Origin of the sequence: Thalassobacter stenotrophicus (assembly GCF_001458315.1) — a bacterium.
GTDB classification, from domain to species: Bacteria; Pseudomonadota; Alphaproteobacteria; order Rhodobacterales; family Rhodobacteraceae; genus Thalassobacter; species Thalassobacter stenotrophicus.
The window spans coordinates 110,568-167,195 of record NZ_CYRX01000008.1; the positions used below are offsets into that span (position 1 = coordinate 110,568).

The following is a 56,628-nucleotide window of genomic DNA, read 5'->3' on the forward strand; positions in this document are numbered from 1 at the left end:
CCCGAGCGGTACAGGGTCCGTACTCCTGCGCCCGTAGACGAAGCCAGATTGGTGGTTCAGGTCGAGCATTCTCAATTCCTCAAAACGGTATTTCGCCGGCATCAGACTGGCGCTGCATCGCCCCCTGAAACCCGTCCACGCAGGCCTCGATCAGCCGATCGATGTCCTCGGCCGACCGGTCGAAAAAGGCATTCATCAGCCCCATCTCCGTCAGCGCCTCGGCCAGATCGCGCCGCGCCTCGCGGATCGCGCGGATTTCCATGTCGGTCTTGTCAATCATTCCAAAATTCCTCCGGGCGATGGCGCTGCCCACGGTGAGGCAGGCCATCGAACAAAATCGGTGATACGGGTGGCGCTTCCATCGCAGCTGGTGGCAGTAGCCGAAGCCGCGGGCTTCCCGACCGCACAGCGCGCAAGGCACGCAGCGGGCAAATTCAGCGCGGCTCACCCCATGAGCAGCAGGTCGAGTGCTGCGCGTTCCTCTGGATCGGGTCCTCGTGTCCTGCGCTCCGAGGCCAGCACGATGAAGCGGCTGATCGCGTTTGACGCCATGCATTCGAGATCCTTTCGCGTGAGGGTGGCGATGGGGCGGTCAAGCCGCCCCCGCGCTTCCAGCCAGCGCCCCATGGCAAGGGCAGCCTCTGTCGTGACATGCGCCTGCCAGTCATCCGGGCTCATGGGTTCAACCAGGCGGGGCCACCAGCAGGTTTTGCTGCTTCTGCAGATGCCGCAGGCTGACCGCTGGATTGACCTGACCCGGCCGACCAAGCAGGTGTCGAAGCGCTGCCGGCGGGCTGCGATTGCCCCCAAGCCGGCGCTGCGGATACTGGCGCCGCAGCTGCGGGGCGCGGACGGTTCGACGGCTGCGCCGGGACCTGTTCCCCTGCCATGACCTTTTGCCATTCCGGCGCAGTGGGCAGGACCACATGATCGAGCTTGTTGGCATCCTTGTAGGCCGGATTGCGGTTTGGCTCGACCTGGATCTTGGCGACGAAGGTGATGCCGTCGAGATCGGCGAGACCGCGCAGCACACGTTTGGCCTTGGCAGCCTCGCTCATGTCTTCCGGGTTCAGCCCAAGCGCACTGTCGATCATCGCCCGGAACTGGCTTTTTGAGATTTTCCAGCCTACAGACTGGCCTTGCTCGTCGAGCTTTCCGCCCTGGACAGTGAAATTCTGCCAAAACTTGCGCCGGGCAAATGGCCCCTCGGCCACCGTGAATTCGGCATCCACCATCCGCACATCGCTGCCAGGCTGGTTCGAGGATTTGAGAAGGCCGCGATCGACCTCGCTCATGCCGTCCACACCGCCTTTGCGGATGGACATGGTCACTTTGGCGAAGGTGCCATCAGGGATCAGGTCGCCGGCTTGCTGCGGCGCCACGTCGTTCATGTCAAAGGTCATCGAATTATCCTTTCAGGGGTTGATTGATTTTGGAGAGCAACGCGCCCAAATCGGGCGCCTCGGTCATGTCGAGGCGGCCAGACCGATCCTTGGCGGGCAGGCCCCAGGGATTGCCGGAGCGGCAGACAAGGCGGCGCTCCTGGCCTTTGTCCGGATCATGGCGCCATGTGACGCCGCCGTCGGGCGCCTCGTCCCGGCTGAATAGGCTCAGTGTCATCACCTGATCGACGATGCCGGGCAATTCGCGGGCAGCCTTGCCGCCTTCCATCTGCGGCTGCCAGATGGTCCGGTTCATTTCATCGGTCAGCCGTTCGAGGATGCCGACGAAGATCACCGTCTTTCCCGGCGCATGCTGCAGGTGCTTCAAGAGCCCGATCACTTCGCGGGCCAGCAGGCCGTAGGCACCACGGGTATCTGGTTTTCCTGTGCGATCAGAAAGCGCCTCCGGCCGGGTTTTGGCCCAGGCCATCGCCTGACGGGTCAGATCTGTGATGCTGTCGACAAAGACGATGCTTTTGGCATCCAATCGTGCCGCCAACTCCGGGTGTTGCCCGCGCAGATGCGCATAATGGGCCTCGGAAAAGTGCTCATCGGGCTGCGCGGCGGGGTTGGCCCCGCCAATCAGGCAGGCAATGTCGACGGCATCGGCAAAGCGACGGATTGGCAAGCTGTCACCGCGCCAATCCTGAACAGATTTCAGTCCAGCTTCGAGATCAACGCAAACAGTCTGAGCAGCCGGAAGGGTCTTGAGCAGCGTCGTCTTGCCGTAGCCGCTTGGGCCGAACAGCGCCACGGTGGTCTTGCCCTGCGCCTCGGCTAGGCGCTCATCGGCGGAGAGGATGCGAAGGCTCATTCCAGCACCTCGCCGCGCAGATCGGACAACCCGTTCCGGGTCAAGATCGCCTCAAGACAGTCGCCAAAGCGCCATGTCGGGTTTTCAGCCCAGAACTGATCGGCCTGACGCATTGCTTCACGCCATTCCCGCAATGCTGCGCTATCGTTGGCGATCTGCTGATTGCGGATCTCGATGGCCCGGGCAAATTCTGCGCGCGTCAATTGGCGTGTCGAGACAAGGGTCGTGCCTTCAAGATCCATGGCAACGGCCGCTGGCAGTGAAAACGGCAATTCCGTCTGTTCTGGTGCCACCGCTTGTTCGGCCCGGAGTTTCAGACGGCGGGCCCGTGTGTCGATCCGGGTGACAACGCCATCGATGCCAGCAAGGTACTGGCCATCTGCATCGATATCGTCCCAACGGTTGACGGCTGCCTGCCGCTTGTTGATCGCGCGTCCCGCGATCACTTCGCCGACAATCTCGGCGACAACATCATTCAGTCGCATATGTCCCATTCTGGACCTCCTGTTCGTAAAGGGTGCTGAAGTCGGTGAGCCAGGCCGCCGCGCGCCGGATCGGCGCGGTATCGACGGCATGGCGAGACGCGGGCGGGACGCGGCGTACCGACTCCGCGGGGCTTGGCTGTTCATCGATGCGCTCGATGATCTCTTCGATCCGGCCGCAGATCGCGCGATCCTCTTGGGTCCCAAAGACCGCGATCTGGCGCGCCCGCATTTCCGGCGTCAGTGGCGGCGGGCGATCTCGCTCGAGGCGCTGAACGCTTTCCTGGATGCGCTGCAACCTATCGAGAGAACGTTGCAGCCGATCCTCTGCGGCGCGACGGACCGCCGATCGGGTTGGTTCCTCCCCGCGCTCAAGCTTTTGATCCAAGGTGCGGCGCACAATGCCTGGGTCGGCGGCTTCGGCGTCGCGGATAAGGCGCGCATCGTGAACCTGGTCGCGGCGCAGACCGAGATCGGCCATGGTGACGATCGCGATGTCGCCACCAACAGGATTTGGGCCATCGGAATGCGTTTCAACGTTGGGGTCACCAACCTTGAAATTCCGACCACCGCCGTGTCTAGCGACGTCACCACGCTCCTGCGCAGCATCATACTCGTCGGCGAGGCGCCGCTTGGCAGCCGCTTCAATTTCGAGGGCGTCAGCCTGCGCGCGGTGAGCCGCAGCCACGAGATCATCATGGGCGGCTTTTGCGTTTTTGAGCCGCGCGGCCCGTTTGGCGACATCATAGGCCAAACCGGCAGCTTCACGGGCCTCGAGCACTTCTGCCGCCGTTTTGGCGCTGGCCAACATTGTGGCGGCACGATCGATGAGACCTGGGAGGTTCTCGCCGGCCAAGGGAATGGGGGCAAGCGCAGTCATTTCCGCGCCTCCGCCGGCTCCAGCGTGACCTTCAGTGCGCCAACCTTCACGGTGCGCGCAGGCTCGAAGCCGTCACGCCAGGCACCCGGCAGCGCATTGTACTTGCGCTCCGAGACGGTCAGCTTGGTGTCGATGAATTCGGCCGGGTCCTCGCCGCTGTCAGCAATGTTCCGGGCAATCTGCGCAAGTTTCTCCTGGTTCCAGTCGACGCGTTTCGGCAGATCGGCCACCACGGTGTAGTCGCCATCAGCAAGGCGCACCGTGCCGGTATCCTTGCCGCAAGCCCGACGGGCCTCGGCAGCACGTGTGGCGTAGCGCACCTCGAGGGCGGCGCTGAACCGCGCAGTCGCGGCCTTCAACTGCTTGTTTGCGTGATCCAGTTCGCCTTGAAGGGCGGCCAGCAATTCGACCGGCATCTGCGCCAGATCGCCGGTGGGCATATTGAGCATGTCGTCCACGCTCGGGGTGTTTTCTGGATAGGTCATGGGGGTTCCTTTTCGGGGGATGGGTCAGGCGGCGACGGCAGCGAGCTGCGTCACGGCATCAGCGGTTCCGCGCGTCTTGGGCCGCGCAATGGCGAGATAGGAAAACAGGTCCGGTCCAAGGCGCTCTTGGACGAGATGGACGAGGCCTTGGCTTTCGGTCCAAAAGGCCCGCTTGCCCAAGAGGGCCAGTTCCGTGCGCTCATTGTCCCCAAGCTTGGAAAGCCCTGGGAAGGTATCGAGCACCAAGAAGCCGCGGTGGTATTCCAGTCGGTCGCCGGGCAAGGCCTGGGCGACCCAGGCGCAGAACTGGATTTCCGTCAGTGACGCCTTCGCCCGGAATGTGGTGATGGTTGCTGTGGTCATGATCTTGCTCTCCTCGACCTGCTTCTACTCACGCGCTCTGAAAACCGTCCCAGCAGGGGCCGAGACCGTAGGCGGTGAGGACGGGACGAAGAGCGGAGATCCGGCGATAAAGCGTTGAGCGTTTGACAGCGCCTTGGGCGACCAGGTCAGAAACGGTGAGCCGGGACAGAACGCGGCAGAGTTGGCGATCACCATTGCTCAGACGGGCCAGCGCGCATTCGGTCGCAAGCCGTGCATGCTGCATATCGGCGTCAAAAGGGCGCTGGCCGTACCAGCTGGTCAGGCCATCCTCCTCGAGCAGCAGGTTTTTCAGGGGCTCACGGCTACCAGCCATCGGCGCATCAAGTGAAAACATCCACCCGTCCTGCGCCCGCCGCTGACGCTGGATTCGCATCGCGATACGCGATGACTGGTTGCGCAGGGCGATATTGGCGAAGGCGCCAATGCTGCCGCGGCGCGCGTCAAATCCAGGCAAGCGGCAGATGAGATCGAGCAGCAGATCCTGCGAGAGATCCTCGAGGTCAGCTGGCGGCAGGCGCAATTTGCGGTGCAGGCGACGTGCGGCGCGATTGGCCTCGTCGATCAGCGTGACAACGTCGGCGGTCGATAATTTGGGGGGCATGGTCGGGGTCCTCGAAGCTTGATTTCTCTTGCTTCGAATTTCGCCGACCCCGGCCTTCCGTTTGTGTGTTTGTTATGTGTAGATTGTGTGCCGTTTGTGTGTGGCGCCCTCATCGGCAAAGGAAATCGCTTCTGGTGCAAGGCCCAACCGGTAACCGACGCCATGCACCGTTGCGATCAGCTCCTTGGCCGTCGAGGCCGGCGCACCGGGTGCCACAAGGGCTTTGCGCAAATCCCGAATAACCTCGTTTGGCGGGCGGCCGGTTTCAGCCTCAATGATTTGCTTCTTGATGATTGGGTCCCTGCGGCATGCCTGCTCAGCGAGCAAAACAAGAACGGCAACCATCTGAACCGACATGTCCAGAACCCTTCCATCGAGCATGACGGAGGGGATGGATCGATCTATGATCAAGCGGACGCGGTCACTTGGCGGCAGCAAGCCATCAAACGACACCACTTCAACGCCGTTCCCATCCGTGCGAAGGATTTCAACAACTTCGTGGGCGTCGATTTCCATGTCGCGCAGTCGGATGCCACTGGCCTGGTCAATCTCATCGAAGACCACGATAGGCGGCGTGCCTCCAGCGAGTGATTTCAAGAGCATCGAGATGCCCGGCGCAAACACATCACGGGGCGAGCGACACAAAAAGATGGTACGCCCCGTCGCCGCCACGCCCATCGACCAAAGCCCAGCGGAAATCACCGCCGGCGTTCCCGTCAACTTGCCCGCCGCCGCAATGGCTGCGATCAACTTCTCTCCTTCGATCCGGTAGCGTATCAGGTCGGCCGGCTCGAGGAATACATCCTGGCTGGGGTCGAGCGGGCAGCAGGCGACGAGCTTGCCGTTGATTTCCTGGATCATCCGCGCATCATGGCCGCAATCGCAATGCGCGCAGGTGCCCCAGCTGTCGATCTTGCGGTCCTCGATAAGGATGCGCGTTCTGAGCAGCATGTTGATTTCTGCCTCGGGAAAGCGCCGCAGCAGTCGGCCAGAGACCTCGGGGCGCGCGCCCGTCTTATTCAGCCGCTTCCACAACCAGATCAAAATCATGGTCTTTCTCCAACCCGTTGCGTGCAATCAGCGTATGGATCGATTTCTCAAACCGCGTGCGACGGAAGGCCAAGGTCCCGGGTGGTTTCAGGCGCACTGTGGACTGGGCTGGCTTCTTCTTGCCCACATGGAAAAAAACACGGAACGTGATCTCGCCGAGCCGCCAGCCTTGCCGAAAATCCACCTCGCTGGTCGTAAAGTTGCGCAATGCGCCGTTGGTGTCTTTGGTTACCCAGCTGCGTAGATGCCGCGAAGCCTGCGCATCCTCATCCCATTCGAAGAGGTCAGCCGCGGCCGCGACAATCGTTACGCTGTGGATCGTGTCATCATGTCGATGTTCGAAGGCAAAGTCCGGGCCTGCCTCGGAGATGGGATCCAGCGTGTAGAGATCACGCGCATGATCACCGGCGAAAAAGCCCGGGCGCCCCAGGATATGTGTGGCGAAGAGCTCGGCCAGTTCCACCTGCTGGGATTTCAGCACGCCACCAATCAGCAAACGCCCTTCTGTCGCGTTATAGCGCAGGGCAGCGTATTTGACCGCGCGGACCGTGATGATCTCTTCCCGATCGCCCGACACCACGGGCGTGGTCTTGACCGGGGCGCCATGGCTCAGGACCAGGTTGAATTCGTCGTCCTCGTCATAAGGCGCCAAACGGCAATAACCGCCCTGCAGGTCCTTGGCGAAGAGCGCCGCTGCCGCGGCTTCAAGCGCTGCGCCGACATCGTCGGTGAAATCCGCCGGCACATCCCGTTCCGGCCCCCGAAACTCCGCCATCGCGGTCGGCGCCCTCAGCGCCAATTGGTCCGCAGCAACCTCGAACAGGTCATGGTGATGGAGATAGACGTGCAATGCCACGTGTTTCGGGTCCTGTTCGGCAGGGGCGTCAGCCGTCTGCTCAGGGTCGGCGGGCTCGAACAATGTGATTTGCTGGCGCCGCGCTGCCGACAAGATCGTCTCCATCCCATGCGACGTGCCCAGTTCCGCAATTCGGTGCAGGTCAGCCACGAGCCCCTCGGACCAGTCATTGACCGGTTGGTCGAAATACTCTGCCAGCAGACCACGATGGTTTGCCTCTGCATCATCAAAGGCGATGGGCGCCGCCCCACCGACGAAATGGCGGTCGAAGAGCTGGCGCATCAGCATGGGATCAATGGTCTTCAGGAAACGTGGATTCACGAACTTCTTGAGATTGCCGGCCATGGCGAATCCTTTCTGTCGGGGAAAATAATGTTCATCTTATGTTCTCATCGCAACAGGTCAATCATCGCGTTGGGCGTGGGACAGATTCCAAAAGGCGTGAGTAGAAGCTGGGCGAGAGAACGACCCGGGAAACCCCATGAAACGCCCCAACGCCCTACAACCCGACCGCATGAACGCCCAGGAGCGCCGCGCCGAACTTTGCAGTTTGCTAGCGCTTGGCCTTGTCCGCATTCACCAAAGAGAACGTCTGCAAAATACTGATATTTATGGAGAAAGTTCGCTACACAACTCAGCTCGCCAGAGCGTTCATGCAGATCCAAGCAGAAAGGAAGCAAAATGAACGCTTTGAACCCGGCGTTGCACAGGGATGCCTTACGCCACCCCTTGAAACGGCCAAACGCACTACACCCCAACCACATGACTGCCCAGGAGCGTCTGGCTGAGATTTGCAGTTTGCTGGCGCTCGCCCTCGCTCGGCCCAATGTGCCCACCGGCAAAAACCCATCCGAAAAGATGGAGATGAACGCCGGCGCAGTGAGACAGCGCAATTCCGCCTTGCCACTCAAAATCGAAAGCAACTCTCATGAATAAGCATGATCCAATTCCTGCGCGCATCGCCGCGTTGAAAACCACGCCAACGCCGGCCTTGCGCAAACAATGGCGCGAGTTGTTCGGGACCATGCCACCGCCCTTCAACCGGCGTTACCTGGAAAGCCGGCTGGCTTATCGCATTCAGGAACTGACCTATGGTGGCCTGAAACCCCAGACCCTCAAACGACTGGCTAAGCTGGGCGACGAGCTCGATGGCGGAGATCGCCTGAAAAGCCGCATCCGCGCCGATATCAAGCCGATCGTGGGCACAAGGCTGCTCCGCGAATGGCAGGGGGTCGAGCATGTCGTCACGGTGACGGTCGATGGGTATGAATGGCAGGGGCGCCCGTACAAATCGCTGTCCGCCATCGCCCGCGCCATCACCGGCACGCGCTGGAATGGCTGGGTCTTCTTTGGCCTGAAGAACTATCGGGGGCGGACATGACCCAACCAATCCTGCGCAAACTGCGCTGCGCCATCTACACCCGCAAATCCAGCGAGGAAGGGCTCGAGCAGGAATTCAACTCGCTCCATGCCCAGCGCGAAGCCTGTGAGGCCTACATCGCCAGTCAGCGGTCTGAAGGCTGGGTGGTGCTCCGTGACCAATATGACGACGGCGGTGTGTCCGGCGGCACTCTGGAGCGGCCGGGCCTTAAAGCGCTGATGCAAGACATCGAGGACGGATTGATTGACGTGGTCGTGGTCTACAAGATCGACCGGCTCAGCCGCTCGCTGGCTGACTTCGCAAAGCTGGTTGAGGTGTTCGACCGGACCAGCGTCACCTTTGTATCCGTTACCCAGCAGTTCAACACGACGACGTCCATGGGGCGGTTGACCCTCAACATCTTGTTGTCTTTTGCGCAATTCGAACGCGAAGTGACCGCGGAACGCATCCGTGACAAGTTTGCCGCCAGCCGCAAGAAGGGCATCTGGATGGGCGGCGTGCCGCCCTACGGTTACCGCGTCGAAAATCGCAAGCTCATAGTCGATGAGGAGAAGGCTGAGCATATCCGTTGGATTTTCAGCCGTTTCGTGGAAATCGGCTCCGCGACGGAACTGGCGCGCCAGATCGATCAGCGTGGGCTCTTAACGCCAAATGGAAATCGGATCGACAAGAAGTACCTCTATCGGCTGCTGAACAACCGCGCCTATATCGGCGAAGCGGTTCACAAGGGCGAAAGCTATCCAGGGGAACATGAGGCCATCCTTGACCGCGTTATCTGGGACAAGGTCCATACCATCCTGCAGGAGAGCCCACATAAGCGGGCAGCGAATACACGCGCCGAGACGCCAGCACTGCTCAAGGGATTGATCTACGGCCCCGATGGGGCGGCATTCTCACCAACCCACACGAGAAAGCGGGGCAAGCTTTATCGCTACTATGTCAGCCAGTCGATCCTGAAGCACGGGGCTGGATCCTGCCCGATTGGCCGGGTTACTGCCGGTGAAATCGAGACCGCCGTGATCGACCAGGTCCGTGCTGTGTTTCGCCAACCAGAAATCATCGCCGGCGCGTGGGACGCCGCGAAAAGTCATTGTCGCGACATAACTCTCGACGAGGCGCGCACGGCCCTACAGCAATTCGATCCGCTGTGGGATGAACTCTTCCCAGCCGAGCAGACACGTATCATCGCCTTGGCCGTTAAGCGAGTCGACATTGGCCCCGACGCCATAAGCGTCCGGATGCGTATCGATGGGCTCGCAGAGTTGGCCCAAGAACTGCTGCAAAGCCCTGAAGACAAGGATGCTGCCGCATGAACAAGAAACCCACTATCCCCGAAACCGTGACTGTCACCATTCCATTCCGCGTGGCCAAGCGCGGCGGGCGGAAAGAGGTGCAGCTTCCGCCCGGTACGCACAACCGCAGCCCAGACTACACGCTGATCAAGGCTGTGGCGCGCGCCTATCGGTGGCGCCAAATCCTTGAGGACGGCGACATGGGAACGATCGCCGAATTGGCGGAGTTCGAGAAGATCTCGCCATCATATCTGACGCGCGTCATGCGGCTCACTTTACTGGCACCGGATATCATCGAAGCGATACTCGACGGAAACCCACCATCTGTGGGTATGACGGAACTGCTTGATCCGATGACGCACGTTTGGGCCGAGCAGCGGTCGGCGCTTGGTTATGAAGGCAGATAACACTCGGCACACCTACGCCACAAAGCCGTTCCAAGTCGATGATTTGGAACGGCTTTTTTATTTCCACAAGAGCAAAATGGGCGCTGTGGTATCAAAGATTTAGATGCGAGTCGCCGGGACCGTTCGCGTGACTCGTCTCTGAACCCCTAAAAGCGGGACATTTTTTTGATTCAGTTCCAGCAAGTTATTGAAACCGTATTGAAAAATGCGTGGTCAACAGGTCCGGAGAATATAGGGGCGAGAGAGCGGGATTGTGGGGGAAGATGGGGCCCGACAGCGTTTTACCCAGAACCGTGCTGGCGCTATAACCTTCAAACATAACGGGATTTTTTAGGCCACAGCCCGTTTGGAGAAGGGTTCCAAAAGGCTGGGTGGCGGTGAGACAGGGATTCGAACCCTGGAGACGGTCTCCCGCCTACACACTTTCCAGGCGTGCGCCTTCGACCACTCGGCCACCTCACCGTGCGGGCGGTGTAGCGCCAAGGCTGGGGCAAGCGCAAGGGCCTTTTACAACAAACATTGCGAAGAATGTGATGCCTTGGGTCTTGTGTCACACAGAGACGCTTGTCATGCCTTGTCTTGCGGGAAAATTTTGCCGCCATACGCCCTGACAAAGCAGCAAAGAGAGACTCCATGACCCAACCCCTTCGCGCAGCCGATATCTTGGCGCAACGTCTGTATGCAGCGGGGTGTCGCCGTGCCTTTGGGATGCCGGGTGGTGAGGTTTTAACGTTGATCGACGCGCTTGAGCGGGCAGGGATCACCTTTATTCTGTGCAAGCACGAAAATGCCGGCGGGTTCATGGCTGAGGGTGGCCACCATGTGGACGGGGCGCCTGCAATTTTGGTGGCGACTGTGGGGCCCGGTGCAGTCAACGGGGTGAATGTCGTGGCAAATGCGGAACAGGACCGCGTGCCTATGATTGTTTTGACTGGCTGTGTTGATGCCCATGATGCCGAAATCTACACCCACCAAGTGTTGGATCACCGCGCGGTGTTTGCGCCCATCACCAAGGCGACCTTTACGCTCAGCGCGCAGGCGGCGGATGTGATCGCGGACAAGGCGCTTGGCATCGCACTCGAAGGTCGAGCGGGTCCTGTGCACATCGATGTGCCCATCTCTGTGGCAGATGCCCCTGGCGAGGATCGTGGCGGCTATAGGCCTGCGGCCTCAGCGGTTGCTCTGGCGGATGTAAATCCTATTGTACAGGCGCTTTCATCCGCCTCGAAACCTATCCTGATGGTTGGATTGGATGCCGTCCGCGAAGACATCAGCGCCGACGTCTTGGCGTTCGTGGAACGGTTCAATGTCCCCGTGGTCACGACTTACAAAGCCAAAGGCATCGTACCCGAGGATCATCCGCTATGCCTTGGCGGAGCAGGGTTGTCGCCCTTAGCGGATCAGACCTTGCTGCCGCTCTTTGAGCAAGCGGACTTCGTGCTGTGCCTCGGCTATGACCCGATAGAGATGCGGACAGGTTGGCAAAACCCATGGAACCCGATCCGGCAAATGGTTGTTGATATCGGGCACGCGCCTAATCACCACTACATGCACCAAGCCAGTGTAAATATCGTTGGGGATCTAGGGCCCACGCTGCGTGCGCTGATGGCGGCCACGCCCGCACAGACGTGGTCAAAGGGGCAGATTATCGACGCGCGCGCCCAGCTTGCGCAGGATTTTGATCGCTCAGACGACTGGGGCGCTGTCGCGGTTATTGATGCTGTGCGCACCGCCGCGCCCAAAGGCACGATCGCGACAGTCGATAGCGGCGCGCACCGCATTCTGCTTAGCCAGACGTGGGCCTGCGATGGTCCCCGGCAGCTTTTGCAATCGACGGGGCTTTGCACGATGGGCTGCGCCATGCCGCTCGCCTTCGGGGTCAAGATCGCGGCACCGGATGCCAATGTCATCGCTTTCATGGGGGACGCGGGCTTTTTGATGGTCACCGGTGAACTTGCGACTGCGGCTGAAATGGGATTGCCCGTTGTCATGGTGGTCTTCGTTGACCGGTCCCTTGCCCTGATTGAGAAAAAACAACGTGCGCGGCAAATGCCAAACCTTGGGGTGGATTTTGGGCATCACGATTATGCCGCCATCGCGCGGGCGTTTGGCGGCAATGGCGTGACCGTCTCAAACCGAGAAGACTTGATGGCTGCTGTCACCGATGGGCTTGCTCAGACGCAGACCTTCACCCTGATCGCCGCGGAAATCGAAAGGCAAAGCTATGACGGCCGGTTCTAAATCTGCGGCGCATGGGCCGCTCCACGGCATGCGGGTTCTGGACCTAAGCCGTATTCTGGCCGGGCCTACATGTACCCAAGCGCTTGGGGATCTTGGTGCCACTGTTTTGAAAATCGAAAATCCCGGCACGGGGGGGGATGACACCCGTCAATGGGGCCCGCATTACGTGGCGGATGTTGCGGGTGCCCAAACCGACCTTAGCGCCTATTTCATGTCCACCAACCGCAACAAGCACTCTATCGCGGTGGATATCACCACGGCGGAGGGGCAGGCGCATATTCGCAGGCTCGCGGCAGATGCGCATATCTTGATTGAGAACTTCAAGCCCGGTGGCCTCGACAAATATGGCCTCGGGTACGCCGAGATGTCGGCTGAAAACCCAAGTTTAGTCTACGGATCCATTTCGGGATTTGGGCAGACCGGACCCAACCGCGACAAGCCAGGGTATGATCTTATGGCCCAAGGGTATGGCGGGTTGATGTCAATCACGGGTGAGCCTGAGGGGGAGCCGATGAAGGTCGGTGTGGGCATCGCGGATGTGATGTGCGGGATGTACGCCACCATTGGCCTGCTGGCCGCGTTGCGCCACGCGGAGGCCACGGGGCAGGGCCAACATGTTGAGGTCGCCCTCGTGGATGCGCAGATCGCGTGGATGATCAACGAGGGGGTGAATTACCTGACCTCTGGCGCATTGCCCCAGCGGCGCGGGAACCGACACCCCAACATTGTGCCCTACGGCGTCTATGCGACCGCGGATGGTCACGTGATCATCGCGGTGGGCAATGATGGGCAATTCAAACGCTTTACTGACGCTATAGGTCTGCCTGCGCTGGCCAATGACCCGCGCTTTGCGACCAATCCCGGGCGGCTCGAACACCGCGATGCCTTGGCCGATCTCCTAGAGCCGACTGTTGCGCAAATCCCGACGCAAACGCTGATTTCCGCACTTGAGACGTGCAAGGTCCCTGTCGGCCCCGTACAAACGCTGGATCAAGTATTTGCCAGCGATCAGGTTGCCGCCCGTGAGATGCAGATCGACATGACAACCCCTGCCGGTGAGGTATGCCACCTGATCGGGAACCCGCTCAAACTCTCCCAAACGCCGGTAACGTACCGCCATGCGCCGCCCCGTTTTGGCGCAGACACCACGCGGCTAGAGGCCGACAACCCATGGGACACGCCCAGCGAATAGCCACCGGATTTGGCGTAAATCCGCTAATTTGATCACGAAAATAGGCAAGAAGCGTCACAGTTGCGTGTGGTCACAGGGGCGTGAATTTACGAACGCCCCCGGGCCTGCGACTGAGAAAGAGAATTAACGCGCACTTTGCGTCAAATCTCTTTTGAAAGGCCTGTTTCATGGCAACTGACCCGTTCGGATTACCCGTCTCATTGCGCCACCCTGAGGCGATTACGGCATGGGAAAGTACGATGAGGGCGTTCTTGGCCCATGGCGCCGACACGCCAGTGCATCTGGCCCGCGTTCTGGAACTTGAGCCGCAATTCACCATCGCACATGTGGCGAAAGGCATGTTTTACCTGCTGCTTGGGCGGCGTGAGTTGATGTGCGTCGCGGATGAAGCCCTTTCGGCTGCCCGTGCCTGTTCCGATCCATTGCCGCGAGAACAAACATATGTCGCAGCGCTTGAGGCCTGCGTGGCAGGTGACATTCATGCAGGCCTACGGCCGCTGGAGCAAATTCTACGCGTCGCCCCCCAAGACGCGCTCGCGATGAAGCTTTCGCATGCATGGCGGTTTGTTCTGGGTGACAGTACAGGGATGCGCGCCTCGCTTGAACGCGTCGCAGAGGCCTATACCCCGGATCACATGGCGTATGGGTATTTTCAGGGCTGCATGGCCTTTGCCTTTGAGGAAACCGGCGAATACACCCGTGCCCGGACAAGGGGCCTGCGCGGGCTAGAGGCGACACCAGATGACGCTTGGGGCCTGCACGCCGTGGCCCACGTTCACGACATGACAGGGGATGCGCGGGGCGGTTTGGATTGGCTTTCGGGTCGGGAGGCCGCGTGGGCACACTGCAATAATTTCCGCTACCACGTTTGGTGGCACAAGGCGTTGATGCATTTGGACCTTGGACAGATGGATCAGGTGCTCATGCTGTATGACACCGAAATCCGAGCGGACAAAACGGATGACTACCGTGACATCTCAAACGGCACATCGCTGTTGATGCGGCTTGAGTTGGAGGGCGTTGACGTCGGCAATCGGTGGGAGGAGTTGGCGGACCTGTCGCAATCCCGAACCGAGGATGGCTGCCTGATTTTTGCGGATTTGCATTATATCCTCGCCCTCGCGGCCGACGGGCGGGACGAGGCTACGGCCCGTATGCTGGGCCGAATGCACGCCGACGCAAAACACGCCGACACGGTCGTCCGCAAACGAATGGCTACACCCGGTCTGTCCGCCGCCCGTGGGTTAGAGGCCTTTGGGGAGGGGAATTATACCGCCGCTTTCACCAACTTGTTGGCAGCTCGGCCCGACATGCAAAAGGCCGGCGGCAGTCACGCCCAACGCGACGTGTTTGAGCGTATCACGATCGATGCGGGCTTGCGGGCCGGCCAATTCGCCCAAGTCGAAACGCTGCTCGCGGATCGGCAGGCAAAGCGCGGGGGCGAAGATGGATACGCTGCCGCCCGCCACGCGCTGCTCAGCCAAGCCCGCACCCAAGCGGCCCTATTGGCCGCACAATAGGCCGCTGGCCGCTTGTGCGATACGTCCCCGGAAAGACCCCAGTATGACAACAACAAGCCCAGATACCGCGTTCCAAAACGCACCCAAGGCCACGGCGCACCCCACCACCTCGATCCGCGATCCTCGCTTGGATTTCTTTCGCGGGATCGCAATGTTCATCATCCTTTTGGCCCATACACCCGGCAACGCGTGGACCTCTTGGATACCGGCGCGCTGGGGGTTTTCGGACGCCACAGAAATGTTTGTGTTTTGCTCAGGGATGGCCAGTGCGATTGCCTTTGGCCGCACCTTTGATCGCGCGGGGCTAGGGTTGGGGACAGCACGGGTCGGGTTTCGGATTTGGCAGGTCTATTGGGCGCACATCGGGATGTTTTTCGCCATTGCGACGATGCTGGCCGCGATTGATCAGACCGGCGCATATGACAAGGTCTATATAGGGACCCTGAATTTGTGGAAGGTCTTTGCCGATCCTGGGCCGCAGTTGGTGGGGTTGTTCACGCTGACCTATGTGCCGAATTACTTCGATATTTTGCCGATGTACATGGTGGTTCTGGCACTGATGCCGTTGGTTGTGGCGCTGTCCCGGGTCTCACTTTGGCTGAGTGCGGGGGGGGTTGTTGTTCTGTGGTTAGCCGCGCAAGAGCGGTTGTTGGCCGCCGTCGGTCTGGATGGCCTGCACCTGAACCTACCGGCTGAGCCGTGGTCAGAAAGACAGTGGTTCTTTAACCCCTTTGGCTGGCAGTTGGTGTTTTTCACGGGCTTTGCCCTTATGCGCGGGTGGATCCCTGCGCCACCGATCAACAAGGTACTTCTGATCGTCGCAGCTGTTATCGTCATCGCTAATGTTCCGCTGTCGAACATCGGTGTACGCGCCGTCAGCCGCGAATGGTTCGGCCTTGCGTTCGAAACCAACCCGGTGATCGAATGGCGCGTCGCCAACAAAGGGCTGATCGACAAATCCGACTTTGGAATTCTGCGCTTTGTGCACTTCTTGGCGCTGGCCTATTTGGGCTATGCCTTGGCGGGCCACAAAGGGGCGCGTTTGATGGCACATGGCACGTCCCTGGCTGCACGCATTTGGGACAACATCCTCCCCCTCATCATGAAGGTCGGTCAGCAAAGCCTTGCGGTGTTTATCTTTTCCATGGTGCTGGCACGGGTGAATGGCTTTGTCCTAGACAACATTGGCCGTGATGCGCTGACGTGGACGATCGTTAATCTGACGGGCTTTGGTCTTTTGATCCTCTGTGCCTACGGGGCGGGTTGGTTCAAATCCCAACCCTGGAGGGCACGGGCATGATCACGCGTCGCAGTTTTCTGGCCCATAGCACGGCAGCACTTGCGTTGTTTGCAGCACCTACTCACGCCATGATGCCACGCTTCCTGAGCGATGAGCCGTTCGACGCGACAACGGTTGAAGAGATGGCCCGCACCCTGTCAGAGGCGCCCTATAGCCCGCGCCCCTTGGTGCCAGAGGCATGGCGGAACTTGACATACGATCAGTATCGTAAAATCTGGTTCAATACCTCCAAGGCGGTGTGGGCAGACACAGGGCTACCTCTCCAAATGGACCTGTTTCACCCCGGCCTCTACTTTCCCCAAGCGGTTGAGGTGGACGTTGTGGCCAACGACAGGGCGCATCGTTTGGCCTTTGATTACGCCCTTTTCGACAAAACCGACAAGGCCCCCGAACTCCCCTTGGATGAGACTATGGGCTATTCGGGCCTGCGCCTGCGGGCCGAGTTGATAAAGGCCGGAATTTACCAAGAGTTTTGCGTGTTTCAGGGCGCCAGTTATTTTCGCGCACTCGCGACGGGGCAGAATTACGGCCTATCGGCGCGGGGGCTCGCACTCAAGACCGGCGACCGCGACGGCGAAGAATTCCCCGACTTCGTGCGGTTCTGGGTGGAAACACCCGCACACGACTCGGGCACCTTTATCCTGCATGCCCTGTTGGACAGCCCCTCCGTCACGGGAGCGTTTCGGTTTGAGATCACGCCCGGCACGCCGTGTGAAATGGTCGTGCGCGCAACACTCTTTCCGCGTGTGATGCTGGATCATGTGGGGATCGCGCCTCTGACATCGATGTTTCTGTATGACGAAACCAACCGCGAGGCTTTCCGCGACTTTCGCCCAGCGGTGCATGACAGTGACGGGCTGTTGGTTTGGAACGGCGCAGGCGAGATGCTGTGGCGACCGCTTGCCAACCCTCGTGACCTTGGGATTTCGGCCTTTGTGGACGACAACCCCAAGGGCTTTGGCTTGATGCAGCGCGCCCGTGATTTTCAGGATTTTGAAGACCTTGAGGCCCATTACCACACCCGGCCGTCTGCATGGGTTGAACCACTGGGCGATTGGGGGGCAGGCGTGGTGCGGTTGGTCGAGATCCCAGCCGACAAAGAGATTTACGACAATATAGTCGCTTACTGGCGTCCGAGAGAGGCGCTTGCGCCCGGGCGAGCACACCGGTTCGACTACCGGCTGACATGGGGAGAAGAGCCCCTGCGCCGCCGTGATTTGGCCCGGGTCGGCAATACGTTTGGCGGGCTGAATTTCGCACAAAACGCAGAACAGATGGTGATCGATTTCGATCCCCACCCAGAGCTGGACGTGCCGATTGAGGATATCAGCGTGCATGTCTCGTCAAACGACGTGGCTGTCAGCAGCGGGTTATTGCAACGCTTGCCAGACGGGCAGGGCGTGCGGTTGGCCTTTAGCTTCGACCCAGAGGGGCGCACCTCAGCCGAGCTGCGCGCGCAACTGCTCCGCGACGGTCGCCCGGTGTCTGAGGTCTGGCTTTACCGGTGGAGGGCCTCTGCATGACCATCGCTTCCCAATTGGCCCATATGCCGCCGCACCACCCCTTGGCCTTTCCTGAGCAGGCGTTTGATAGCCCTCACAAGGGCGCGCCCAGTCCGCATGCCGACCCAGTCACCGTGCCGCAAGTGATCTGGGCGCGGATCGCGGTGTTTGCCCCGGCGTTGGTCATTACGGGACTGTTGATGATGGTCTTTCTCAGATGGTTCGCACAAGGCGGCTTGTCGTGGGTGGAGGGGGTGTTGGCGGGCCTGATCGGGTTCGGGGTGTTCTGGATCGCGCTCAGCTTTGCCACGGCTCTTCTGGGGGCGTTGGCACTGGGTGCTCGCAAGCCCCTCACCAAGACCGGTGACGCCCTGAATGTCGCGCTTTTGATGCCGATTTATAATGAGGCCCCGCACCTAACTTTTGGTAACGCTGCCGCAATGATGGAGGCTCTGCACCGCACCCGCGGGCAGGGCCATTCGTTCACCCTTTATATGCTGTCTGACACCCGTGATCCTAACGTGGCCGTGCGGGAAGAAATCGCGTTTGCGCATCTGTGCGCAAGCCTGCCGCCCGATGTGCCGGTGTTTTATCGGCGACGCGCGCAGAATACGGACCGCAAGGTCGGCAACCTTGCCGACTGGGTGACCCATTGGGGCGGCGCGCATGACGCAATGCTTGTTCTTGATGCCGATAGTTTGATGAGCGCGCCTGCGATCCGCGCCCTGACTGACGCGCTGGCCAGTGATCCCGGCGCGGGGCTGATCCAGAGCTTTCCCCACCTCATTGGGGCGCGCACCCTATTTGCGCGTGCCCAAGAATTCGCCAACAGTACCTATGGGGCAGCACTTGCCAAGGGTTTGGCCCTTTGGACCGGGCAGGAGGGCAATTATTGGGGCCATAACGCGATCATCCGCACCACAGCATTTGCGGCCAGCGCAGGCTTGCCAAAGTTGCGCGGTGGGCGGTTGATCCTAAGCCATGACTTCGTTGAGGCGGGGCTGATGCGGCGCGCAGGCTGGGGCATTCGGTTCCTGCCACAGGTCGGCGGCTCGTGGGAGGAAACGCCACCCGCTCTGCTGGATCACGTCGCCCGCGACACGCGGTGGTGTCAGGGCAATTTGCAACACCTGCGGCTCCTGCGCGCGCGGGGGTTTCACGGGCTATCGCGGTTCCATCTGCTGCATGGTGCGGTGGGTTATCTACTGTCGCCGCTATGGTTTGCGCTTTTGATCATCTGGGCGCTGATCGGCACCAGCGAAGAGCAAAGCGTGCTGGCCTATTTCTCACCCGACATGCCCCTGCGGCCCACATGGCCCGAAATGGGCACCCAAGGCCACGTCGGCGCGATGTTGTTGGTCTACAGCCTGTTGATCGCACCCAAGCTGATTGGGGCCGCCGCGACACTGGCCCAACGGCGCGGCGTGTTGCGAGTGGGTGGTATCGGCGCGTTTTTCTTTGGTTTGGTGACTGAGGTGCTTTTGTCGATCCTCTATGCGCCCATATTGATGGTCCAACAGACCCGCGCCGTGGTTCAAACGTTGCTTGGTGTCTCGGTCGATTGGACACCCCAAGCGCGGGACGGAGGGGTTTATGATTTGCGCGACTTGGCACGCGCCCATTGGTTGGAAACGGTGATTGGGGCCGCGCTTTTGACGGGCATCATCGCGGGACTTGTGTCGGTGTGGCTCTTGCCGATTGCAGTCTCGCTCACAGGGGCTGTGGGGCTTTCATGGCTCAGCGGTCGACCGACACATCACCGGCTGCTGGCCACACCGCAAAGCCTCCGGGCACCAGCCATTCGGCGTGCGGCGTTACACTGGCAAGATGGGGTAAAGCAAGCGGTTCAGAAGGCCTTCATTCCGGGGGAATAGTTGCCTGATCCGCTTCCGCCAATCCCTCCATCCAGTCCAGCGCCATATCCGCCCAACCCTCGGGCACACGATGGCCCCCGGGATAGAGTGCGAGTTCTAGGGCAAATCCCGGCGCACAGTCCCATTTGCGGCGCAAAAAGGCCCCAGATTGCGACACCCCACTCGGCGCAGGCGAGGTGCAGCTGTTTGCACCGCGCCACAGTGCCATCCCATCGAAGATATCCCCTTGGAGGAAACGATCTCCGAGCGGGCGACCCTCAAGCGGAACGGTCCGATCGGTCCACCCGTGCGTATGCAACAGCCGCACAGGGCCTGCGCATTCTGTGGGGTGCGGCCGCCAGAACCCACCGGCCACAGGCGCATAGGCGAAAAAGGCGCTCGGTGTTTCACACGCGAGATACGACACCATGAACCCGCCAGCAGAAAACCCGGCCAACATTCCCTTATCCTTTGACAGCCCATGACGTACCTGCGCGTCTGACAGGATCGAGGCGAAAAACGCAGCCTCGTCGCGGGCGCGCGGCCGGGTGGTTTCCGGCAAGAACGACCAAATACCGCCTTCGCCCCCACGCCACGACAGCGCCTGTGGGGCAATCACCGCATAGCCACGTTCCAGCAACGGCTGCACCATCTGAGCCATGCCCAGAACACCTCGGCTGGTTCCGCCCGCGCCATGCAAAAACATGACATGAGGATACCCCCCATTGGGGGCAGGACCATCGGGCAGGGCGATCCGGTAGGTCCCTTGATCAACCTCGCATGGGGGATCGGACCGGCCACAATCGGCCAGCGCGGCGGTGGCTGTCGCAGCCAAAAAGGCGAGAGGGGCGATTAACCGCAGCAACATACTAAGCGCCTGATTTCACGGGCAAGCCACGCCGCAGCCAACCCGGCCCTGTGCGCGAACCGAGCATCCCCTCGGGGACATCAATCACATTGGTGAACCCGGCGGACACCAGACGCGAGGACAGCCGCGCAGACCGGACCCCGCGCGCACAAATCAACGCGATCGGCGCGGTAAAATCGCCGCCGCTTAGCTTTGCCAATTGGGTCGTGAAATCGGGTTGACGCATGTCCAAAGGGGTCCCGAATTCGGGTACTCCGGTTGCGCGCCATTCATCGGGCCTGCGGATATCGATCAGCAGGATTTCACGCGCGGCGGCCATCTCAAAGGCTTGACCCGGTGTCAGTGCCACCCGGGGCGCGGGCGGGCCGCCGACACCTATCATCGCGGCTCCAACAATCACCAGCGCAGACATGGTAAACAAGACGGCCCGGCGTGTGGGTTTAAAAGCCATTTAGGACACTCCCATCGCTACATGCTCCGGTTTAGCCCCGCGCCAGGGTTCACGCATTACACAAACCAGTGACTGTGGGGGCGTAAAACACGCGCGACTTAAATGAATATTCACATCTAGCGGCGAAACACACGACCAACTCGAAGCCGCACACCGCGCGGTTTTGTACCTCGCGCAAGCCCGGAGCCCGAATATGTCGTTGTTCAGAAACCTGAGCCTAAAGGTGAAATTACCCCTAGTTTTGATGGGCTTAACGGCATTGGCAATGGGGATAAGCGGCTATTTTCATATCGTGAGTGCCTATGCGTCGGTGCGCGACGCCAACATGATACAACTGACAGCAACACGCGATGCCCGTGTGCGACAGGTTGAAGATTTAATCGCGCGCATTGATAGCGATATCCGCAGTTTTGCCGCCTCACAGGAGGCGCAGCAGGCGCTGCGTGGCTTGAATAGGTCGTGGAATAACATGTCCCCAGAGGAGCGTGCCGCCATTCGCGCGCTCTACGGGCGCGACAATCCATTTCAAATGGCGCAACGCGCACAACTCAGCGATGCCGATGATCGGTCAGAATACTCACTGACGCACGCGATGTCTCATGCACAGATGCAAGGGTTTATGCAGAGCCTCAATTACGGTGATCTGTTGATGATTAACCCCGAGGGTGAGGTAATCTACTCAGTCCGAAAAAGGGACGATTTTGGCATCAATCTAGACGCAGCGAGCGACTCCCCCCTTGCAGAGCTGTTCAAGCAGATGAGCGCGCAGACAGGGCCAGCGTCCCCAGTGTTCGTAGACGTCACACCCTACGCGCCCAACGGCAGCCTGCCGACCGCGTTCATTGCCCAGCGCCTTGTGAATGTACGCGGCGATACGCGGGGGATTATGGTTCTCGAACTGCCGATGGATGCGATCCAAGCCGTCATCGACAGGCCCACTGGTCTTGGCCAGACTGGCGAAGCGTATCTGCTAGGGTCTGATGGTTTTTTTCGAACAGCGCCCCGAGTAAATGAAAGACAGACGCCCTATTATGAAACACGCGCCGAGGCCAGTTTCTTGGGCGCAATGCAACAGGCAGGGACTGGCGCGATAGAAGGCGCCGGCACATGGTACGATCAGGCCACCACTGCCTTTGCCACTGTAACCGTCTGGAACCGCACGTGGACTTTGGCCGTAGAAAAATCATTAGAAGAAGTGTTGGAACCCGCTGTGGCCATCCGCAATTTCACCTTGGTTGAGATGGCCATCGTTCAGATTGTCATTTTTGGCATGGGTTGGCTCTTTGCGCGGTCATTGTCTGGCCCCTTGGGCCGCGTGATCCAAGCGCTGCGCAAGACTGCCAATGGTGATCTGACAAGCGATGTACCGGATACGGACCGTAGCGACGAAATTGGCCAAATCGCATCCGTTCTTGGAGACCTGAGGGGGGATTTGGCCGCTGGCCAATCAGCCGCGCGAGACGCCCAATTCAAAGGTGCAGCCTTTGACCAATCCTCCGCCGCGATGATGATCACCGATGAAAACCGCGTCGTGACGTATATTAACCCCGCTGCGGAAGCATTGGTGACACAGCATCAAGAAGCATGGGCGCGAAAGGGCTTTGCTTTTGACATAGCCGATATGGTCGGAACGCGCCTAGATGTACTTCACCCATGTGAAGGCATCGACGTAAGCTTTGCCGATACGGCGACGGTGCCGATGCATGTCGAACTTGGTCAAACCCGGCTCCGTTTAAACATTGGCCGTATTATTGATCCCGAGAGCGATGAGCACACGGGTTACATTGCTGAATGGTCGGACGTCACACAAACGCTTCGCTCCGCCACAATTTTAGAAGCCATTGAAGCGGCTCAAGCGGTGTTTGAAATGAACAGCGACGGTCAGATCATCAGCGCGAATCCAAACATGCTGAATGCGGCTAACGTCGAATCTCTGAACGATTTTCTTGAAGTTTTTCACTCAGCGGTCGATAGCCCAGCCGACGATGCTACTGTCCTCGTTGAGGCCGCTATGAAAGCTGGGCAGGGCGAAACACTCTCTGGAACTTTCGTGTGTCAAAAGCCAGATGGCGGCACTCTTTGGCTGGCAGGATCTTTAAATCCGGTGCGTGAGGTTGACGGAACCACTTCAAGGGTCGTCGCCATCTTGGATGACGTAAGCACGCAACGCATTGCGCAAAGCAACGCGGAGAAAGAACGCAAGGAGATGCAGGCACAACAAGACCTTGCTGTTGACCAGCTGGGCGTTGGCTTAAACCGACTGGCAGAGGGCGACCTTCAAGCCACCATAGAGGACACGTTCGGCACCCACTACGAACAGCTCCGGCTTGATTTCAATTCGACAAGCTCTCGGTTGTCTAAAGCCATGCACGACGTACGCACCAATGCAGAGAGTATTCGCGGAGAAGTCGCAGAGATTAGCAATGCGGCGGCTGATCTTTCGACCCGGACCGAAAAGCAAGCCGCAACGCTGGAAGAAACCGCAGCAGCCATCGAAGAGATTACAGCATCGGTCGTCTCCGCAGCCGAAGGGGCCACAGCAGCCAATAGTGTTGTGTCTAACGCTAAAGAAAACGCGGAACAAAGCGGTTTAGTGGTGACCGAGGCGGTTTCGGCCATGGGGGTGATCTCTTCGTCTTCTTCGAAGATGTCAAAGATCATCAGCGTCATTGACGACATCGCCTTTCAGACAAACCTGCTGGCTCTCAACGCCGGCGTAGAGGCTGCCCGCGCTGGTGATGCAGGTCGAGGATTTGCTGTTGTTGCGTCTGAGGTAAGATCGCTCGCGCATAGGTCATCGGAAGCCGCTAAAGAGATCAATGACCTCATCTCCGAAAGCAGCAAACAGGTCAGCCATGGTGTCGATCTCGTGGGCAAAGCTGGGACTGCACTACAAGAGATTGTTGGCTTTGTGACCAACATTTCCGACCACGTCAGCGACATTGAACACTCCGCCAAAGAACAAAGCGCGGTTTTGAGTGAAATCAACGCCTCAATGGGGCAACTGGATCAAGTCACCCAACAAAACGCGGCTTTGTTCGAGGAAACCACCGCTGCCAGTCAATCCCTGAACAGCGACGCCGACACGCTCTTGCGCCTTATTCAGCATTTTAGGATCGATAACGCAGTCAACCAGATTCAGACGTCGGCGACAGGGCAACAGTTGCCAACTGAGATGAGCGATACCCCAACAGCGACGCAGTTTCATGATGCTGGGAAAACGTCTTCGAATCGATCCAAGAAAACTGTCGGCGCGGGACCACTTAATCTCCAAGATGATCTGGACGATTGGCGGGAGTTTTAGGAATGGCAACCACATTCGCGGCCTCGACCAATGCTCCGATAAAGGTCCTCATCATAGACGATTCCGCAACTATTCGCCGTTTGTTAAGTTTGGTCCTTGGGTCTGATCCTGAAATTTGCGTCGTCGGAGAGGCCGAAAACCCGATCGAGGCACGAGAACTGATTAAGCAAACTGACCCAGATGTTTTGACGCTTGATGTTGAGATGCCCAAGATGGATGGCATCGAATTTCTACGTCGCTTAATGCGGCTGCGACCGACACCTGTGGTCATGATTTCCACACTGACACACAAAGGCTCGGAAGCCGCTCTGACGGCTCTACAACTTGGAGCGGTCGATGTTTTTGGCAAACCTAGGCGTGCAGAGATATCGGAATGGCAGGGCCTCGTGTCTATGGTCAAAACCGCAGCGCGCGCGCGCGCTAGTCAGAATGCGGCGGTTAATCCAAACCTTGCGCCAGCGCGCCACGGTGCATGGACAGGCAAAATAGTAGCGATCGGGGCATCCACCGGCGGCGTAGACGCATTAGAAACCGTCCTAAGCAGATTTCCCACTGACTGCCCCCCCACGGTCATCGTCCAGCATATGCCGGAATTGTTTTTGACGTCCCTCGCGACCCGGCTCGATGCAAAATATGCGCCCATAATAAAGCTAGCCGAAAATGGTGCACCCCTGCGACCGGGGGCTGTGTTGATTGCACCTGGCGGTGATCATCATTTGAATGTTGGACACAGCCATCTGCGCGCCGAACTCGTCGGCTCTGACAAAGTGGCCGGACATCGCCCCTCGGTTGATGTCCTTTTCGGTTCGCTGGTTCCCCGCGCTGATAACGTTGTTGCAACGCTGCTAACGGGTATGGGCCGCGACGGAGCGGATGGTATGAAGCGTTTGCGTTCCCATGGTGCAATGACCATTGCTCAAAATGAGGCCACCTGCGTTGTTTATGGAATGCCTCGCGCAGCGATTGAAGCGGGCGCAGCCGACAAGATATTGCCTCTGACCGAAATTGGCGATGCGATCCTGGCACAAGCCGCGGTGCCAGTCGCAAGCAGATCGAGGGTCTAGACCGATCGAACAGGAAGCAACAAAAATGCAGCACGTGGGGCAGGGTGAACACGCAGTATCTGACAATCCATTGGTCGTGCTATCGACACTTCTTGGATCGTGTGTATCCACGTGCATGTTCGATCCTTTGGCGAAGGTTGGAGGCCTAAATCACATGGTCTTGCCCAACGATTCATCCAACGACCCCTTCGATTTGATGACCCAAGTCAACGCAATGGAATGTTTGATCAATGCACTACTTAAAAGCGGTGCGGTGCGCAGCCGATTGGTGGCAAAGGTGTTTGGGGGCGCTCGCATGATTGGTAGTTCCGCAGCCGTCGGCGAAAAGAATGCAGAGTTTGTTTTGTCTTTTCTGAGCGATGAGGGCATCCCGGTTGAAAGCCAGGATTTAGGTGGCACTCAAGCGCGTCGTATTCGGTTTGAGCCGACAACCGGCCGGGTGCAATTGAAGTTGGTCACGGATCGCCCAATTGAGCCGATTATCGCAGCCCCCAAGCCACCGGCGGCCAGTGGATTGGAGCTATTTTAGCTTCTAACTTTGGGCTGGCTTTCACAGAACAATCAAAAGCGAACCTAGCTCAGCGGCCTAATTTTTAGGCTAACAATCCGGTTTGCAACGCGGGATGTGATTTCAAACCTAAACCCGTGAAAGCTAAAGACCTGACCTGTTGTCGGGATAGACTGCGCTTCATGAATGACTAGGCCCGCAACGGTATTGGCCTCATCGTCGGGTAGGTTCCAGTCACAGGCACGATTCAGATCGCGAATGGTCATCGCACCATCAACGTTAAAGTTCCCCAGATTGTCTGGAGCTAGAACGCTGCCTTCGTCGATGTCATGCTCATCCGTGATCTCACCAACGATTTCCTCAAGGATGTCTTCGAGGGTGATCAGCCCCTGCAACGCGCCGTATTCATCCACCACGAGAGCAAAGTGCGTATGACGGCGTAGAAATTGCCGCATCTGTTCATCAAGCGTTGATGTTTCTGGCACAAAATAGGGTTTCATCGCGACGTCGGTCACTTTGAACGCCTCAAGAGCTGCGGCATTCGCATTCGGGCCACGCATCAGCCGGTCCATGGCGCGCAAGAGGTCTTTGGCATGAAGGACACCAATGATATTTTCCTGATCGCCCCGATAAACTGGCAGCCGCGTATAAGGCGACGCCAGACATTGACTAAGAATAGCCTCGGGGGCGTCATCGGCGTCAACCATTTCAATAGAGGAGCGATGCAACATGATTTCCTCGACCGTACGCTCCCCCAAATCAAGGGCCCCCATCAAACGATCCCGGTCTTCTTTCTCAAAACTCCCCTCGGAGTGGCCAAGCGAAATCGCGCCAGCGATTTCTTCCTGCGCAGACATAATCCGACTGTTCGGGTCAATCCGAACGCCAAACAGGGCGAGAACACCGCGCACGAGCGCCCGCACCGCAGTCACCACAGGGGAAAACACCACGATGACCACGGCGATCACCGGGGACACTCGCGATGCGGCGACCTCGGGGTTAGAGATGGCGTACGTTTTGGGCAGCACTTCAGCGAACACCAACACCAACAGCGTCATGACCAGCGTCGCCAAGGCCACGCCGCTTTCGCCGAACGCCCGAGTAAACAAGGCCGTCGCCAACGACGCCGCGAGGATATTCACAAGGTTATTGCCGAGCAGGACGGCCCCGATCAGGCGCTCATTGTCCTCGGTCAGGTGCAGCGCGCGCGCGGCACCGCCCGCGCCACGATCAGCCTGGGATCGCAGTTTCCCGCGGGAGGCGGCGGTCAATGCCGTCTCGGATCCCGAGAAGAAAGCCGACATGAACAAAAGGCCGACAATCCCTGCTGACGTCCACCAAAATGCGGCGTCAAAGGGAGAAGTTTCGAGGGCTACTGAAGCGTCAATTGGTGTCATGATTAGGGTATGGGGTCCTTGGGATAGGCTTTCAAGAGCGTTTCATAGGCCCAGTGCGCGAACGCCTGTCAGGACGCATCAGACGACAAAGGATGATTGTGGAGCACAAGGTCCTTTAACCGCGCATCAAGGACATGAGTGTATATCTCAGTTGTTGAGACATCTGCGTGCCCCAGAAGGGTTTGGATCACCCGCAAATCCGCGCCACCCGCTAACAAATGCGTCGCAAATGCGTGGCGCAGGGTGTGTGGCGTAATCTGGGATGGATCCAACTGGGCCTCAAGCGCGAAACGTTTGATCCGGGTAAAGAACCAATTCCGCGTGAGATGCCCCAATTTTCCATTGGACGGAAACAAGAACCGCGATGGAGGCGTTCCCGCTTCCATTCGGAGCGTATCTTCACGGGCATCGCGGATGGAGAGCCAATGACCAACGGCCTCTCGTGCATCGGGGGATAATGGCACCATTCGTTCACGGCCACCTTTGCCTCGGACCAACACCATGTTGGGGTTCCCGCGCACGGCCGCGACGGGCAGGCCAACCAATTCAGAGACGCGCATGCCCGTGGCGTACAAAAGCCGCATCAGTGCGGTATCCCGGGCGCGGTCATGTGCAGTTTTGGCGGTTTGTTCGGCCGCTAGAAGCAGGGCCTCAACCGCCTCTGGCGGCAATGTCTGTGGCAAGGATTTGGTTTTGCCCGGGCCCTTTATTTGCATCGCCGGGTTATCTGCGCGCCAGCCTTCTTCATAGGCAAAACGAAACAATTGCTTGAGCGCGGACAAGCGCCGGGCCCGGGTCGAAGCCGCCAATCCCTGGGCCTCACAATGGATCAGGTACGCCTCAACATCGGCCTTTGTAACTGCCGAAAACACATTCCCCGGCCCATCCGACCACGCCACGAAATCCATCAGATCGCGTGCATAGGCGAGCTGGGTGTTTTGGGCGGCGTCCAATTCGGCGGCCTGCGCCTCAATGAACGTATCGACCCAAAGGGCGGCATTGCGGGGGGCACTCATATCGCGCGTTCCATGAGCATAAGTTGCAGAGCTGCTTGCCGTGCGACAGCCTCCAACCCGTTGGTGCGCAGTAATACGAGGGCGGCGGCAATATCACCGGGATCGCTTTGCGCGCCGTCCTGCAAGAGTAAAAGCGCCCGCAACAAGGCCTCTCCCAAACGATTATCGGCAACGAGGGCGGCAAACGGCTCTGGTACCTGCGGGAGGGTAAAGCCCAATGTGATCGCCTCCGCCAAGGGGCCAAGCCCGCGCGGATCAGCGGCAACGCCCATCGCGATGGACCGTGCAAAAACGTCCCGGGGCAGGTCAGATCGCGCGTCCGAGGCCGCAACTTTCTCATACTCCTTGGACAGGAGACCGATTTTAAACGCCAATTGCGCCGCCGAGGGTGCAAGCGGCAGGTCCGTCAATTCTGCGCCGAACATCCGCGCAAAAGGGACTTGAAGGCCCGCGCGTGACATGGCGGCCCAGACCTCGGGCAGGGCGTTGGCGATTGCGCCGGGATCACCCGATTTCAACGCGGCGTCAAAGGCTTGAAAAGCGGCCGCACGGTCCCACACGCCACCTGATGCTGCCGGTTTGCGCTCCGTGTACAACGCCCGCAGACGCTCGGGTGCGATGGCTTGGGTGCGGACAAGCCGCTCTGCGGCCTCAATCTGAGCCTTCCAGCCGATTGTGTCGCGCAGGTCTGAAACGGCATAGGCGAGGGGCAGGGCCAAGGTCGCAGGCGGCTCACCCAACCCATCCAAAAGCCGAAAACGCAATGGCGTCATTTGACCCTGTAGTGAGGGCAGGGGCGTGCCCTCAAAGGCTTCGGGATCTAAAAACTGACCGAGCAATAGCGCATCGTCAGGGGCAATCTCACCAAGCGCGCGGCCTGCCTCAAGCGTGAGAGAGGCCGCGGCCCAGTCATCACCGCGCGAAAGGCAAAAAATACGCGCCCCGAGATCCTGGGTCAGATTAGGCGCACGGCGCAACGTGGCGCAGGCCTGCGCGTCATCGCCGCTAAGAAGGGACACGTCAAACCACAAGTCAAACAGCTTGGGCGTGTCGGCCCCAGCTTGCTCCAACAGGGCTTGGGCCTGATCAATGGCCCCAAACGCAATCAACCTCTCCACCCGGGTTCGCAACAGCGCGGTCCCGCCATCTGCGGTGGTTGGGGGCGACAGTTCGGCCAACAATAAAACCAGAGCGAGGTCTTGTAGGGCAGGCAAATCACTGGGGCGTAAGTCAGCCAGCAGGGTCAACAAACGCTCCGGCCTTGCATTCGCAAACGTATCGTTCGGCAACCCGGTAATCAGAGGCGACAACAGCCCAACACCGCCCAAGGTTTGCCCACCCAGCAGCGTGGTTTGGATGGGATCGCGCGCTTGTTCTGCTTGTGCTTCAGGCTCAACGATCAACCGCATTAAGGACGCAGGATCGGTCAACCACTCAATCGCCGAGCGCGGACCTTCTTGCGACGAAACGGGTTCATCGCCCCCCGACGCGAACGCAACTGTCACCATCAGCCCAAGCGCCGCAACGCTTGCAGCAGTTTTAGTTAACATCAACCGGCACCACCAAAGACACAGGTGCGACATCCGCCGTCAAAAGATACGAATAGCCGTACAGCCCCCCCGCGCCCAAAATCGCGAGGATCACGAGATATTTTACCAGTCTGCCCATGGACGCTGCCTTCTGTTGCTTTTATGCCCAAGATATAAATAGCACTCTCAGCCGCACCACGCCACCTAACGGAGCCATCAAACTTGCGCGAACACTTGCCAACCGCGACCGACTGCTCGCTCGTCCTGCTGAAACCCGTAGTTTTGGTGGGCATGATGGGCGCCGGAAAATCCGCTGTGGGGATGGCCTTGTCCAAACGCCTTGGGGTGATGTTTCGCGATTCCGACGCCGAGATTGAGCAAGCCGCCGCCTGTAGCATCGCCGAGATTTTTGCCCGCGACGGGGAGACGTTTTTCCGCGCCCGTGAGGCCGAGGTCATCGCGCGCCTTTTGCGTGAGGCGCCTGCGATCATCTCAACCGGTGGTGGGGCGTATCTTCGCCCCGAAACGCGGGATTTGATCACCGGCCATGGTGTTGCGGTGTGGCTGCGGGCCGATATCGAACTGCTTTGGTCACGTGTAAAACACAAAGACACGCGGCCCTTGCTGCGCACAGAAAACCCCAAGCAAACCTTGGCGGACCTGTTGGCTGCGCGCACACCGTCCTATGAGATGGCGGATTTGGTGGCCGACTGCCGTCCCGATTACAGCATTGAGGCCATGGTGGACGTCGTGATCGACGTCTTGAAAGACGCAGGCATTCTGACGGAGACCCCGGTATGAGCGAAAATGTAGTCCATGTCCCGTTGGGTGAGCGCGCCTATGACGTGCGGATCGGCGCGGGCCTTTTGAGCGTGGCCGGAGGCGCGATTGCGCCCCTCCTGAAGCGTCCTCGGGTGTTCGTGATCACCGAAACACGTGTGGCGGGTTTGCACCTAGCAACCCTTAAATCATCCCTCAAAACCGTCGGGATCAAAGGCCCAGTGCTGGAGTTGGAGCCGGGTGAGACCACGAAATCATGGGCGCATCTTCAAACATGCGTCGAATGGCTGCTGGATCATGAGGTTGAGCGCGGCGATATGGTCGTGGCTTTTGGCGGCGGCGTGATCGGGGATCTGGTCGGCTTTGCAGCTGCGATTTTGCGGCGGGGCGTGCGGTTTGTGCAGATCCCGACGTCTTTGCTGGCGCAGGTCGATAGTTCTGTTGGCGGCAAAACCGGGATCAACACGCGGCACGGCAAAAACCTTGTGGGGGCGTTTCATCAACCCACGCTTGTGCTAGCGGATGTTGAGGTGCTGGGCACCCTCGCGCCACGAGATTTCCTTGCCGGCTACGGTGAGGTCGCCAAATATGGTCTTTTAGGCGACGCGGATTTCTTCGCCTGGCTAGAGGCGAACGGCCCCGCACTTGCAAAAGGTGACATGGTTCTGCGCCAGCAGGCTGTGACCCGCTCCGTGCAAATGAAGGCAGACATCGTCGCCCGGGATGAAACTGAACAGGGCGATCGGGCGCTCTTGAACCTTGGCCACACTTTTTGCCACGCGTTAGAGGCCGCAACAGGCTACGACGGCGCGCGTCTGTTGCATGGTGAAGGCGTGGCTATCGGCTGCGCGCTTGCGTTTGAGCTGTCGTCGCGTTTGGGCCTGTGCAGCCAAGAGGCGCCAAGCCGCGTGGGCGAGCACCTTGATCAGATGGGGATGATGCGGGATTTGCGCGACATTTCCGGTGACCTGCCCGATGCGGCGGCACTTCTGACCCTCATGGGACAGGACAAAAAGGTTGTCGCAGGGCAGTTGCGGTTCATCCTTGCGCGCGGAATTGGAGCGGCCTTTGTCACTGGCGATGTGCCACGGGACGAAGTCTTGCGGGTCTTAGAGGACGCCGCCTAATCGCGCGCCTGATACCACGCTAGAACATACAGCCGAATGGCCCCGGCGAGGCCTGACTTCAGAACACGTTCTGCATCAATTTCGGCCGCCAAAGCATTGATACTTCTGCCTTCACGTGCCGCTATCGCACCGAAAGCTTCCCAAAACTCATCTTCAAGTGAAACGCTTGTGCGGTGTCCGCGCAACGTCAGTGAGCGTTTTTTCGGGCGGCTCATGTGTTAGGGGTTTCGGGCGCATCCCCGATCTTATGGCCATCAAGCTGGGTTTTGTCCTTACCGTCCAAACGACGCTCTAGGACACGTTGGTCTTTGGTGCGGCCGAACTTGACCGCATTTTCAGCGCCTCGCGCCGCTTTCTCAGTCCGCGCCCGGGATTTGCGGGCGCGGTTGAGATTGATCACGTTTTTATTGCTCAAACGCTATCCTTACTTAGGCCCGATCATCTGCTCGGGGCGTACGACTTTCTCAAACGTCTCTTCGTCCACAAACCCCAGCGCAATTGCCTCTTCCTTGAGGGTTGTGCCGTTTTTGTGTGCGGTTTTCGCGACCGTCGTTGCGTTGTCATAGCCGATGGTGGGCGCAAGTGCCGTCACCAGCATAAGGCTTTCGCGCATAATTCTGGCGATACGGTCTTCGTTGGCGCGGATGCCCGACACACAATTATCGGTAAAGGCCACCGCTGCGTCACCCAAAAGCTGCATGGATTGCAACACGTTATAGGCCATCATTGGCTTGTAGACATTCAGCTCAAAGTGCCCCTGCGAGCCTGCGAAACCAACGGCCGCGTCGTTCCCGAACACATGGGCACAGACCTGCGTCAGGGCTTCGCATTGGGTTGGGTTGACTTTGCCGGGCATGATCGACGAGCCGGGCTCGTTCTCGGGCAGCATCAATTCGCCCAGACCACAGCGCGGGCCAGAGCCGAGTAAACGGATGTCGTTTGCGATTTTGAACAGCGAGGCCGCTACGGTTTTTGTCGCACCGGACATTTCGACCATTGCATCGTGGGCGGCCAAGGCTTCGAACTTGTTAGGCGCAGTTACAAAGGGCAAGCCGGTGATTTCGGCCATGTTGGCGGCGACTTCCTCGCTCCAACCCGGTGCGGTGTTCAGGCCGGTGCCGACGGCTGTACCGCCTTGGGCCAATTCGTTGATCCGGGGCAGGGCCGCTTCGATGCGTGCAATCCCCATGCGCACTTGATGCGCGTAGCCCGAAAATTCTTGGGCCAATGTCAGGGGCGTCGCATCCATCGTGTGCGTGCGGCCAATTTTGATAATGCCATCAAACTCGGCAACTTTGGCTTCAAGTGCTTCTGCCAGTTTGACGAGGCCGGGCAACAGAACGTCACGCGCGGTCATCGCGGTGCCGATGTGCATGGCCGTGGGGAAGGTGTCGTTCGACGACTGACCCATGTTGCAGTGGTCGTTGGGGTGAACGGGGTCTTTGGTGCCCAATGTGCCGCCCAGCATTTCGATGGCGCGGTTGGCGATCACTTCGTTGGCGTTCATGTTGGACTGCGTGCCGGACCCTGTTTGCCACACGACCAGCGGAAAGTTATCATCCAGCTTGCCAGCGACGACTTCGGCAGCGGCGGCTTGGATCGCTTCGCCGATTTGGGCGGGTAGCTTGCCGGAGGCAGTGTTGGCCTTGGCACAGGCCTGCTTGATCACACCCAATGCGCGCACGATGGCAACGGGCTGTTTTTCCCAACCGATGGGGAAGTTCATGATCGAGCGTTGTGTCTGTGCGCCCCAATACTTGTCCGAAGGGACCTCCAGGGGGCCAAAGCTGTCAGTCTCGGTGCGGGTGGTGGTCATGATATGAATCCCTCAGGTGCGGTATGCTGTTGCATGCCGTTTAACGAGTCCCGACGCGGGGCACAAATGCGCACGTGTCGCAGCACGCAAGTTTGTTATTTGCGGAATTGATCCAATGACACAACTTGCCCATCGCCTTTGGGGGGCTCGGGTTGGTCATCATCATCGGGATCATCGTCATTGGCCTCAAGATCATCAGGCATGTCCTGAGTTTCAAACCGAAGACCAAATTCGACAGAAGGATCAACAAACGTCTTGAGCGCATCAAACGGGACCACAAGCGGTTCTGGCGTGTCACCAAAGTTCAACGTGATCGAAAAACCCTTATCGGTCACGATCAAGTCTTCGAACCAGTGTTGGATGACGATGGTCATCTCTTCGGGATACCGCTCACGCAGACGGTCTGCGATGGCCACGCCTGAGTGGGTCGTGTCAAAGCTGATAAAGAAGTGATGATCGCCGGGCAGGCCCTGTTCAGCTACACGCGTCAGCACATTCTGAATGAGCCCACGCATCGCGTTATGCATCAGATTTCCGTAGTCAATAGATGCAGTCATTGCGAACACTCTTTGTCAAATCGGTCATGTACCACCATAGGGGATTCTATGGTCATTGCCATAGTTAACGCGTTGCAATTTGAGAGGGAAGGTAAGTGCAGGTTTCTGTTGCCAGGTACCTGCGAACCCCGCCTAGAGCTGCTAAGCTCTAGGACTTAATTTTCGGTTTTCCGAACTGCTTACGCAGCCAGGGCTACCGGAGCATTGTTGTCATTTGCAACTAGCTTAAGTGAACCAATAACGGTGGTATCCCGCCGCGTGAAAGCTAACACCTTTAAACGTCCGTCGATCCTGTTTCGACCCCGCGCGTCCCTCAAATGAAGGGAGTGTTGGTGGAGTCGCCGGGTACCGCCCCCGGGTCCGAGCCGTGTATTACGAGCGCGTTTATCACGATAGTCCCGTTGCCGAGACACCTCTGATATAAGCGCCCATTGCCCAAGGTGCAAGGGCTCAGAGGTGAGGCCAGTTCACGGCCAATGCGCCAACGCCTACGACCAGCTCGGTCACAAAAAAGCCGAACTTTCTCTGGGTCCAGCCCTCTAACATGCCCGAGGTGACACGCCCCATAGCGCCACCAAGCCATACAAACCCAATCATCGCGTAGCCCGCGGGTGTGTTCATGATCAACGCACCGATCCCCACCAGCACGAACAAAGCCCCCGACGCGGCCCGAATTTCTGATGTGCCCATGCCGCGGACGCTGCCATCCGTGAGGCCAAGGAGGCTCATGGTGTAGCGTGGCGCAAGCCAGCCAATGGCGCCAAGCCCAACGGACAACGCCACAAATATCAGATTGAAAATTAGGTCCATGCTCAAAAGCTCCTTTTAACTATGTACGGCGCAGCCGAGCGATTGGACCAATGAAAACGCCCCGGCGATGTTACGTACATCCGGGGCGCGCTCAAAGTCAGGTGGAAAGGCGATTAGAAGCCGGCTTTGATTTTTTCAAATTCTGCGGCCTGCATTTCGCGAAGGCGTCCATCCATGGGCAGCTGTGCCAGTACAGGCGCGCTGATTTGGCCAAGGCCCGATGCTACAAGAGCCTCTTCGCCTTTGTCCGCCATCGCAACCGCGTTGGACTGGCCGTAGCCAGCATCCAACAGGGCCGTGGTCGAGGTTGGCGCGAGCATTGCGTTCACGAAGTCATAGACCAGATCCTCGGACGCGCCGGTGCCTTCGGCCATTTTCACGTAGCCACACAGCCAAAGCGAAGACCCTTCGGCCGCCTCGCGTTGAAAGCCGATGGGGAAGCCTTCGTCGACCATTGTGGGCAGCGTTTCGTTCCACGCCCAGCTGACCAGCACCTCACCGGAGGCAAGCAGTTGGCTCAGCTCGGCAGGGTCGGTCCAATAGGTGCGCAGGTTGGCGTGCGCCTGACGCAGCCAGTCGGATGCGGCGGCGAACTGCTCGGGCGTCGCGTTTTGCCAGTTGGTCGTACCGGTGGCCAGATAACCAAGCGCGTAGGCGTCATCCACATTGTCGGGCAAAGTCATGCGGCCCGCGTACTTTGGGTTCAAGAAGACGTTGAGCGAGGCAACATCCTCGGCGGGGACGTCCTCAGCGTTGTAGGCAATGGCGGTCGAGCCATAGTCGACCGGCAAGAAGAACACCTCGCCTTGACCGCTGATTTGCTCACCCGCGAGATCGGTGTCGAGGTTGCCCCATTGATCCAGTTTCGCCGTATCCCACGGTACAATGATGCCGGATTCGATGAACTTAGTGGCAGAGCCCGCGCAGATATGGGTCACGTCCGCCTTGAAGCCCGAGCGAAGCTTTTGGAAGGCTTCTTCCTCGTCGCCAAAGAACGAAAACTCTGGGCTCTGACCGTGTTTGGTCACATAATCCGCGTGGAACGCAGGGTCTTCGAAACCGGCATAGTCAAAGACCAGCAAGTCGGCCTGTGCGGCGGAGGCAAATGCGAGGGCTGTGCCCGTCAAAAGGGTGAGTTTCAGTGTCATGGGTCACTCCCGTTGGACCATTCTGTTGAAGCGGAAACTAGAGCCGGAAGGCCGCCGCTTCAAGCGTGATATATAGGTGTTACGTGCCAGCCCTGCGCGCGCGGTACGTATCGGCCAATTCTAGCGTGTAGGTTTCCAACTCATGCAGTAGTGCTGTCACCTCATCTGCGTCGCGCGCCTTGAGGGCATTGGCCATCCCGATATGCAGCGCCACGATCCGGGCACGGTCCCGCGCGGGAAAGGTGATCATATTCATCAAGGGCTGCATCGCCTCAACCGCCCCAGCGAGTTGATAAGACAGTACCGGGTTGTCGGCGGCATCTACAAAGGCCCGGTGAAACGCCACGTCACTTGCACAGAATGCTTCATCACTCAGGGCAGGGTCACTTTGGCGGTCCACCTCAGCTTTCATCAGATCAAATGTCTCACGCTCGCGCCGGGCACAGGCAAGACCTGCGCAGGCACGCTCCAGCGTAAAGCGGGCCTCACAGGCGGTCTCAAAGCTGACGGCATTCATAGACAGCAAGAGTGTTGAGGTGCTGATGTGCTGGGTGACGGCCGCATCAAACGTCAGTTTATTCACGAACGCGCCGCCCGTGTGGCCGCGCTGTGTGCGGATCAGGTTTTGTGCTGCGAGCCGCTTCAAAGCCTCGCGTACGGTGCTGCGCGACACGTCAAATTTCTCACACAGATCAGCCTCAGACGGGAGGCGATCATCGGACAAGAGCACGCCCGAGATGATTTCTTGGCGCAGTGCATCGGCAATTTTCGCCGATAGATCAGAGGCAGACGGTGACGCGTTTTTCATTTGTCAGACAATTGAAAAACTGCGACAAGCTGCCCCACGCAAATCGGTCGTTTGAGTCGGGGGAGGGTTCGCACGATGCAGTCAGTCATTCGGTCCACTTTGTGGCTAGTTTTCTTTGCCAGCATTCTTGCGGCTTGGTGGCTTATGTATGCCATGAGCATCGGCATGGGGCTAGACGTTTTTGGCCGCGCGACGCCTGCGATGAACCCGATGATGATGGATATGATGATGGGCAGCTTTGTGCCACTGTTCATCATGTGGGCTGCGATGATGGCGGCGATGATGTTGCCGACGCTGGTCCCGACACTGCGCGCCTACGAAGACTTGATCGCAAACGCTGATGGCACCCGGACAGGGTGGTCAGGCGTGTTGCTGGGCTACTTTGCCGTTTGGGTCGCATTCGCTGCGGGCATCGCAGCACTGCAATTGGGCCTACGGGGGGCCGGGTTGTTGGATATGATGGGGGCTGCGACGTCACTGTGGATCACGGCGGCCCTTTTGATCGCGGTTGGTGTCTTTCAGTTTAGCCGCACCAAAGAAATCTGCCATGGGGTGTGCCACGCGCCCATGCATTACTTTCTCGGCCACTGGCGCACCGGTTTTGCGGGCGGGCTGCGCATGGGCCTGAGCCTTGGCGCATTTTGTGTCGGCTGTTGCTGGGGCTTTATGGCGCTTGGCTTTGCGGGCGGCGTCATGAGCCTGTTGTGGATGGGGGCTGCGACCCTGTTCATGGTCCTCGAAAAACTCCCGCAAATCGGCCATCGTCTTACGAAACCAATGGGCTTTGCCCTCATCGCTGGCGGCCTCGTGCTGGCGGCCAACATTCTGTTCAACGGAGCCTGATATGTCCAAACAACGCGCTGAAGCAGACCGGTTGCCCATATCGCAACGGATCGACCAACGGATGCCCAACCCGGGCCGCCGCACGATGAACCCCACAAACTGGGCCATTCAGGGTGAGCTGTTTCTCAACTGCTCATGCACCGTGTTTTGTCCCTGTGTTGTGTCGCTCGGCGCGCATCCTCCCACCGAGGGGCATTGCCACGCGTGGATGGCCATCGCGATTGATGACGGCCACTTTGAGGGCGAAAGCCTTGCCGGTCTGAACGTCGGCCTTTTGGTCGATATTCCCGGCCGCATGGGCGAGGGCAACTGGAAGGTCGCGGCCTACGTCGACGAAAATGCGACCGGCAAAGCCTACAACGGCCTGCTGCAAATCCTGTCTGGCGCGGCTGGCGGCACCACGGGTCTGTTCACCATGCTCGTGTCCGAGATCATCGGCGCCGAACGTGCTCCCGTTGAGATCGTGCGTGATGGCAAGAAACGCTCCATCAACATCGGGCGCAAAATCCAAGGCGAGATTGAGATGATTGACGGCAAAAGCCCCGATCACCCCGTCATGGTGTCCAACTCCAAGTACTGGATGGGTCCCGACATCATCGCCGCGACCGGTCTGCGGTCTAAGGTCCGTGACTACGGGCGCGTTTGGGACTTTGGCGGCAAATCCGCCGAAATCTGCCCGATTAACTGGGGTGGCCCAAAGCCGCTCTGATGCCGTCTTTATGATCTTTGGAGGGATCTAACATGGCCGCAATCGCGTTTTCGCGTCGTCTGCGTCGCACCAACTTTGCCGAAGGTGTGGAGGCCGCTGGTGCCAAGGGGTACACAGTCTATAATCACATGCTCTTGCCGACGGTGTTCCGCTCGGTTGAGGAAGACTATCACCACCTCAAGTCTGCGGTGCAGATTTGGGATGTCGCGGTTGAGCGACAGGTGGAATTGCGCGGGCCTGATGCCGCGCGTCTGATGCAGATGCTCACGCCACGTGACCTGCGCGGCATGCTGCCGGGGCAGTGTTTCTACATCCCAACAGTGGATGAAACCGGAGGCATGTTGAACGACCCCGTGGCCGTCAAACTGTCCGAGGACCGTTGGTGGATCTCAATTGCTGACAGCGATCTGTTGCTGTGGGTCAAAGGCATCGCCTACGGCTACCGCTTGGATGTACTGGTGGATGAGCCTGACGTCAGTCCGCTCGCGATCCAAGGGCCAAAGTCAGATGAGTTGATGTCGCGCGTGTTTGGCAGCACCGTGTCGGATCTGCGGTTCTTCCGGTTCGGCCACTTCGACTTCCAAGGACGGGACATGATTATCGCGCGCTCTGGTTACTCCAAGCAGGGTGGTTTTGAGATTTACGTCGAAGGCGCCGATATCTGCATGCCTCTGTGGAATGCGCTGATGGAGGCGGGCAAGGACCTAGACGTGCACGCCGGGTGCCCCAACCTGATTGAGCGGATTGAGGGCGGTTTGCTATCCTATGGCAACGACATGACCCGCGAAAACACGCCCCACGAATGTGGCCTTGGCAAATTCTGCAACACGCAGACTGCGATTGGTTGTGTGGGCCGGGATGCCCTGTTGCGCGTTGCCAAAGAAGGCCCGGTCAAGCAAATCCGCGCCATTGCGATTGATGGCCCAGTGGGGCCCTGTGATCGCCCGTGGAAGCTAATGGCCAAGGGCAAGCAGGTGGGGCAGGTGACCTCGGCCGCGACGTCCCCTGATTTTGGCGGCTCCGTCGGGATTGGCATGGTGCGTATGACCCATTGGGACGACGGCACCGAACTAACGGTCGAAACCCCCGACGGCCCCAAAGGCGCCATCGTTAAAGAAAAATTCTGGATTTAAGGAGAGAGACCCATGTTCAACGCTCTGGTTGTGACCAAAGACGATGAAGGCAAGACCCACGCAGCGGTACAGTCGCTGACACTGGACGATTTGCCTGCGGGCAACGTCACTGTGGCGGTGGAATTCTCGACCGTTAACTACAAGGATGGGCTGTGCATTGGGCCCGGCGGCGGCTTGGTGCGGAACTATCCGCACGTCCCCGGCATCGACTTTGCCGGCACGGTAGAGGCATCGGACGATGACCGCTACAAACCCGGCGACAAGGTCGTACTGACAGGCTGGCGCGTCGGCGAAGCGCATTGGGGCGGCTACGGCCAAAAGGCGCGCGTCAACGCGGATTGGCTTGTCCCACTGCCCGAAGGCATCACAACGCGCCAAGCAATGGCTGTTGGTACTGCTGGTTTCACTGCAATGCTCGCCGTGATGGCGCTTGAGGCACACGGCATCAAGGATGGCCCCGTATTGGTCACAGGTGCCGCTGGTGGCGTTGGTTCGGTCGCAACGGCAATCCTGTCGAACCTGGGCCATGAAGTAGCCGCCGTGACAGGACGGCCCGAAACAGCCGATTACCTCAAAGACCTTGGCGCGACCCAGATCGTAGCCCGTGAGGACATCAATGAGACAACCAAACGTCCGCTAGAGGCCGAAGCATGGGGCGGTTGCGTCGATGCGGTGGGCGGCGACATGCTGGCGCGCGTTTTGGGCCAGATGAAGTATGGCGCCAGCGTTTCGGCCGTCGGTCTTGCGGGTGGTGCGGCTTTGCCAGCCACCGTCATCCCGTTTCTGCTGCGCGGCGTGAACCTTTTGGGTATCGACAGCGTCATGCAGCCTTACGAAAACCGTGTCGCTGCGTGGAAACGTATCGCAAGCGATCTGCCCATGGAAAAACTAGAAGCCATGGTGCAGCCCGCCACGCTGAGCGATCTGCCGCAACTGGGTCGCGATATCCTTAAGGGCAACGTCAAAGGCCGCGTCGTTGTGGACTTAAACGCTTAGGCAACAGCCTAAGTCACCAAGCCTAAATCACTTTCGCGCGTTCGGAACCATCCGAGCGCGCATTTTCTTTGGTTTTTTGCAAATTTTGCCCGCTGTGTTAGGCTTACTCTACAAAATTATTAAAAAACAGGGACTGAGATTATGCCAATCAAAGAACCAATCACGATGCTGCCGATTAAAACGGCGGCGAGTGGCTTCTACAAAGGCTTTACCAAAGACGTCACCGTCACGGCCAAGATCTTGGTCGGGGCGCTTATTATCTGGGCCATCGCTTTTCCGGACCAAGCGGCCAGTGTGCTGGGGTCCATCAATGGGTTTATCCTTGCCTCTTTTAGCTACTGGTACGTCTATGCGATGGCGTTCTTTGTGGTGTTGTGTTTCCTGCTCGCGCTGTGGCCATCGGCGGGGCGCATGCGATTGGGGCTGGAAACGGACCGGCCTGAGTTTTCCAATTTCTCATGGTTTTCCATGATGTTCGGGGCAGGGATCGGCATCGGGATGCTGACCTTTGCCACTGCTGAGCCGATGTATCACTGGGCCTCAAACCCCTCGACGATTATGGGCCAGACCGAAGGATCAACCGCCGGCAACGTCCGCTCAGCCTATGTGTGGTCGTTCACGCACTGGGGGTTGGCGGCGTGGGCGTCCTACGCGATTGTGGGGCTTGCCTTGGGCTTTTTCTCCTACAGGCGGGGGCTTCCACTGACGATCCGCTCCGCGCTCACTCCAATTTTTGGTGCCAAACTGTCGGGTCCGATTGGGCATACCGTAGATGTCGTGGCCGTTGTCGCGACTGTTCTTGGCGTGGCTCAAACGTTGGGCTTTGGGGTTGAACAGTTCGTATCGGGCCTTGTGCGGATCGGCTTTGGCGATTGGCTTCAGGTGACGGCAGCGGACGGCAGTGTCAGCTCCTCCACTACCGGGATCGTGGTCGCGCTGGTTGTCATTATGGGGGCCTCGACCCTGTCGGCGCTTTCGGGCGTGGGTAAAGGCATCAAGTGGCTTTCGAACATCAACATGGGGCTGTCGTTCTTTATCCTCGCGTTCTTCTTGGCGTTTGGGTCAACCTTCTTTGGCCTCCAGGCGCTGTTTGTTGGCATCTGGGATTATCTGGCCTCGATCCCTGGCAATATCCTCACCGTGTGGTCCGCAGACGGGACCGAGCAGGGCGATGCATTGGCCGATTGGCAGGGTGGCTGGACCATCTTCTATTGGGCATGGTGGATCGCGTTTGCACCTTTTGTCGGCGTATTTCTGGCGCGGATTTCCAAGGGCCGCACGATCCGTGAATACGTTCTGGGGCGATGATTATCCCTGCTCTGATGTGCTTTGTTTGGTTCGCGATCGTAGGTGGCACCGCCATCGATCTGGAACTGAACGGGGCTGCCAATGGGGCCATCACCGGCGCGGGCCAAGCCGATCAGCTGTTCGCGATGCTGGCGGTTATCCTCTCCGAAAGCCTTGCTTGGATCATGTCCGTCATCGTTGTGATCTTGCTTCTGACTTATCTCGTAACGTCGGCCGATAGCGCGGTTTTGATCATTAACACGATCAACGCCGCTGGTGACGAAGGGCCCAAAGCACGGCCGCACATTTTGTTCTGGGGTGCTGCGCTGGCCTTTGTGGTCGGCGGCTTGATTATCGCTGGCGGTCTGGGTGCGATCCAAACGGCCATGGTCATCGGCGCGCTTCCCTTCAGCTTTGTGATGGTCTTGATGGGCATCGCTTTGGTCAAGGCGATTTGGCGCGATGGTCTGCGCGAAAAGCACGGGCTTGAAACAACGGTTAGCCCAGCAGAATAGACGCCGATCCAGACGATAGTGAATGGCCCCTTCGGGGGCCATTTGCCTTTTTGTGTGGATATCGAAAATCTGCGTCCGCACCACTAAATGAGGGTGGAAAACCTGTGCGCAGTTCTAAATGAGGGGGAAGCCGATGTTGGAGATCAGATGCCCACGCCCCCCATTTTGTACTGGATGCGCCGCGACCTGCGGCTTGCCGACAATCCCGCGCTAAGTGCGGCCATTGCAACAGGTGCGCCAGTCATCCCGGTCTTTGTGCTTGACCCTGAGACTGAAGCCCAAGGCGCCGCACCATTGTGGCGGCTCGGCTTGTCCATTGCCCAAATAGCCAAGGACCTAGAAACTAAAGGCAGCCGCCTGATCCTGCGCAAAGGGAATGCGCTGGACGCGCTAAAGACGCTAGCCGCGGAAACAGGCGCCAAGACGGTAATGTGGAACCGGCTTTATGATCCGGTGGCGCGCACCCGCGACACAGACGTCAAAGATGGGTTGCGCCAGGCAGGGCTGGACGCCAGCAGCCACAACGGACATCTGCTGTTTGAACCCTGGACCGTTGAGACAGGGAAGGGCAGTTTCTACAAGGTCTACACCCCCTATTGGAAGGCTGTGCGGGATCGTGATCCGGGGGCTGCGTTGCCCGAACCCAGCGTCATACCTGCGCCGGAAGTATGGCCCAGTTCCGAGCTGCTTGCCTCATGGGATCTTGGTCGTGCGATGGGACGTGGGGCCGACGTTGTCAGCGCCCATGTCACCGTAGGTGAGGCTGCCGCACGCGCCCGCCTTGATGCATTTATCGACGGTCGGGTCGATCGCTACAATTCAGCCCGCGATATGCTGGCCGAAGACGGCACCAGTCGTCTGTCCGAAAACCTGACCTACGGAGAGATTTCGACGCGAACGGCGTATTTGGCGGGTCGCGCTGCGTTGGAGCGGGGTGACACGCAGGCCGAGACATTTCTGAAAGAACTGGTCTGGCGCGAGTTCGCCTATCATCTTGTGTACCACACACCGCGGATCACGACCGAAAATTGGCGCCCCGAATGGGATCAATTTGGCTGGCAAACCGATGGACCCCAGGCGGAGAGCTGGCGGCGCGCGCAGACAGGTTTGCCCGTGGTCGATGCCGGCCTGCGGGAGATGTATGTCACCGGCTACATGCACAACCGCGCGCGCATGTTGGTCGCGAGTTACCTGACCAAACATCTTTTGACCCATTGGAAAATTGGGGAGGCTTGGTTTGCTGACTGCTTGATTGACTGGGACCCAGCCAGTAACGCGATGGGCTGGCAATGGGCTGCGGGGTCTGGCCCTGATGCGTCACCCTATTTCCGGGTGTTTAATCCCGAAACGCAGGCCGAAAAATTTGACCCAAAGGGCCACTATCGGCGCCGCTGGATAGCGGAGCAGGATCCGAATCCGCAGCCAACAGCCCTCAGCTATTTTGAGGCGATCCCCGAAAGTTGGAACATGAATGTGCGCGATGGTTACCCCTTGCGCCCTTTGATTGACACATCCGAAGGTCGGGTCCGCGCGCTAGAGGCCTACACGGCGCTAAAATCCGGTTAGCCTTTCTAAAAATGTAACCATATGCGGCACTTGTTAAGAACCGCACTATCTGTCAACTTGGCCTTACACATCCTGCGACAGGAACGCGAATGACACTTCTGACGACGACCGACGGTCAAAAAAATCTCCCACGCTATTTTGCCCGCGTTTTCGCAGTGGCACAGTTGGTCCAAAACGGACGTCTGGATATCCACCTCCCCGATGGGCGTAGCTTTCGGGTTGAGGGGCCGCAGCCTGGTCCAGTGGCCGAAATGCATGTTCATAACGTTGACCTATTTGCCCGCACAGTGCGCGATGGTGATGTCGGTTTTTGCGAGGCCTACATGGACGGCTGGTGGGACACCCCCGACCTGATGGCCTTCTTTGATTTCGTACATGCAGATAACGAAGCCATTTATGACGGCTATCCCGCGCTGACACTGGTCAAAGCCTATGAACGTGTGCGGTTCTGGCTTCAGCGGAACACCAAAAAACAGGCTCGTAAGAATATCTCAGCTCACTATGACTTAGGCAATGATTTCTATAAGTTATGGCTCGATGATACGATGACGTACTCGTCCGCGTTGTTCAAAACCGGACAAGAAAGCACCGAGAGCGCACAAATCCAAAAGTACGAAATGATGGTCGACCAAATGGGCGTAGAGCCCGGCGACCATGTGCTGGAAATCGGCTGCGGCTGGGGCGGTTTTGCGGAATATGCAGCCAAGGAACGAGGCCTGAAGGTCACTGGCCTGACGATCAGTCAAGAACAGTTTAACTACGCTGTAGACCGCATTGAAAAAGCTGGACTTTCTGATCTGGTCACCTTCAAATTGCAAGATTACCGCGACGAGACAGGTACCTACGACGGCATCGCCTCAATCGAAATGTTTGAAGCTGTGGGTGAGCAGTATTGGCCCACATATTTTCAAACTCTCCGCGATCGCTTGAATCCCGGGCGCAATGCGACATTGCAGATCATCACGGTGCAGGACAAACGCTGGCACTCGTACCGCAAGGGCGTAGATTTCATCCAAAAGTATATCTTTCCGGGTGGGATGTTGCCCAGCCCAATGCGCCTAAGCGAAGAAATTGAGGCCGCTGGTTTGCGCAAAGTGAAAGACATCGAGTTCGCCGAAAGCTACTCTGTCACCCTGCGTCGTTGGTTCGAAACCTTTAACGAACGCTGGGAACAGGTCGCCTCGTTAGGATTTGACGATCGCTTCCGTCGGATGTGGAATGTGTATTTAACCTCTTGCGCGGCGACATTTCATTCGCGCACATGTGATGTACTTCAGATAACCGTAGAAAAACCAAAGTAATTCGACATGCCCACCGCCGCAAAACTCATATGCGCCTTCGCCATGGCGGCGGTTGGCTATCTTTCTTCCGAAATCGTTGTCCTCCAAACACTTGAAGAAGGTGTGCGGGTCGGTTGGTTCCAAGAATACAATGCACTGCTTGGCTTTTTCTTTGGCTGGCGGTTGTTGGGGCGGATGGTCGGCGAGGCTATTTCGATCTCTATGATGAACGGCCTGTTTGTAGGCGGTTTATTGATGGCTTTGGCTCTGGTCTCGCAGGGGTTTTACACAATGATTACTGAATCGTTAGACCTCAGCTACGACAGCCCCGAGAAAGCCCTGAACGGCATGCTGAACTTTACGGCATCCTACGCCGTTCAGATTTTCGACAGCGTCGTATTGGGCTTCCACTTTGGACTCTCTGTCTTGGCCGGGCTAATCGGTCACTTCACGGCGCGTAACTGGCGGTGAAGGATTTCTTTTTCTTCGGAACGCTCCGCCACATGCCGCTATTGCGGATCGTCATGGGGCGGGAGCCCTCTGTCTCAGCCGCAGAGTTACCCGGGTTTTCCGTGCGCCATGTGGAGGGCGCGGATTTTCCCATGCTCGTAGCGTCACCCAACTGCATTGCAATCGGGATTCTAGTCGAAAACGTCACCAAGGCAGAGCAAGAGCGGCTCAACTTCTATGAGGCAGGCTTTGTTTTTGACCTGATGGAGCAAACGGTCGAAACCAACAACGGGCCGAAGTCTACGATGGTTTATCGCGCGCGGGGACTGTCACCTGGCGAGGTGCCTTGGGATTTGGACGCTTGGGTTGCAAAGCATGGCGCCATGACGGTTGAGGCTGCCGCGGAAATCATGCGCGCGCATGACGCCGGAATGAGCGTCGAGACGTTAACACGGCGTCAGGCGATTATCCGTGCGAGGGCACATTCAACGATCAGCACATCGCAATCGCGCCGGCCTGAAACGATCAGCGCGGGTGCGATGCGCGCGGATGTAACCATCCACGAGACCCGCCATCCGTATGAGGCGTTCTTTCGTGTGGACGAAGTCACGCTGTCGCACAAAGCTCACGACGGTGGAGAGGTCGGCCCGATTGATCGCGCGGTGTTTGTTGTGACAGATGCCGTAACTGTACTTCCCTATGATCCCGTGCGCGACCGAGTTCTGTTGATTGAGCAAATTCGGATCGGCGCATTGGTGCGCGGGGACCAACAACCGTGGATGCTCGAACCTGTGGCCGGAATGATTGACGCAGGGGAAACCCCAGAGCAGACCGCTTTGCGCGAAACGCACGAAGAAGCTGGGCTGACGCTGACGCCGAATAATTTACACCATATTTCAACCTATTACCCCAGCCCTGGGGGAATTGCGCAGCGATTTGTGTCCTACGTTGCAGTCTGTGATCTGCCGGATGCGGCCGCCGGATTGGGCGGGGAAAGCACCGAGCATGAGGACCTTCGGGCGCATTTGGTGCCCTTTGATACCCTCATGAAAATGGTGCGCTCAGGTGAGGCTGCAAACGCGGCATTGATCATCAGTGCACAATGGTTGCAAGCGGAGCGAAATCGCCTTCAGGCAGGTGCTTGAAGTCGCTTTAACCCGCGCGTAACACTGGCCTCACACCAGCAGGAGGCGACCTATGACCATCCATTCCACGCTCGCGGCAGCAATTGGAAACACTCCCTTGATCCGGTTGCGCGCCGCATCTGAGGCGACGGGATGTGAGATCCTTGGGAAGGCCGAATTCATGAACCCCGGGCAATCCGTCAAGGACCGGGCGGCGTTGTATATCATTAACGCGGCAATCGCCTCGGGCGCGCTAAAACCCGGCGGTACGATTGTTGAGGGTACTGCGGGCAACACCGGGATCGGGCTTGCGCTGGTTGGGGCGTCGATGGGTTTCAAGACGGTGATCGTTATCCCCGAGACGCAGAGCCAAGAGAAAAAGGACATGCTGCGGCTGGCTGGTGCCGAATTAGTGCAGGTTCCGGCCGCCCCCTACAAGAACCCCAACAATTACATCCGCTATGCCAAGCGGCTTGCAGAACAGCTGGCACAGACCGAACCGAATGGGGCGATCTTTGCCAACCAATTCGACAACACCGCCAACCGGCAAGCTCATATTGAGACGACCGGCCCTGAGATTTGGGCACAAACCGATGGCAAGGTAGATGGCTTTATCTGTGCCGCGGGTTCGGGCGGCACAGTGGCCGGCATGGCACAGGCGCTTCAACCCAAGGGTGTGAAGGTCGGCCTCGCCGATCCAATGGGCGCCGCACTCTATAGCTTTTACACTGAGGGCGAGTTGAAGTCTGAGGGCGGCAGTATCTCCGAAGGGATCGGGCAGGGACGTATCACCGCCAATCTCGAAGGCTTCACGCCCGATTTCGTATGCCGTGTTACTGATGAGGAAGCGTTGCCCATTGTATTCAACCTTCTGCGTGACGAAGGGTTGGTCATGGGCGGCTCAACCGGTGTGAACATCGGCGGCGCAATCAAGATGGCCAAAGAAATGGGTCCCGGACATACCATCGTCACCATCCTGTGTGACTACGGCAATCGCTATCAATCCAAGTTGTACAATCCTGAATTCCTCAAGTCCAAAGGCTTGCCTGTGCCGGAATGGCTGGACCGTGCGCCCCAAGACCTGCCCACAGTTTTTGAAGACGTTTAATGAACCGCTCCTTCGAAGCGCAGGCTAGTTTAATCAACATGAAAGAGCTTACATCGCACATGAAAGCGGTATCATTCCATCTCTTCTTCTCACTCCTAGTAAGCGTGACGCTTCTGTTGGGGGCGGCATCTGCGCAAAATACACGCGCCACACTCACCGCTGAGGATTATGCTCAGTGGGAACGCCTCGCGTCACGGGCAGAGGACGTTATCGACCGCGCGCTTGCATCCACAGGCGCGCTTGAGGCTTTGCGAGATCAGATTGATGATGCGCGCACACAATTCTCTGACGGCCGTTTGGCCAATGCAGCTCGCATCGCGACGTTACGTGATCAGATTGCAGCGCTCGGCCCAGAGCCTGCCGATGGCATCACCGAACCGGAAGAAATCGCGACACGCCGCGCGGAGTTGGCGGCGCAACTCCGTGCCCAAGAGGCCCCCGGCTTTGCCGCGACGGAGGCCTTTCAACGCGCGGGTGGCCTGATTGGCGAAATAGACCAAATCATCGCCAGCCGCCAAACTGAGGCTTTCTTTAACCTTGAGCGCGGAGCGATCAACGTCGCCAACTGGCTGCCCGCCATCGACGCACTGAACAAGTATTCGGACCAAGTAAGTACCGAAGTTGAGCGCGCCTTTGATACAGAGACGGAGCGCGCTGCGCTGCGCAGTAATTCGGTTCCCATTGCTCTCTATCTGATTGTTGCCGCAGTGCTTCTGTTGCGTGCTGGTCGTTGGATCGAGCGCGGTAAGGCAGCACTTCTGCCAAGCCAAGACACGCCAAAAGGCCGCGCCATCAGCTTTTTCGCAAGCTTTATACGTATGGCCCTGCCGCTGGTCGGCCTTATCCTGATCGGGCGTGCGCTTGAACTTGCAGGTCTTTCGGGCATCCGACTGACAGCACTTATCGACACGCTTCTTCCAATTGGCATCGCGATCCTTGCTGCGCGCTGGTTGGGCATCTTAGTCTTCCCCAAAGGCGATGCGCACCGCGTTGTTCTAGATCTAGACGCATCGGTCCGCGCAAAAGCCCGCAGGCAGACCCTCGGCTTAGCGCTCCTGTATTCAGTCGCTACGCTATTGAACGTTCTGCAAAACACGGGCGAGGGGGTGGCAGAGTACGTCTCTGTCCTGACATTCCCGGTGATCGCACTGGCAGGCATCGTATTGATCCGTCTCGCGTTAACCGTGTTGCGTGCAGCGCGCGCCGCGGCTGAGGGCAACGAAGACATTCCGGTCCTAACCCGCGCATTGCGCTTGATCGCCAAGATAGTGATCATCGTTGGCATCACAGCCCCTGCATTGTCATTGGTCGGTTACAGCACTGCGGCGCACCTTTTGATCTGGCCGACAATCATTTCGCTTGGCCTTTGGGCTTTGCTCGCGGCGCTTCAGTCTCTGATTGAGGATATCTTTGCTTGGGTGACGCAACGCGATGAGGATGCAGGCGACGCACTAATCCCAACTTTGATTGGGATCGTTTTGTGGGTGCTTGCGACCCCCGTCTTCGCTCTTATCTGGGGTGTGCGATGGGCCACGCTGACCGAGCTTTGGTCGAGCTTTCTGAATGGAGTTTCGATTGGTGGCACGGTGATTTCACCGACCAACTTCATTACATTCGCCATAGTTTTCGCCATCGGTTATACGATCACTCGCTTGCTACAAGGGGTTTTGCGCAACTCCGTTTTGCCCAAAACGCGCCTAGATAGCGGTGGTAAAAACGCTATCCTGTCAGGCGCCGGATACATCGGCTTTTTCATCGCGGCTTTGGTTGCGATCACGCTTGCGGGCATTGACCTATCTGGCCTCGCGATCGTTGCAGGTGCTTTGTCGGTTGGTATCGGTTTTGGTCTTCAGACCATCGTATCGAACTTTGTGTCCGGTATTATTCTGCTCATCGAACGCCCGATCAAGCTTGGCGACTGGATATCCGTCGGCAGCGTATCTGGCTATGTGCGCGACATCTCAGTCCGCTCCACTCGGATTGAAACGTTTGACCGCCAAGATGTGATCGTGCCCAACGCCGACCTGATCGCAGGCGTCGTGACGAACTACACTTTGGGGAACACAACGGGCCGGGTCATCGTGCCCGTGGGCGTGGCCTATGGCACCGATACACGGCGCGTCGAAGGTATCCTAAAAGAGATCGCAGAAAGCCACCCCATGGTCCTGCTCAATCCCGGACCAGCCGTTGTTTTTCAAGGGTTTGGTGCAGATAGCCTAGATTTCGAAATTCGCGCATTCCTGCGGGATGTGAACTGGATGATGAGCGTTAAATCCGACATGAACCATTCGATTGCGGAGCGGTTTGTGAAAGAAGGCATCGAAATTCCATTCGCACAGCGGGACGTTTGGCTCCGCAATCCCGAGGCACTTAGCACACAAGAGCCAAGCTCATGACAGAGCCTTTATTTCGGTCGGAACCCTACGCTAAAACCGCTTCTGCGCGTGTCGTCGGGCATACGGATGAGGGCGGGATTATATTAGACCGTTCGCTTTTTTATCCACGTGGCGGGGGGCAGCCAGGCGATTCTGGGCGATTGGCGTGGGATGGTAGAACACTTGATATAGCAACGGCCGTAAAGATGGATTTGGACGATATTGCTATTATCCCCGCGACGCCGGATCCGTTACCGCCCATTGGCGCCGACGTTGAGCAAAGGCTAGATTGGGATCGGCGCTATGCCCACATGCGGATGCATACGGCTTTGCATTTGCTGTCGGTCGTTTTGCCGTTTCCGGTGACAGGCGGCTCGATTGGAGCGGACAAGGGGCGGTTGGATTTCAATATGCCAGATCCAATTGATGACAAAAACACCATTCAGGCCAAACTCAGTCAGCTCATTGCCGGGTATTTTGACGTTACCGAAAGTTGGATCACGGATGCAGGACTTGCCGCCCAGCCCCATTTGGTAAAGACGATGTCCGTCGCACCCCCAATGGGCAGCGGTCGTGTTCGTTTAATACGGATCGGTTCTGAGAGCAGGACAGTTGATTTGCAACCTTGCGGTGGAACGCACGTTGTCAACACCCGAGAGATTGGTGCAATAAAAATCGTCAAGATTGAAAACAAGGGACGGATGAACCGTCGTGTCTCAGTCGCCTTTGCAGACTGAGACGAGCATCAGAAAAGCAGTTTGATCGGCCTGTTTGAGAAATAGAGAAGTGTTGTCGCCAAATTTTCTAATTTAAAGCGTGATTTTCTAGCCTTAATCACTCAGCATTATGGTCAGGTTTTTAATATTGATGGGCTTGGATAGGAAATCATCCATCCCGGCGGTACGGCACTTTTCAATGTCTTCAGCCTGCACACTCGCGGTTAAAGCAATGATCTTGGTTTGCGCATTCGGTCCATCAGTTTCCCGGATCTTTTGGGTCGCGATCAGCCCGTCCATTTCAGGCATATGCATATCCATGAGCATCACATCAAACTTTTTATCTTGCGCCTTTGACACACCGACAACACCATTTTCGGCCAATTCAGCTTTGTATCCCAGCTTGGTGAGGATTGCGGAGCCAACGGTTCTATTGATCCCATTGTCATCAACAATCAGTGCGGTCCGGTGATCACTGTATGATAACGGTTCGATCCCGCTTTCAGCCTTGGGAACGGGCGGGGTGGTAATTGCTTCGAGTTCAAGGTCGAGAGTAAATGTGCTGCCTTGCCCAATACGGCTTGTGACAGAAACGCTGCCCTCCATGGCATCCATCAAGTCTTTTACGATTGATAGGCCCAGACCTGTCCCACCAAAACGCCGCTCAATACTGCCATCAACCTGCTCGAAGCGTTCAAAAATCCGGGAAACTGCATCATCCGGAATGCCTATCCCAGTATCAATGACTTCAAAATGAAGCGGAATATGACCGTTGGGTTTTGGCTTCGCAAAACCCTTCAATGTGATTGTGCCACTTTCCGTGAACTTAATGGCGTTGCCAAGAAGGTTGATCAGCACTTGGCGAATACGACTATTGTCACCATGCAACCGGATATCGGCCGGCGCGTTAAAGGCGTTGACGATCTTCAGGCCCTTATGCTCCGCTGTGGAGCGGACAACCTCTAGGGCCTCAGCCACCAGCTCATTGGGAGAAAACTCAACCTTTTGAATGGTTAGCTTGCCGCCAGCAAGCATAGAGACATCCAGGATATCATTCACAATTGCAGACAGCGCCTTGCCAGATTTGACGATAATATCGACCTTTTCAAACTGAGATGGCTCAAGTTTGGAGTGTCGCAACAGCTCAGCTACCGGGATAATACCGTTGAGCGGAGTTCGAATTTCGTGGCTCATCGTTGCCAAGAACCGTGAGCGCGCCTCTAACGCTAATTCTGCGCGAACACGGGCCGCATCCAGCTTGGCGGTCTGGTCACGAATACGATCGCGCATCAAACAGAAACTCTTAGCCAATAGTCCCACTTCATCGGGCCCGCTTGGAAGAACCGCGTCATAGTTGCCATCAGCCAACTCATCTGCAGCCTCAGTAACCATCAAAATTCGACGTGTGATGAGACGATCCACAAGATAAATGTTCGCAAACAAAATTAGTGCGACAATGATCATCCCAATGAAGAAAATTCGAATTTGTTCGTTTTGAAAGTATTGGAGTTGCGGCCCGAAATCGGCGACAACGCTCAGCACGGCAAGATCTTCACCTCGCAGAGAGATTGCCATGCTTTCAGTAAATAGATAGTCCCCTTGTAGTTCCGACAAAGGCTCCAAAGGGTAAAGCTGCCCACCATCCGGGCGTGACAAGCTGACTTGCACCCACTCTGGGTACTGGGCTTCAACGTTCTGCAATGTCTCGTAAACTGCACCAATTTGATTGCTCACCAAGTATGGCAATAGCCCTTCGGACAGAATGGTAACGCCTTTTTGCAGCTCGCTTGTTTGGGTTTCCGTTAACATACTGTTCAATCGCGGCAGCCAGAATGCTTCGAACAGCACTACACCCACGACAGCGCACATAAGAATGGCGGCCGTAACGCGAACCCGGATTGATTTAAAATTCATATGGTCACCCAAAAAAGAGTCTTGAAGGGCCTAATCAACCCAGTAGTTCTGTAAATTGAGAGCATACAAACCATCGTATTCAGCACTCGTGGCTGCAATGGCTTGCCGCATCGGAATACGTGCCAATAGCTCTTGGCCCTCTGTGGTGTCGGCAATCTTGAGAAATGCTGTTTGAACGGCCTCGGCAACGTCCGGTGCGATACGCTGGTGCGCCACAAAGGGATGAGGCGGCACACGGGTTGTTTCATAGATGATCCGCAATCGGTCCCTCACCTGCGGCTCTGCGCGGTTTAAGGTGGCCATAACCCCGCCGCCGGCATCCATTTGGCCCAGTGCAACGTTCAAGTAGGTGGACGAATGGGTCGACACATATTCCTGTTTGTACTCCAGCCCGTGAATGCGGTCCAAGTCAGCGCGCATCAAAAGGGCCGCCCCCAAAGCATTGGGCGATGGAAATGCAATCGTTTTGCCCTCTAGGTCCGCAACATTTTCAATGCCCGAGTCTTTGGCGACGACAAGCACGCCAAAAAGCTCCCGCGCGCCATCCCGCACCAGCGCATCATATCCTTGGGCTTTGCGCGCGACTAAAAAATGGTACGGGTTCATGTAGGCGAAGTCGAAATCACCCGCGATAAATCCATCCTCGAATTCCGAAATCCTGGGGGAGCCGACCATTTCAAAGGTATGACCTGTTTCCTCTTCAAGTTCGCGCAAGATGGGCGACCATATCTCTGCCAATTTGATCGGCTCAAACTGCGGAACGATGCCAATCGTGAAGGTATCGGCTGTTGCTGCATCAGACAAAGCAAAGCATGAGGCAAGAACCGCCACGCTACTTCTGAAAGCTTGAGCTAGGTCGATGGGGTTTCTTGGCGGGTGTTGCAACATAATGTCCTCGACTAAAGGTACTGACGGAATTCGATAAACTAGCGTAAACAATAATACTTATACGTTATTGTTATAGCTCTTAGACTTACAAGTAGTTCTGTCAAGAGATGAGTTACGTTAGGGGAACTTTGCCTCTAATTGCAGCAGAACAGGCCACCGAAGGCCGCCTTTCGGTGACTTAAGGCGTTGTGCTTTGACACAGATCTTCCAGCGGCGATCACATCCGTGGTGAAAAGTTCCGCCGGAGGCGTCTCGATTTTCGAAAAACTGTTGTGATCCAAACTCGACCAAGCCTGAGAACCGCCCAGTGGGTTGGATTGAGCCGGTCGGTTCACAATACCGCTCGCCTGATAACGTGACAAATTCATCGCCCGAACACTCAGCGACACGACCCGCATGCGCTGCAACTTAACCAACAGCACAAACTTACCCTGAAACGAAAAAGCAGCCCCCGATGTGGGAGCTGCTCAGTGTTAGGTACAACGAAGGCAGTTCGGCTTACTTGCCCGAACGCCCGCTATCGTTTCCGGACATACCGCCCGATACTTCTTCGGTCGCTTCAGCAGCCAGTTCCTCAGGGAGGATCAAGTTCAGCATAATCGCGATGAACGCTGCCGGCAGGATACCGGAAGTGGCTAGGACCTTGAGCGTCCCGGGCAGGTGTTGCAACGCACCCGGCTCCAATTGGAGACCCAGACCCAGCGACAATGCGATCGCAAAAATCACCATATTACGGCGGTTCCAGTTCACATCCGACAGCATCGAAACGCCAGCGGCCACAACCATGCCAAACATCACAATGACGCCGCCGCCCAAAACCTCAATCGGGATCGAGGAGATGATCGCACCCACCTTGGGGATCAAGCCCGCCGCAATCAGGAACAATGCGCCGATGGTCACAACATGGCGGCTCATGACGCCGGTCATAGCGATCAGGCCCACGTTTTGGCTAAACGATGTGTTAGGCAGCGCCCCGAACAGGCCCGAAACGGCCGTGCCCAGACCGTCAGCGTATGTGGCGCCTTGGATCTCTTTGTCGGTGGCTTCGCGCCCCGCGCCGCCTTTGGTGATGCCGGACACATCGCCCACGGTTTCGACCGCAGACACAAACGACATCAAACAAAAGCCGATGATCGCCGCGACCGAGAACTCGATCCCGAAATGCAGCGGGTTGGGCAGAGCAAAGGACGCAGCCCGTCCCACGTTGCCAAAGCTCACTTCGCCCAACATGAAGGCCAACGCGTAACCTACGAGCAAACCGATCAAAACGGCAGAAACAGACAGCATCCCACGGGCAAAGAACTTCAACCCAAGAGTGACGACAACAACCGTGCCGGCCATTGTCCAGTTCAGGAGCGAGCCGTACTCAGGCTTGCCAATCGCGGGGACACCACCAGCCGCGTACTGAATGCCGACCTTGACCAGAGCAAGACCGATCATCGTCACGACCAAGCCCGTCACCAGTGGCGGCAGAGCAAAGCGGATTTTGCCAATGAAAAGGCCGAGCGCCGCGTGGAACAAACCGCCCACGACAATACCGCCCATGACCACAGCCATGGCGTCGACACCTTTGCCCGCAACCAGCGGGATCATGATCGGGATGAACGCAAACGAGGTACCCTGCACGATGGGCAGGCGCGCACCTGCGGGGCCCAAACCGATTGTCTGGATCAAAGTCGCGATCCCGGCAAAGAACATCGACATCTGGATCATGTAGATCATCTGTGGAAAATCAGGGCTGTTTGAGCCAAAACCAAAGCCTGCCGCGCCACAGATGATGATCGCGGGTGTCACGTTAGACACGAACATCGCCAAAACGTGCTGGATACCCAGTGGGACCGCTTTTGCCAGTGGTGGGGTGTAATTTGGATCGCGCAGTTGTTCTGGCGTCCCGATTGATGTGTCAGCCATGTGGCTGTCCTCCCTTTAGAATAGTCGTTTTATTGTTAGAGCGTGATGAGGGTTGGCTCCTCCAGCCAGTGTTCCTCAAGGTTGGTGCCGTCGCCGATCCGGTCGATAACAGCAAAAAGCCCCGATCCTTCGATCGGAGCCAGAACACCGTGCCAGGTGTTACGAGCGATGTTGATGGCTTGCGTGTTGGTCGCGACAAAGGCCTGCGGCGGACCGGGGCGGCCATTTTCATCGGGTGCTACGATCACCAAAAAGCGGGCGGCCGACATTGGCACAAAGCACTGCGAGCCGAGCGGATGACGCTCGAGCAGATCACAGGTGTAGGGCAGGGCGCGCAGTTCCGCTTGGAACAGGCTGAGCCCCAGCTTTCCGCCTTCAATATCGAACGATGCAAGGTCGCTAAATCGGTCACACAGCCCCGCATTGATCGAAACCGGGGCCACAGTGCCAACCTCGACCACATCACCAAACGGCGCAAAAGCGGCGGCAGTTATGGGGCGCGCTTGAACCGCGCGCATCGGTGTTGCGGTTTGCTGTGTCACAGGTGCAGCCCCACGTGGCGGTTTACGTCCTTATAGAGCAGATAGCGAAACGTCTCATCGCCAGTGGCGATACAGGCCTGCGGACAAAAGGCGCGCAACCACATGAAATCACCCGGACCGACATCGACCCACGTGTCGTTCAGCAGATATTTGGCCGTGCCTTGCAGAACATAAAGCCCGTGTTCCATCACATGCGTTTCGGCAAACGGGATCCGACCGCCGGGCTCAAAATTCACGATGGTCATGTGAAAATCATAGGCCATGTCCAGCGGGTCAAAAAACCGCTGCGTGGCCCATGTGGTTTCGGCCCCGGGCATGCCTGTGGGGGTTATGTCCGTTTCGTGCACCACAAATGGCTCAGGCTCCAGATCACCGGGCAGCGGCACATAGGCTTTGCGAACCCAAT

At 58.0% G+C, this 56,628-nt stretch carries 57 protein-coding genes, 1 tRNA gene, 1 other RNA gene and 1 pseudogene (2 of these 60 running past the window's edge); 28 read left to right on the forward strand and 32 right to left on the reverse strand.

Annotation, left to right across the window (positions count from 1 at the left end; genetic code table 11):
• The 12 genes from THS5294_RS01780 to THS5294_RS01835 form a co-directional block, all read right to left on the reverse strand.
• On the reverse strand, positions 1-69 hold the start of the coding sequence (locus tag THS5294_RS01780; RefSeq protein ID WP_058122388.1) for a hypothetical protein. Its footprint begins 705 nt before the window's first position; the window shows 69 of its 774 coding nt (coding positions 1-69); the start codon lies at positions 67-69; its stop codon lies beyond the left edge, outside the window.
• 10 nt (positions 70-79) lie between these two features.
• Complete coding sequence (locus THS5294_RS01785) at positions 80-280, reverse strand: DUF6511 domain-containing protein (RefSeq protein ID WP_233486385.1); 201 nt, start codon at positions 278-280, stop codon at positions 80-82.
• A gap of 164 nt (positions 281-444) precedes the next feature.
• Positions 445-678 (reverse strand): hypothetical protein, encoded by a 234-nt coding sequence (locus THS5294_RS01790; protein WP_058122389.1) that lies wholly within the window; start codon positions 676-678, stop codon positions 445-447.
• Positions 675-1,403 carry a hypothetical protein gene (locus THS5294_RS01795; protein WP_058122390.1) on the reverse strand — a complete coding sequence of 243 codons (729 nt, stop codon included), beginning with the start codon at positions 1,401-1,403 and terminating at the stop codon, positions 675-677. Before THS5294_RS01795 ends, THS5294_RS01790 begins: the two co-directional genes overlap by 4 nt.
• A 4-nt stretch (positions 1,404-1,407) precedes the next feature.
• Entirely contained in the window at positions 1,408-2,256 is an 849-nt protein-coding gene (locus THS5294_RS01800; protein WP_058122391.1) for an ATP-binding protein, read from the reverse strand.
• Entirely contained in the window at positions 2,253-2,750 is a 498-nt protein-coding gene (locus THS5294_RS01805; RefSeq protein WP_058122392.1) for a hypothetical protein, read from the reverse strand. The genes THS5294_RS01800 and THS5294_RS01805 overlap by 4 nt, the downstream gene beginning before the upstream one ends.
• Entirely contained in the window at positions 2,728-3,618 is an 891-nt protein-coding gene (locus THS5294_RS01810; protein ID WP_058122393.1) for a hypothetical protein, read from the reverse strand. Before THS5294_RS01810 ends, THS5294_RS01805 begins: the two co-directional genes overlap by 23 nt.
• On the reverse strand, positions 3,615-4,103 hold the full coding sequence (locus tag THS5294_RS01815) for a hypothetical protein (RefSeq protein WP_058122394.1): 489 nt from the start codon (positions 4,101-4,103) through the stop codon (positions 3,615-3,617). Before THS5294_RS01815 ends, THS5294_RS01810 begins: the two co-directional genes overlap by 4 nt.
• Before the next feature lie 24 nt (positions 4,104-4,127).
• The gene (locus THS5294_RS01820) at positions 4,128-4,466 is read right to left on the reverse strand and encodes a hypothetical protein (protein WP_058122395.1); all 339 of its coding nucleotides are present in this window, start codon (positions 4,464-4,466) and stop codon (positions 4,128-4,130) included.
• A 28-nt stretch (positions 4,467-4,494) separates the two neighbouring features.
• Entirely contained in the window at positions 4,495-5,088 is a 594-nt protein-coding gene (locus THS5294_RS01825) for a sigma factor (RefSeq protein ID WP_058122396.1), read from the reverse strand.
• A 72-nt stretch (positions 5,089-5,160) separates the two neighbouring features.
• Positions 5,161-6,138 carry a winged helix-turn-helix domain-containing protein gene (locus tag THS5294_RS01830; RefSeq protein ID WP_058122397.1) on the reverse strand — a complete coding sequence of 326 codons (978 nt, stop codon included), beginning with the start codon at positions 6,136-6,138 and terminating at the stop codon, positions 5,161-5,163.
• Positions 6,104-7,339, reverse strand: coding sequence for a hypothetical protein (locus THS5294_RS01835; protein ID WP_058122398.1), 1,236 nt, complete (start codon positions 7,337-7,339; stop codon positions 6,104-6,106). Before THS5294_RS01835 ends, THS5294_RS01830 begins: the two co-directional genes overlap by 35 nt.
• Before the next feature lie 136 nt (positions 7,340-7,475).
• Here THS5294_RS01835 and THS5294_RS17865 point away from each other — a divergent pair, with 136 nt between their 5' ends.
• Genes THS5294_RS17865 through THS5294_RS01855 form a run of 5 tightly spaced genes read left to right on the forward strand, consistent with a single transcriptional unit; the run spans position 7,476 to position 10,074 of the window.
• Complete coding sequence (locus tag THS5294_RS17865) at positions 7,476-7,679, forward strand: hypothetical protein (RefSeq protein ID WP_072936716.1); 204 nt, start codon at positions 7,476-7,478, stop codon at positions 7,677-7,679.
• Positions 7,676-7,930, forward strand: a complete 255-nt coding sequence (locus THS5294_RS01840; RefSeq protein ID WP_058122399.1) for a hypothetical protein — start codon at positions 7,676-7,678, stop codon at positions 7,928-7,930. The genes THS5294_RS17865 and THS5294_RS01840 overlap by 4 nt, the downstream gene beginning before the upstream one ends.
• Complete coding sequence (locus THS5294_RS01845; RefSeq protein ID WP_058122400.1) at positions 7,923-8,375, forward strand: DUF2924 domain-containing protein; 453 nt, start codon at positions 7,923-7,925, stop codon at positions 8,373-8,375. Before THS5294_RS01840 ends, THS5294_RS01845 begins: the two co-directional genes overlap by 8 nt.
• On the forward strand, positions 8,372-9,688 hold the full coding sequence (locus THS5294_RS01850) for a recombinase family protein (RefSeq protein WP_058122401.1): 1,317 nt from the start codon (positions 8,372-8,374) through the stop codon (positions 9,686-9,688). The genes THS5294_RS01845 and THS5294_RS01850 overlap by 4 nt, the downstream gene beginning before the upstream one ends.
• Positions 9,685-10,074 carry a ParB/RepB/Spo0J family partition protein gene (locus tag THS5294_RS01855; protein ID WP_058122402.1) on the forward strand — a complete coding sequence of 130 codons (390 nt, stop codon included), beginning with the start codon at positions 9,685-9,687 and terminating at the stop codon, positions 10,072-10,074. Before THS5294_RS01850 ends, THS5294_RS01855 begins: the two co-directional genes overlap by 4 nt.
• A 372-nt stretch (positions 10,075-10,446) precedes the next feature.
• Here the strand turns inward: THS5294_RS01855 and THS5294_RS01860 are convergent.
• Positions 10,447-10,536, reverse strand: a tRNA-Ser gene (locus THS5294_RS01860).
• Between the two features lie 171 nt (positions 10,537-10,707).
• Between THS5294_RS01860 and THS5294_RS01865 the strand changes: the two genes are divergently transcribed.
• The 6 genes from THS5294_RS01865 (at position 10,708) to mdoH (ending at position 19,703) form a co-directional block, all read left to right on the forward strand.
• The gene (locus THS5294_RS01865; protein ID WP_058122403.1) at positions 10,708-12,315 is read left to right on the forward strand and encodes a thiamine pyrophosphate-binding protein; all 1,608 of its coding nucleotides are present in this window, start codon (positions 10,708-10,710) and stop codon (positions 12,313-12,315) included.
• On the forward strand, positions 12,299-13,507 hold the full coding sequence (locus tag THS5294_RS01870; RefSeq protein ID WP_058122404.1) for a CaiB/BaiF CoA transferase family protein: 1,209 nt from the start codon (positions 12,299-12,301) through the stop codon (positions 13,505-13,507). Before THS5294_RS01865 ends, THS5294_RS01870 begins: the two co-directional genes overlap by 17 nt.
• A gap of 167 nt (positions 13,508-13,674) precedes the next feature.
• Positions 13,675-15,027 (forward strand): tetratricopeptide repeat protein, encoded by a 1,353-nt coding sequence (locus tag THS5294_RS01875; protein WP_058122405.1) that lies wholly within the window; start codon positions 13,675-13,677, stop codon positions 15,025-15,027.
• Between the two features lie 43 nt (positions 15,028-15,070).
• Entirely contained in the window at positions 15,071-16,327 is a 1,257-nt protein-coding gene (locus THS5294_RS01880) for an OpgC family protein (RefSeq protein ID WP_058122406.1), read from the forward strand.
• Positions 16,324-17,850 carry an OpgD/OpgG family glucan biosynthesis protein gene (locus tag THS5294_RS01885; protein ID WP_058122407.1) on the forward strand — a complete coding sequence of 509 codons (1,527 nt, stop codon included), beginning with the start codon at positions 16,324-16,326 and terminating at the stop codon, positions 17,848-17,850. Before THS5294_RS01880 ends, THS5294_RS01885 begins: the two co-directional genes overlap by 4 nt.
• The gene (mdoH, locus tag THS5294_RS01890; RefSeq protein ID WP_058122408.1) at positions 17,847-19,703 is read left to right on the forward strand and encodes a glucans biosynthesis glucosyltransferase MdoH; all 1,857 of its coding nucleotides are present in this window, start codon (positions 17,847-17,849) and stop codon (positions 19,701-19,703) included. The genes THS5294_RS01885 and mdoH overlap by 4 nt, the downstream gene beginning before the upstream one ends.
• Here mdoH and THS5294_RS01895 read toward each other — a convergent pair.
• Both THS5294_RS01895 and THS5294_RS01900 read right to left on the reverse strand, forming a co-directional pair.
• Positions 19,687-20,550, reverse strand: a complete 864-nt coding sequence (locus THS5294_RS01895; RefSeq protein ID WP_072936717.1) for a CE1 family esterase — start codon at positions 20,548-20,550, stop codon at positions 19,687-19,689. The two genes, mdoH and THS5294_RS01895, sit on opposite strands and share 17 nt — an antisense overlap.
• Before the next feature lies 1 nt (position 20,551).
• The gene (locus THS5294_RS01900) at positions 20,552-21,001 is read right to left on the reverse strand and encodes a rhodanese-like domain-containing protein (RefSeq protein WP_072936718.1); all 450 of its coding nucleotides are present in this window, start codon (positions 20,999-21,001) and stop codon (positions 20,552-20,554) included.
• Between the two features lie 193 nt (positions 21,002-21,194).
• Between THS5294_RS01900 and THS5294_RS01905 the strand changes: the two genes are divergently transcribed.
• The 3 genes from THS5294_RS01905 (at position 21,195) to THS5294_RS18500 (ending at position 25,898) form a co-directional block, all read left to right on the forward strand.
• Entirely contained in the window at positions 21,195-24,305 is a 3,111-nt protein-coding gene (locus tag THS5294_RS01905) for a methyl-accepting chemotaxis protein (protein ID WP_072936719.1), read from the forward strand.
• Positions 24,306-24,307: 2 nt separating this feature from the next.
• Complete coding sequence (locus THS5294_RS01910; RefSeq protein WP_058122410.1) at positions 24,308-25,369, forward strand: protein-glutamate methylesterase/protein-glutamine glutaminase; 1,062 nt, start codon at positions 24,308-24,310, stop codon at positions 25,367-25,369.
• Between the two features lie 214 nt (positions 25,370-25,583).
• Complete coding sequence (locus THS5294_RS18500) at positions 25,584-25,898, forward strand: chemotaxis protein CheD (RefSeq protein ID WP_233486386.1); 315 nt, start codon at positions 25,584-25,586, stop codon at positions 25,896-25,898.
• A gap of 44 nt (positions 25,899-25,942) precedes the next feature.
• Here THS5294_RS18500 and THS5294_RS01920 read toward each other — a convergent pair whose 3' ends face one another.
• From THS5294_RS01920 to THS5294_RS18685, 4 genes are all read right to left on the reverse strand, one after another.
• Positions 25,943-27,274, reverse strand: coding sequence for an HlyC/CorC family transporter (locus THS5294_RS01920; protein ID WP_058122412.1), 1,332 nt, complete (start codon positions 27,272-27,274; stop codon positions 25,943-25,945).
• A gap of 68 nt (positions 27,275-27,342) precedes the next feature.
• On the reverse strand, positions 27,343-28,290 hold the full coding sequence (locus THS5294_RS01925; protein ID WP_058122413.1) for a tyrosine recombinase: 948 nt from the start codon (positions 28,288-28,290) through the stop codon (positions 27,343-27,345).
• Complete coding sequence (locus THS5294_RS01930; protein WP_058122414.1) at positions 28,287-29,840, reverse strand: hypothetical protein; 1,554 nt, start codon at positions 29,838-29,840, stop codon at positions 28,287-28,289. The genes THS5294_RS01925 and THS5294_RS01930 overlap by 4 nt, the downstream gene beginning before the upstream one ends.
• Positions 29,830-29,958 carry a hypothetical protein gene (locus tag THS5294_RS18685; RefSeq protein WP_268873742.1) on the reverse strand — a complete coding sequence of 43 codons (129 nt, stop codon included), beginning with the start codon at positions 29,956-29,958 and terminating at the stop codon, positions 29,830-29,832. Before THS5294_RS18685 ends, THS5294_RS01930 begins: the two co-directional genes overlap by 11 nt.
• Before the next feature lie 83 nt (positions 29,959-30,041).
• Here THS5294_RS18685 and THS5294_RS01935 point away from each other — a divergent pair, with 83 nt between their 5' ends.
• Together THS5294_RS01935 and aroB are read left to right on the forward strand one after the other, a co-directional pair.
• Positions 30,042-30,620, forward strand: coding sequence for a shikimate kinase (locus THS5294_RS01935; RefSeq protein ID WP_255347896.1), 579 nt, complete (start codon positions 30,042-30,044; stop codon positions 30,618-30,620).
• Positions 30,617-31,726 (forward strand): 3-dehydroquinate synthase, encoded by a 1,110-nt coding sequence (aroB, locus tag THS5294_RS01940; protein ID WP_058122415.1) that lies wholly within the window; start codon positions 30,617-30,619, stop codon positions 31,724-31,726. Before THS5294_RS01935 ends, aroB begins: the two co-directional genes overlap by 4 nt.
• Here aroB and THS5294_RS01945 read toward each other — a convergent pair.
• From THS5294_RS01945 to THS5294_RS01975, 8 genes are all read right to left on the reverse strand, one after another.
• A complete protein-coding gene (locus tag THS5294_RS01945; protein ID WP_058122416.1) occupies positions 31,723-31,941 on the reverse strand; it encodes a ribbon-helix-helix domain-containing protein in 219 nt (72 codons plus the stop codon). The genes aroB and THS5294_RS01945 overlap by 4 nt on opposite strands.
• On the reverse strand, positions 31,938-32,141 hold the full coding sequence (locus tag THS5294_RS01950; protein WP_072936721.1) for a DUF4169 family protein: 204 nt from the start codon (positions 32,139-32,141) through the stop codon (positions 31,938-31,940). Before THS5294_RS01950 ends, THS5294_RS01945 begins: the two co-directional genes overlap by 4 nt.
• 9 nt (positions 32,142-32,150) lie before the next feature.
• Positions 32,151-33,542 (reverse strand): class II fumarate hydratase, encoded by a 1,392-nt coding sequence (gene fumC / locus THS5294_RS01955; protein ID WP_058122417.1) that lies wholly within the window; start codon positions 33,540-33,542, stop codon positions 32,151-32,153.
• A gap of 95 nt (positions 33,543-33,637) precedes the next feature.
• On the reverse strand, positions 33,638-34,099 hold the full coding sequence (locus THS5294_RS01960; protein ID WP_058122418.1) for an SspB family protein: 462 nt from the start codon (positions 34,097-34,099) through the stop codon (positions 33,638-33,640).
• Positions 34,100-34,193: 94 nt separating this feature from the next.
• Positions 34,194-34,549, reverse strand: a transfer-messenger RNA (tmRNA) gene (gene ssrA, locus THS5294_RS17870).
• Entirely contained in the window at positions 34,550-34,909 is a 360-nt protein-coding gene (locus THS5294_RS01965) for a DUF4345 family protein (RefSeq protein WP_038003001.1), read from the reverse strand.
• A 113-nt stretch (positions 34,910-35,022) separates the two neighbouring features.
• Positions 35,023-36,057 (reverse strand): ABC transporter substrate-binding protein, encoded by a 1,035-nt coding sequence (locus tag THS5294_RS01970; RefSeq protein ID WP_058122419.1) that lies wholly within the window; start codon positions 36,055-36,057, stop codon positions 35,023-35,025.
• A 79-nt stretch (positions 36,058-36,136) separates the two neighbouring features.
• Positions 36,137-36,865 carry a FadR/GntR family transcriptional regulator gene (locus tag THS5294_RS01975; RefSeq protein ID WP_058122420.1) on the reverse strand — a complete coding sequence of 243 codons (729 nt, stop codon included), beginning with the start codon at positions 36,863-36,865 and terminating at the stop codon, positions 36,137-36,139.
• Positions 36,866-36,940: 75 nt separating this feature from the next.
• On the opposite strand from THS5294_RS01975, the gene THS5294_RS01980 reads away from it, so the two are divergent.
• The 12 genes and pseudogenes from THS5294_RS01980 to THS5294_RS02035 all read left to right on the forward strand — a co-directional run bounded on the left by THS5294_RS01980 (position 36,941) and on the right by THS5294_RS02035 (position 50,988).
• Positions 36,941-37,708: a DUF2182 domain-containing protein gene (locus THS5294_RS01980; protein WP_058122421.1), complete on the forward strand. Its 768-nt coding sequence runs from the start codon at positions 36,941-36,943 to the stop codon at positions 37,706-37,708.
• Between the two features lies 1 nt (position 37,709).
• Complete coding sequence (locus tag THS5294_RS01985; protein ID WP_038002993.1) at positions 37,710-38,417, forward strand: DUF1326 domain-containing protein; 708 nt, start codon at positions 37,710-37,712, stop codon at positions 38,415-38,417.
• Between the two features lie 32 nt (positions 38,418-38,449).
• The gene (locus THS5294_RS01990; RefSeq protein ID WP_058122422.1) at positions 38,450-39,550 is read left to right on the forward strand and encodes a dimethylsulfoniopropionate demethylase; all 1,101 of its coding nucleotides are present in this window, start codon (positions 38,450-38,452) and stop codon (positions 39,548-39,550) included.
• A gap of 12 nt (positions 39,551-39,562) precedes the next feature.
• Positions 39,563-40,546: an acryloyl-CoA reductase gene (gene acuI / locus THS5294_RS01995; protein WP_058122423.1), complete on the forward strand. Its 984-nt coding sequence runs from the start codon at positions 39,563-39,565 to the stop codon at positions 40,544-40,546.
• 141 nt (positions 40,547-40,687) lie between these two features.
• Positions 40,688-42,348 (forward strand): annotated as a pseudogene (locus THS5294_RS02000) (BCCT family transporter).
• Between the two features lie 147 nt (positions 42,349-42,495).
• Positions 42,496-43,914 carry a cryptochrome/photolyase family protein gene (locus tag THS5294_RS02005; RefSeq protein WP_058122445.1) on the forward strand — a complete coding sequence of 473 codons (1,419 nt, stop codon included), beginning with the start codon at positions 42,496-42,498 and terminating at the stop codon, positions 43,912-43,914.
• Positions 43,915-44,003: 89 nt separating this feature from the next.
• Entirely contained in the window at positions 44,004-45,215 is a 1,212-nt protein-coding gene (locus tag THS5294_RS02010; RefSeq protein WP_058122424.1) for an SAM-dependent methyltransferase, read from the forward strand.
• 6 nt (positions 45,216-45,221) lie between these two features.
• Entirely contained in the window at positions 45,222-45,665 is a 444-nt protein-coding gene (locus tag THS5294_RS02015) for a TrgA family protein (protein ID WP_038002983.1), read from the forward strand.
• On the forward strand, positions 45,662-46,789 hold the full coding sequence (locus THS5294_RS02020; protein ID WP_072936722.1) for an NUDIX domain-containing protein: 1,128 nt from the start codon (positions 45,662-45,664) through the stop codon (positions 46,787-46,789). Before THS5294_RS02015 ends, THS5294_RS02020 begins: the two co-directional genes overlap by 4 nt.
• A gap of 52 nt (positions 46,790-46,841) precedes the next feature.
• Positions 46,842-47,876: a cysteine synthase A gene (locus tag THS5294_RS02025; protein ID WP_038002981.1), complete on the forward strand. Its 1,035-nt coding sequence runs from the start codon at positions 46,842-46,844 to the stop codon at positions 47,874-47,876.
• A 59-nt stretch (positions 47,877-47,935) separates the two neighbouring features.
• On the forward strand, positions 47,936-50,272 hold the full coding sequence (locus THS5294_RS02030) for a mechanosensitive ion channel family protein (protein ID WP_072936728.1): 2,337 nt from the start codon (positions 47,936-47,938) through the stop codon (positions 50,270-50,272).
• On the forward strand, positions 50,269-50,988 hold the full coding sequence (locus THS5294_RS02035) for an alanyl-tRNA editing protein (RefSeq protein WP_058122427.1): 720 nt from the start codon (positions 50,269-50,271) through the stop codon (positions 50,986-50,988). The genes THS5294_RS02030 and THS5294_RS02035 overlap by 4 nt, the downstream gene beginning before the upstream one ends.
• 93 nt (positions 50,989-51,081) lie before the next feature.
• Here THS5294_RS02035 and THS5294_RS02040 read toward each other — a convergent pair whose 3' ends face one another.
• The 5 genes from THS5294_RS02040 to THS5294_RS02060 form a co-directional block, all read right to left on the reverse strand.
• Positions 51,082-52,881, reverse strand: coding sequence for an ATP-binding protein (locus THS5294_RS02040; protein ID WP_058122428.1), 1,800 nt, complete (start codon positions 52,879-52,881; stop codon positions 51,082-51,084).
• 30 nt (positions 52,882-52,911) lie between these two features.
• Positions 52,912-53,685, reverse strand: coding sequence for a phosphate/phosphite/phosphonate ABC transporter substrate-binding protein (locus THS5294_RS02045; RefSeq protein WP_058122446.1), 774 nt, complete (start codon positions 53,683-53,685; stop codon positions 52,912-52,914).
• Positions 53,686-54,267: 582 nt separating this feature from the next.
• Positions 54,268-55,680, reverse strand: a complete 1,413-nt coding sequence (locus tag THS5294_RS02050; RefSeq protein WP_058122429.1) for a uracil-xanthine permease family protein — start codon at positions 55,678-55,680, stop codon at positions 54,268-54,270.
• A 35-nt stretch (positions 55,681-55,715) separates the two neighbouring features.
• Positions 55,716-56,222 carry an ureidoglycolate lyase gene (locus THS5294_RS02055; protein ID WP_306434191.1) on the reverse strand — a complete coding sequence of 169 codons (507 nt, stop codon included), beginning with the start codon at positions 56,220-56,222 and terminating at the stop codon, positions 55,716-55,718.
• Positions 56,219-56,628, reverse strand: partial view of a bifunctional allantoicase/(S)-ureidoglycine aminohydrolase gene (locus tag THS5294_RS02060; protein WP_058122430.1) — the 3' portion only. It continues 460 nt past the right edge of the window; the window shows 410 of its 870 coding nt (coding positions 461-870); the start codon falls outside the window, past its right edge; it ends in the stop codon at positions 56,219-56,221. The genes THS5294_RS02055 and THS5294_RS02060 overlap by 4 nt, the downstream gene beginning before the upstream one ends.

Coding starts and splice junctions, on each gene's coding strand:
- THS5294_RS01990 (WP_058122422.1), top strand. CDS start 38,450: ATGGCCGCAATCGCGTTTTCGCGTCGTCTGCGTCGCACCAACTTTGCC.
- acuI (WP_058122423.1), top strand. CDS start 39,563: ATGTTCAACGCTCTGGTTGTGACCAAAGACGATGAAGGCAAGACCCAC.
- THS5294_RS01855 (WP_058122402.1), top strand. CDS start 9,685: ATGAACAAGAAACCCACTATCCCCGAAACCGTGACTGTCACCATTCCA.
- THS5294_RS01895 (WP_072936717.1), bottom strand. CDS start 20,550: ATGTTGCTGCGGTTAATCGCCCCTCTCGCCTTTTTGGCTGCGACAGCC.
- THS5294_RS01810 (WP_058122393.1), bottom strand. CDS start 3,618: ATGACTGCGCTTGCCCCCATTCCCTTGGCCGGCGAGAACCTCCCAGGT.
- THS5294_RS01815 (WP_058122394.1), bottom strand. CDS start 4,103: ATGACCTATCCAGAAAACACCCCGAGCGTGGACGACATGCTCAATATG.
- THS5294_RS01800 (WP_058122391.1), bottom strand. CDS start 2,256: ATGAGCCTTCGCATCCTCTCCGCCGATGAGCGCCTAGCCGAGGCGCAG.
- THS5294_RS01785 (WP_233486385.1), bottom strand. CDS start 280: ATGATTGACAAGACCGACATGGAAATCCGCGCGATCCGCGAGGCGCGG.
- THS5294_RS02025 (WP_038002981.1), top strand. CDS start 46,842: ATGACCATCCATTCCACGCTCGCGGCAGCAATTGGAAACACTCCCTTG.
- THS5294_RS02040 (WP_058122428.1), bottom strand. CDS start 52,881: ATGAATTTTAAATCAATCCGGGTTCGCGTTACGGCCGCCATTCTTATG.
- THS5294_RS01865 (WP_058122403.1), top strand. CDS start 10,708: ATGACCCAACCCCTTCGCGCAGCCGATATCTTGGCGCAACGTCTGTAT.
- THS5294_RS17865 (WP_072936716.1), top strand. CDS start 7,476: ATGAAACGCCCCAACGCCCTACAACCCGACCGCATGAACGCCCAGGAG.
- THS5294_RS01900 (WP_072936718.1), bottom strand. CDS start 21,001: ATGGCTTTTAAACCCACACGCCGGGCCGTCTTGTTTACCATGTCTGCG.
- THS5294_RS01805 (WP_058122392.1), bottom strand. CDS start 2,750: ATGGGACATATGCGACTGAATGATGTTGTCGCCGAGATTGTCGGCGAA.
- THS5294_RS01905 (WP_072936719.1), top strand. CDS start 21,195: ATGTCGTTGTTCAGAAACCTGAGCCTAAAGGTGAAATTACCCCTAGTT.
- THS5294_RS02050 (WP_058122429.1), bottom strand. CDS start 55,680: ATGGCTGACACATCAATCGGGACGCCAGAACAACTGCGCGATCCAAAT.
- THS5294_RS18685 (WP_268873742.1), bottom strand. CDS start 29,958: ATGGGCAGACTGGTAAAATATCTCGTGATCCTCGCGATTTTGGGCGCG.
- THS5294_RS02015 (WP_038002983.1), top strand. CDS start 45,222: ATGCCCACCGCCGCAAAACTCATATGCGCCTTCGCCATGGCGGCGGTT.
- THS5294_RS01945 (WP_058122416.1), bottom strand. CDS start 31,941: ATGAGCCGCCCGAAAAAACGCTCACTGACGTTGCGCGGACACCGCACA.
- THS5294_RS02010 (WP_058122424.1), top strand. CDS start 44,004: ATGACACTTCTGACGACGACCGACGGTCAAAAAAATCTCCCACGCTAT.
- THS5294_RS01875 (WP_058122405.1), top strand. CDS start 13,675: ATGGCAACTGACCCGTTCGGATTACCCGTCTCATTGCGCCACCCTGAG.
- THS5294_RS01795 (WP_058122390.1), bottom strand. CDS start 1,403: ATGACCTTTGACATGAACGACGTGGCGCCGCAGCAAGCCGGCGACCTG.
- THS5294_RS01840 (WP_058122399.1), top strand. CDS start 7,676: ATGAACGCTTTGAACCCGGCGTTGCACAGGGATGCCTTACGCCACCCC.
- THS5294_RS01885 (WP_058122407.1), top strand. CDS start 16,324: ATGATCACGCGTCGCAGTTTTCTGGCCCATAGCACGGCAGCACTTGCG.
- aroB (WP_058122415.1), top strand. CDS start 30,617: ATGAGCGAAAATGTAGTCCATGTCCCGTTGGGTGAGCGCGCCTATGAC.
- THS5294_RS01845 (WP_058122400.1), top strand. CDS start 7,923: ATGAATAAGCATGATCCAATTCCTGCGCGCATCGCCGCGTTGAAAACC.
- THS5294_RS01970 (WP_058122419.1), bottom strand. CDS start 36,057: ATGACACTGAAACTCACCCTTTTGACGGGCACAGCCCTCGCATTTGCC.
- THS5294_RS01925 (WP_058122413.1), bottom strand. CDS start 28,290: ATGAGTGCCCCCCGCAATGCCGCCCTTTGGGTCGATACGTTCATTGAG.
- THS5294_RS01835 (WP_058122398.1), bottom strand. CDS start 7,339: ATGGCCGGCAATCTCAAGAAGTTCGTGAATCCACGTTTCCTGAAGACC.
- THS5294_RS01920 (WP_058122412.1), bottom strand. CDS start 27,274: ATGACACCAATTGACGCTTCAGTAGCCCTCGAAACTTCTCCCTTTGAC.
- THS5294_RS01850 (WP_058122401.1), top strand. CDS start 8,372: ATGACCCAACCAATCCTGCGCAAACTGCGCTGCGCCATCTACACCCGC.
- THS5294_RS02005 (WP_058122445.1), top strand. CDS start 42,496: ATGCCCACGCCCCCCATTTTGTACTGGATGCGCCGCGACCTGCGGCTT.
- THS5294_RS01985 (WP_038002993.1), top strand. CDS start 37,710: ATGTCCAAACAACGCGCTGAAGCAGACCGGTTGCCCATATCGCAACGG.
- THS5294_RS01930 (WP_058122414.1), bottom strand. CDS start 29,840: ATGTTAACTAAAACTGCTGCAAGCGTTGCGGCGCTTGGGCTGATGGTG.
- THS5294_RS01960 (WP_058122418.1), bottom strand. CDS start 34,099: ATGACTGCATCTATTGACTACGGAAATCTGATGCATAACGCGATGCGT.
- THS5294_RS01790 (WP_058122389.1), bottom strand. CDS start 678: ATGAGCCCGGATGACTGGCAGGCGCATGTCACGACAGAGGCTGCCCTT.
- THS5294_RS18500 (WP_233486386.1), top strand. CDS start 25,584: ATGGAATGTTTGATCAATGCACTACTTAAAAGCGGTGCGGTGCGCAGC.
- THS5294_RS01975 (WP_058122420.1), bottom strand. CDS start 36,865: ATGAAAAACGCGTCACCGTCTGCCTCTGATCTATCGGCGAAAATTGCC.
- THS5294_RS02030 (WP_072936728.1), top strand. CDS start 47,936: ATGAAAGCGGTATCATTCCATCTCTTCTTCTCACTCCTAGTAAGCGTG.
- THS5294_RS01910 (WP_058122410.1), top strand. CDS start 24,308: ATGGCAACCACATTCGCGGCCTCGACCAATGCTCCGATAAAGGTCCTC.
- THS5294_RS01820 (WP_058122395.1), bottom strand. CDS start 4,466: ATGACCACAGCAACCATCACCACATTCCGGGCGAAGGCGTCACTGACG.
- mdoH (WP_058122408.1), top strand. CDS start 17,847: ATGACCATCGCTTCCCAATTGGCCCATATGCCGCCGCACCACCCCTTG.
- THS5294_RS01870 (WP_058122404.1), top strand. CDS start 12,299: ATGACGGCCGGTTCTAAATCTGCGGCGCATGGGCCGCTCCACGGCATG.
- THS5294_RS01825 (WP_058122396.1), bottom strand. CDS start 5,088: ATGCCCCCCAAATTATCGACCGCCGACGTTGTCACGCTGATCGACGAG.
- THS5294_RS01980 (WP_058122421.1), top strand. CDS start 36,941: ATGCAGTCAGTCATTCGGTCCACTTTGTGGCTAGTTTTCTTTGCCAGC.
- THS5294_RS01830 (WP_058122397.1), bottom strand. CDS start 6,138: ATGATTTTGATCTGGTTGTGGAAGCGGCTGAATAAGACGGGCGCGCGC.
- THS5294_RS01880 (WP_058122406.1), top strand. CDS start 15,071: ATGACAACAACAAGCCCAGATACCGCGTTCCAAAACGCACCCAAGGCC.
- THS5294_RS02035 (WP_058122427.1), top strand. CDS start 50,269: ATGACAGAGCCTTTATTTCGGTCGGAACCCTACGCTAAAACCGCTTCT.
- THS5294_RS01965 (WP_038003001.1), bottom strand. CDS start 34,909: ATGGACCTAATTTTCAATCTGATATTTGTGGCGTTGTCCGTTGGGCTT.
- fumC (WP_058122417.1), bottom strand. CDS start 33,542: ATGACCACCACCCGCACCGAGACTGACAGCTTTGGCCCCCTGGAGGTC.